The sequence below is a fragment of the Streptomyces sp. NPDC093111 genome (genome assembly GCF_040683955.1).
Classification (GTDB): domain Bacteria; phylum Actinomycetota; class Actinomycetes; order Streptomycetales; family Streptomycetaceae; genus Streptomyces.
In genome coordinates this window covers 114,124-171,794 of the sequence record NZ_JBFBNW010000011.1, presented here as the reverse complement: position 1 = coordinate 171,794, position 57,671 = coordinate 114,124, and the positions used below count along the sequence as shown (strand labels likewise).

At 73.2% G+C, this 57,671-nt stretch carries 43 protein-coding genes and 2 riboswitches (2 of these 45 only partly in view); of the genes, 13 read left to right on the top strand and 30 right to left on the bottom strand.

Features of this window, described 5'->3' with window-relative positions; translation table 11 throughout:
- The 3 genes from AB0Q96_RS20815 to AB0Q96_RS20805 form a co-directional block, all read right to left on the bottom strand.
- On the bottom strand, positions 1–4,777 hold the 5' portion of the coding sequence (locus AB0Q96_RS20815; RefSeq protein WP_365327461.1) for an amino acid adenylation domain-containing protein. The gene continues 3,116 nt to the left of window position 1, outside the view; 4,777 of the gene's 7,893 nt are visible here — the first part of the coding sequence; the start codon lies at positions 4,775–4,777; its stop codon lies beyond the left edge, outside the window.
- A 95-nt stretch (positions 4,778–4,872) separates the two neighbouring features.
- Entirely contained in the window at positions 4,873–5,922 is a 1,050-nt protein-coding gene (locus AB0Q96_RS20810) for a MupA/Atu3671 family FMN-dependent luciferase-like monooxygenase (protein ID WP_365327459.1), read from the bottom strand.
- A 59-nt stretch (positions 5,923–5,981) separates the two neighbouring features.
- Positions 5,982–9,209, bottom strand: coding sequence for an amino acid adenylation domain-containing protein (locus tag AB0Q96_RS20805; protein ID WP_365327457.1), 3,228 nt, complete (start codon positions 9,207–9,209; stop codon positions 5,982–5,984).
- Between the two features lie 248 nt (positions 9,210–9,457).
- Between AB0Q96_RS20805 and AB0Q96_RS20800 the strand changes: the two genes are divergently transcribed.
- A complete protein-coding gene (locus tag AB0Q96_RS20800) occupies positions 9,458–10,732 on the top strand; it encodes an MFS transporter (protein ID WP_365327455.1) in 1,275 nt (424 codons plus the stop codon).
- 55 nt (positions 10,733–10,787) lie between these two features.
- Here the strand turns inward: AB0Q96_RS20800 and AB0Q96_RS20795 are convergent, their stop codons facing one another.
- The 9 genes from AB0Q96_RS20795 to AB0Q96_RS20755 form a co-directional block, all read right to left on the bottom strand.
- Entirely contained in the window at positions 10,788–13,112 is a 2,325-nt protein-coding gene (locus AB0Q96_RS20795; protein ID WP_365327453.1) for a collagenase, read from the bottom strand.
- Positions 13,113–13,303: 191 nt separating this feature from the next.
- Positions 13,304–14,170, bottom strand: coding sequence for a hypothetical protein (locus AB0Q96_RS20790; protein ID WP_365327451.1), 867 nt, complete (start codon positions 14,168–14,170; stop codon positions 13,304–13,306).
- The gene (locus AB0Q96_RS20785) at positions 14,167–16,032 is read right to left on the bottom strand and encodes a GMC family oxidoreductase (protein ID WP_365327449.1); all 1,866 of its coding nucleotides are present in this window, start codon (positions 16,030–16,032) and stop codon (positions 14,167–14,169) included. The genes AB0Q96_RS20790 and AB0Q96_RS20785 overlap by 4 nt, the downstream gene beginning before the upstream one ends.
- Positions 16,029–16,505 (bottom strand): hypothetical protein, encoded by a 477-nt coding sequence (locus tag AB0Q96_RS20780; protein ID WP_365327447.1) that lies wholly within the window; start codon positions 16,503–16,505, stop codon positions 16,029–16,031. The genes AB0Q96_RS20785 and AB0Q96_RS20780 overlap by 4 nt, the downstream gene beginning before the upstream one ends.
- A gap of 210 nt (positions 16,506–16,715) precedes the next feature.
- The gene (locus AB0Q96_RS20775) at positions 16,716–18,902 is read right to left on the bottom strand and encodes a discoidin domain-containing protein (RefSeq protein ID WP_365327445.1); all 2,187 of its coding nucleotides are present in this window, start codon (positions 18,900–18,902) and stop codon (positions 16,716–16,718) included.
- 159 nt (positions 18,903–19,061) lie between these two features.
- Positions 19,062–20,432 (bottom strand): GH1 family beta-glucosidase, encoded by a 1,371-nt coding sequence (locus tag AB0Q96_RS20770; protein WP_365327443.1) that lies wholly within the window; start codon positions 20,430–20,432, stop codon positions 19,062–19,064.
- 83 nt (positions 20,433–20,515) lie between these two features.
- A complete protein-coding gene (locus AB0Q96_RS20765; RefSeq protein ID WP_365327699.1) occupies positions 20,516–21,355 on the bottom strand; it encodes a carbohydrate ABC transporter permease in 840 nt (279 codons plus the stop codon).
- Positions 21,356–21,428: 73 nt separating this feature from the next.
- A complete protein-coding gene (locus tag AB0Q96_RS20760) occupies positions 21,429–22,421 on the bottom strand; it encodes a sugar ABC transporter permease (protein ID WP_365327441.1) in 993 nt (330 codons plus the stop codon).
- Positions 22,422–22,432: 11 nt separating this feature from the next.
- Entirely contained in the window at positions 22,433–23,752 is a 1,320-nt protein-coding gene (locus AB0Q96_RS20755; protein ID WP_365327439.1) for a sugar ABC transporter substrate-binding protein, read from the bottom strand.
- 168 nt (positions 23,753–23,920) lie between these two features.
- Between AB0Q96_RS20755 and AB0Q96_RS20750 the strand changes: the two genes are divergently transcribed.
- The 4 genes from AB0Q96_RS20750 (at position 23,921) to AB0Q96_RS20735 (ending at position 28,945) form a co-directional block, all read left to right on the top strand.
- Positions 23,921–25,231: an ROK family transcriptional regulator gene (locus AB0Q96_RS20750; protein WP_365327437.1), complete on the top strand. Its 1,311-nt coding sequence runs from the start codon at positions 23,921–23,923 to the stop codon at positions 25,229–25,231.
- Between the two features lie 281 nt (positions 25,232–25,512).
- Entirely contained in the window at positions 25,513–27,498 is a 1,986-nt protein-coding gene (locus AB0Q96_RS20745; protein WP_365327435.1) for an FG-GAP-like repeat-containing protein, read from the top strand.
- Positions 27,499–27,746: 248 nt separating this feature from the next.
- Positions 27,747–28,001 carry a hypothetical protein gene (locus AB0Q96_RS20740; protein WP_365327433.1) on the top strand — a complete coding sequence of 85 codons (255 nt, stop codon included), beginning with the start codon at positions 27,747–27,749 and terminating at the stop codon, positions 27,999–28,001.
- Positions 27,998–28,945, top strand: a complete 948-nt coding sequence (locus tag AB0Q96_RS20735) for a hypothetical protein (RefSeq protein WP_365327431.1) — start codon at positions 27,998–28,000, stop codon at positions 28,943–28,945. The genes AB0Q96_RS20740 and AB0Q96_RS20735 overlap by 4 nt, the downstream gene beginning before the upstream one ends.
- Positions 28,946–29,006: 61 nt before the next feature.
- On the opposite strand, the gene AB0Q96_RS20730 is transcribed toward AB0Q96_RS20735, so the two are convergent.
- The gene (locus AB0Q96_RS20730) at positions 29,007–30,488 is read right to left on the bottom strand and encodes a glycoside hydrolase (RefSeq protein WP_365327429.1); all 1,482 of its coding nucleotides are present in this window, start codon (positions 30,486–30,488) and stop codon (positions 29,007–29,009) included.
- A 125-nt stretch (positions 30,489–30,613) separates the two neighbouring features.
- Positions 30,614–30,988: an FKBP-type peptidyl-prolyl cis-trans isomerase gene (locus AB0Q96_RS20725; protein WP_365327427.1), complete on the bottom strand. Its 375-nt coding sequence runs from the start codon at positions 30,986–30,988 to the stop codon at positions 30,614–30,616.
- 281 nt (positions 30,989–31,269) lie between these two features.
- Here AB0Q96_RS20725 and AB0Q96_RS20720 point away from each other — a divergent pair, with 281 nt between their 5' ends.
- Entirely contained in the window at positions 31,270–32,013 is a 744-nt protein-coding gene (locus tag AB0Q96_RS20720) for an alpha/beta hydrolase (protein ID WP_365327425.1), read from the top strand.
- A gap of 50 nt (positions 32,014–32,063) precedes the next feature.
- On the opposite strand, the gene AB0Q96_RS20715 is transcribed toward AB0Q96_RS20720, so the two are convergent.
- The 4 genes from AB0Q96_RS20715 to metE all read right to left on the bottom strand — a co-directional run bounded on the left by AB0Q96_RS20715 (position 32,064) and on the right by metE (position 37,674).
- A complete protein-coding gene (locus AB0Q96_RS20715) occupies positions 32,064–32,876 on the bottom strand; it encodes an ABC transporter ATP-binding protein (RefSeq protein WP_365327423.1) in 813 nt (270 codons plus the stop codon).
- Positions 32,873–33,907, bottom strand: a complete 1,035-nt coding sequence (locus AB0Q96_RS20710; protein ID WP_365327697.1) for an iron chelate uptake ABC transporter family permease subunit — start codon at positions 33,905–33,907, stop codon at positions 32,873–32,875. Before AB0Q96_RS20710 ends, AB0Q96_RS20715 begins: the two co-directional genes overlap by 4 nt.
- 74 nt (positions 33,908–33,981) lie before the next feature.
- Entirely contained in the window at positions 33,982–35,040 is a 1,059-nt protein-coding gene (locus AB0Q96_RS20705; RefSeq protein WP_365327421.1) for an ABC transporter substrate-binding protein, read from the bottom strand.
- 88 nt (positions 35,041–35,128) lie between these two features.
- A riboswitch (cobalamin riboswitch) is annotated at positions 35,129–35,252 on the bottom strand.
- Between the two features lie 91 nt (positions 35,253–35,343).
- Entirely contained in the window at positions 35,344–37,674 is a 2,331-nt protein-coding gene (gene metE, locus AB0Q96_RS20700; protein ID WP_365327419.1) for a 5-methyltetrahydropteroyltriglutamate--homocysteine S-methyltransferase, read from the bottom strand.
- 163 nt (positions 37,675–37,837) lie between these two features.
- A riboswitch (cobalamin riboswitch) is annotated at positions 37,838–38,062 on the bottom strand.
- 138 nt (positions 38,063–38,200) lie between these two features.
- Between metE and AB0Q96_RS20695 the strand changes: the two genes are divergently transcribed.
- Complete coding sequence (locus tag AB0Q96_RS20695) at positions 38,201–39,850, top strand: alpha/beta hydrolase (RefSeq protein WP_365327417.1); 1,650 nt, start codon at positions 38,201–38,203, stop codon at positions 39,848–39,850.
- Positions 39,851–39,947: 97 nt separating this feature from the next.
- On the opposite strand, the gene AB0Q96_RS20690 is transcribed toward AB0Q96_RS20695, so the two are convergent.
- Entirely contained in the window at positions 39,948–42,077 is a 2,130-nt protein-coding gene (locus AB0Q96_RS20690) for a LamG-like jellyroll fold domain-containing protein (RefSeq protein WP_365327415.1), read from the bottom strand.
- A gap of 120 nt (positions 42,078–42,197) precedes the next feature.
- Positions 42,198–42,644: a DUF1772 domain-containing protein gene (locus AB0Q96_RS20685; protein ID WP_365327413.1), complete on the bottom strand. Its 447-nt coding sequence runs from the start codon at positions 42,642–42,644 to the stop codon at positions 42,198–42,200.
- Between the two features lie 91 nt (positions 42,645–42,735).
- On the opposite strand from AB0Q96_RS20685, the gene AB0Q96_RS20680 reads away from it, so the two are divergent.
- Entirely contained in the window at positions 42,736–43,314 is a 579-nt protein-coding gene (locus AB0Q96_RS20680) for a TetR/AcrR family transcriptional regulator (protein ID WP_365327411.1), read from the top strand.
- A gap of 47 nt (positions 43,315–43,361) precedes the next feature.
- On the opposite strand, the gene AB0Q96_RS20675 is transcribed toward AB0Q96_RS20680, so the two are convergent.
- Both AB0Q96_RS20675 and AB0Q96_RS20670 read right to left on the bottom strand, forming a co-directional pair.
- Positions 43,362–44,045, bottom strand: a complete 684-nt coding sequence (locus tag AB0Q96_RS20675; protein ID WP_365327409.1) for a class F sortase — start codon at positions 44,043–44,045, stop codon at positions 43,362–43,364.
- An 84-nt stretch (positions 44,046–44,129) separates the two neighbouring features.
- The gene (locus AB0Q96_RS20670) at positions 44,130–44,693 is read right to left on the bottom strand and encodes a sortase (protein WP_365327407.1); all 564 of its coding nucleotides are present in this window, start codon (positions 44,691–44,693) and stop codon (positions 44,130–44,132) included.
- A 335-nt stretch (positions 44,694–45,028) separates the two neighbouring features.
- Here AB0Q96_RS20670 and AB0Q96_RS20665 point away from each other — a divergent pair, with 335 nt between their 5' ends.
- Both AB0Q96_RS20665 and AB0Q96_RS20660 read left to right on the top strand, forming a co-directional pair.
- Positions 45,029–46,096: a right-handed parallel beta-helix repeat-containing protein gene (locus tag AB0Q96_RS20665; RefSeq protein WP_365327405.1), complete on the top strand. Its 1,068-nt coding sequence runs from the start codon at positions 45,029–45,031 to the stop codon at positions 46,094–46,096.
- Positions 46,097–46,164: 68 nt separating this feature from the next.
- Entirely contained in the window at positions 46,165–47,208 is a 1,044-nt protein-coding gene (locus AB0Q96_RS20660) for a methyltransferase (protein ID WP_365327403.1), read from the top strand.
- Positions 47,209–47,301: 93 nt separating this feature from the next.
- On the opposite strand, the gene AB0Q96_RS20655 is transcribed toward AB0Q96_RS20660, so the two are convergent.
- The 7 genes from AB0Q96_RS20655 to AB0Q96_RS20625 all read right to left on the bottom strand — a co-directional run bounded on the left by AB0Q96_RS20655 (position 47,302) and on the right by AB0Q96_RS20625 (position 52,672).
- Positions 47,302–47,634, bottom strand: coding sequence for a TcmI family type II polyketide cyclase (locus tag AB0Q96_RS20655; RefSeq protein ID WP_365327401.1), 333 nt, complete (start codon positions 47,632–47,634; stop codon positions 47,302–47,304).
- Between the two features lie 96 nt (positions 47,635–47,730).
- Complete coding sequence (locus AB0Q96_RS20650; RefSeq protein ID WP_365327399.1) at positions 47,731–48,210, bottom strand: SRPBCC family protein; 480 nt, start codon at positions 48,208–48,210, stop codon at positions 47,731–47,733.
- Position 48,211: 1 nt separating this feature from the next.
- A complete protein-coding gene (locus AB0Q96_RS20645) occupies positions 48,212–48,472 on the bottom strand; it encodes an acyl carrier protein (RefSeq protein ID WP_365327397.1) in 261 nt (86 codons plus the stop codon).
- A gap of 27 nt (positions 48,473–48,499) precedes the next feature.
- Complete coding sequence (locus tag AB0Q96_RS20640) at positions 48,500–49,744, bottom strand: ketosynthase chain-length factor (RefSeq protein ID WP_365327396.1); 1,245 nt, start codon at positions 49,742–49,744, stop codon at positions 48,500–48,502.
- On the bottom strand, positions 49,741–51,009 hold the full coding sequence (locus AB0Q96_RS20635; RefSeq protein ID WP_365327394.1) for a beta-ketoacyl-[acyl-carrier-protein] synthase family protein: 1,269 nt from the start codon (positions 51,007–51,009) through the stop codon (positions 49,741–49,743). Before AB0Q96_RS20635 ends, AB0Q96_RS20640 begins: the two co-directional genes overlap by 4 nt.
- Positions 51,006–51,473, bottom strand: coding sequence for a cupin domain-containing protein (locus AB0Q96_RS20630; protein WP_365327392.1), 468 nt, complete (start codon positions 51,471–51,473; stop codon positions 51,006–51,008). The genes AB0Q96_RS20635 and AB0Q96_RS20630 overlap by 4 nt, the downstream gene beginning before the upstream one ends.
- A gap of 74 nt (positions 51,474–51,547) precedes the next feature.
- The gene (locus AB0Q96_RS20625) at positions 51,548–52,672 is read right to left on the bottom strand and encodes a SchA/CurD-like domain-containing protein (protein ID WP_365327390.1); all 1,125 of its coding nucleotides are present in this window, start codon (positions 52,670–52,672) and stop codon (positions 51,548–51,550) included.
- Positions 52,673–52,908: 236 nt separating this feature from the next.
- Between AB0Q96_RS20625 and AB0Q96_RS20620 the strand changes: the two genes are divergently transcribed.
- The 3 genes from AB0Q96_RS20620 to AB0Q96_RS20610 all read left to right on the top strand — a co-directional run bounded on the left by AB0Q96_RS20620 (position 52,909) and on the right by AB0Q96_RS20610 (position 57,426).
- On the top strand, positions 52,909–54,588 hold the full coding sequence (locus tag AB0Q96_RS20620; protein ID WP_365327388.1) for an FAD-dependent monooxygenase: 1,680 nt from the start codon (positions 52,909–52,911) through the stop codon (positions 54,586–54,588).
- Between the two features lie 145 nt (positions 54,589–54,733).
- A complete protein-coding gene (locus AB0Q96_RS20615; RefSeq protein ID WP_365327386.1) occupies positions 54,734–55,222 on the top strand; it encodes a MarR family winged helix-turn-helix transcriptional regulator in 489 nt (162 codons plus the stop codon).
- Between the two features lie 122 nt (positions 55,223–55,344).
- Positions 55,345–57,426 (top strand): MMPL family transporter, encoded by a 2,082-nt coding sequence (locus AB0Q96_RS20610; RefSeq protein WP_365327384.1) that lies wholly within the window; start codon positions 55,345–55,347, stop codon positions 57,424–57,426.
- A 54-nt stretch (positions 57,427–57,480) separates the two neighbouring features.
- On the opposite strand, the gene AB0Q96_RS20605 is transcribed toward AB0Q96_RS20610, so the two are convergent.
- Positions 57,481–57,671 carry the 3' end of an extracellular solute-binding protein gene (locus tag AB0Q96_RS20605; RefSeq protein ID WP_365327382.1) on the bottom strand. Its footprint extends 1,066 nt past the window's final position, so the window shows 191 of its 1,257 coding nt (coding positions 1,067–1,257); the start codon falls outside the window, past its right edge — the gene reads right to left on this strand; the stop codon is at positions 57,481–57,483.

Below are 57,671 nucleotides of genomic sequence, written 5' to 3'. Positions count from 1 at the left end.
GCGCGACGAGAAGGTCGGGCGTGCGGTCCATCGCGACGGCGACCAGCCGCTCCGGACCGGCGCCGCGTCCGCGCAAGCGGCCGGCCAGCAGCTCCACCCGCGCGTCGAGCTCCCCGTACGTGATCCTCCGTGCCCCGTGGAGCACCGCCGGCGCGCCGGGCGTCCGGGCGGCCTGTTCCCGGAACCGGTCCGGGACCGGACCGGCCGGCAGGTCTGCCGCCCCGGCGTCCGGTCCGGCCCACTCGGTGAGGAGGGTGTGTCGTTCGGCGGGGGACAGGAGGTCCAGTCGCCGCACCGGCAGGGCGGGGCGGGAGACGGCGTCCGCGAGGAAGGTGGTGAAGTGGCGGGCGATCCGCTCGGCGGTGGCGGGGCCGAAGAGGTCGAGGGCGTGGACGAGGGTGCCGTCGAGGCCGCCGCGGGACTCGGTGAGGTCGAAGAGGAGGTCGAAGGGGATCGTGCGGTGCCGGTCGTGGTCGGCCGCCTCGACACGGAGACCGGGCAGGTCCAGGGTGCCCGTCGTGTTGTTCTGGAGGCTCAGCATGACCTGGAAGAGCGGATGCCGGGCCGCCGACCGGGCGGGGGCGACGGCGTCCACGACCCGGTCGAAGGGCACGTCCTGGTGCTCCAGGGCGGCGAGGACGTGGGGGCGGACCCGGTCGACGAGCTCGCCGAGGCCGGGGTCGCCGGAGACGTCGGTCCGCACCACCACCGTGTTCACGAAGCAGCCGACCAGCTCGTCGAGGCCGCTGTCGGCCCGCCCGGCGACCGGACTGCCGACCAGGACGTCCGTCCCCGCGCCGAGCCGCCGCAGCAGACCCGCGAGGACGGCGTGCAGCACCATGAACACGCTCGCGCCGTGCTCCCGCGCCAGGGCGGTGAGGCGGGCGAAGTCCTCGGGACCGACCCGGAAGGGCACCTCGCCGGCGCGCTGGGTGGCGGCGGCGGGGCGCGGCCGGTCGGCGGGCAGCGGGATCTCGTCGGGCGCGTCGGCCAGGGCGCCGGTCCAGTGGGCGAGTTGCCGGGCGAACAGGCTCGCGGGGTCGTCGGGATCCCCGAGCGCCGCCCGCTGCCACAGGGTGAAGTCCGCGTACTGCACCGGAAGTTCGGGGAGTGCGGGGGTCCGTCCGCGCAGCCGGGCGGTGTAGGACGCGGAGAGGTCGCGGAGGAAGGGCGCGGCGGACCAGCCGTCGAAGGCGATGTGGTGGACCGTGACCGCGAGGACGTGCTCCTCGGGGCCGCAGGCGAACAGCGCGGCCCGTACGGGGATCTCGCGCGCCAGGTCGAAGCCGCGCTCCGGGAGGGCGGCCACCGCCGCCTCGACCTCCGCCGGGGACGCCTCCCGCACCGGCAGATCGAACTCCACGTCGTCCAGGACGTGTTGGCGCGGCACCCCGTCGGTCACCGGGAACACGGTGCGCAGGCTCTCGTGCCGGGCCACCACGTCCCGCAGGGCGGCCGTCAGCGCCCCGGCGTCCAGCGGGCCGGTGAGCCGGAGGACGGTCGTGACGCTCAGCGCGGCGGCGCCCTCCGTCAGCTCGCCCTGGAGCCAGAACCGCAACTGCGAGAAGGACGGGGGCAGCACCTCGCCGCGCGACCGGGGCCGCAGCGGACCCCGCCCGGCCCCCGCGGCCCCGAAGCGTTCGGCGAGCCCGGCGGGCGTCGGCGACTCGAAGACCGCCGCCACCCCGATCCCGGCGTCCAGCACCTCACGCAGCCGGTTCACCAGCCGGATCGCCAGCAGCGAATGCCCGCCCAGTGCGAAGAAGTCGGCGTCCGCGCCGACCTCCGGCACCCCCAGCACCTCCGCGAACAGCCCGCACAGCAGCCGCTCGGCCGGCGTGGCGGCCGGCCGGGATCCGGAGCTCCGCGCGGGCACGGGCAGCGCCGCCCGGTCCAGCTTGCCGTTGGGCGTCAGCGGCAGCCCGTCGGGGAGCACCACGACGACGGGCACCATGTAGTCGGGCAGGGCCCGGCGCGCGTACGCGTCGAGTTCCGGCGCGGGATCGGCGCCGAGGTGCGGCGCGGGCACGACGTACGCGAGCAGGTCGCGCTCGCCGGGCCGGTCCTCCCGTACGAGGACGGCGGCGCGGGCGACGGCCGGGTGGCGCTCCAGGACGGCCTCGATCTCGCCGGGTTCGATGCGGAAGCCGCGTATCTTCACCTGGTCGTCGGCGCGGGCCAGGAAGTCGAGCTCGCCGTCGGCGGTCCAGCGCACCACGTCCCCGGTGCGGTACATGCGGGTCCCCGGCGGGCCGTACGGATCGGCGACGAAGAGCCCCGCCGTCAGCCCGGGACGGCCGAGGTAACCGCGGGCCAGCCCGGCACCCGCGAGGTACAGCTCGCCCGGCACCCCGACGGGCACCGGCCGCAGCCACGGGTCCAGCACGTACACCCGGGTGTTCGCCATCGGCCGGCCGATCGGCGGCTTCCCGCCCCCCGCGTCCCGCGCCGGGCCCACCCGCCCGAACGTGGTGAACGTCGTGTTCTCGGTCGGCCCGTACACGTGGGTCAGCGCGGTGCCCGGGAACTCCGCCCGCATCCGACGCACGGCCCCCTCGGAGGGCTGCTCGCCTCCCGTCCAGACCTGTCCGACCCGGCCGAGCAGCGCACTGCGCTCCGCGACCAGCAGGTTGAAGAGCGAGGTGGTGAGGAACACGCTCGTCGCGTCCCCTTCGGCCACAGCCCGCTCCAGTGCCCGCGGCGAGGAGTCGCCGGGCGGCACCACGACGACCGTGCCGCCGCCGAGCAGCGGCACCCACAGCTCGTACGTCGAGGCGTCGAAGGAGTGCGGGGAATGGGCGAGCACCCGCGCGTGACCGCCGTCCGCCGCCCAGCAGGGGTCGGTGGCGAGGGCGACGATGTTCCGGTGCGTCACCAGGACGCCCTTCGGACGCCCGGTGGAGCCCGAGGTGTACATCACGTACGCGGCCCGCCCGGCGTCGATCACGGGCCGGGCCGCCGCCTCCACGCCCGGGCCGCCCGGACCGGCGCCCCCACCCGCCCCGGCCGGGTCGGGCGCCCCGACCAGCACCACGGGCGCGTCCGGCGCCGCGCCCGCGAGCTCCTCGGCCCGCTCCCGCAGCGACGCGTCGGCCAGGATCAGGCAGGGCCGGGCCTCCTCCAGGACCGTGCGCTGCCGTTCGGCCGGGTTGCGCGGGTCCAGGGGCAGGTAGGCGGCCCCCGTCTTCAGTACGGCGAGCAGCGCGACGACCAGCTCGGCCGAGCGGTCCATGGCCACGGCGACCAGCCGCTCCGGGCCCGCCCCGAGCCGGCGCAGGCGGCCCGCGAGGCGGTCGGAGCGGGCGTCGAGCTCCGCGTAGCCGAGCCGGGAGGCGCCGCACACCACGGCGGGGGCGTCCGGGGCGGCGGCGGCACGCTGCCGGAACAGCTCCGGCACGGACACGTCCGGGAGCGGGGACTCCTGGCCGTTCCACGTCTCCAGCAGCGTGCGGCGCTCGGCGGGGGCGAGGAGTTCCAGGGCGCTCGTGGGCCGTTCCGGTGCGGCGACCGCCTCGGTGAGGAAGACGGTGAGGCAGCGGACCAGCCGCTCGGCGGTGGCGTGGTCGAAGAGGTCCCGGGCGTAGACCAGGCTGCCGTCGAGCGCCCCGTCGGTCTCGGTGAGGTCGAAGAGCAGGTCGAAGGCGGTCGTCCGGTGCGGGGCCGGGGCGAGCAGCCGGGTGTCGAGGCCGGGGAGGCGCACGGCGGCGTCCGCGTTGTTCTGGAGGCTCAGCATGACCTGGAAGAGGGGGTGCCGGGCCGCCGACCGGGCCGGGTTCACGGCCTCGACGACCTGCTCGAACGGCACGTCCTGATGGTCGAGCGCGGTCAGCACGGCGGTCCGGGCCCGGCGGACCAGGTCGTCGAAGTCGGGGTCGCCGGAGACGTCGGTCCGGACGACGACGGTGTTGACGAAGCAGCCCACGAGGTCGTCGAGGCCGACGTCGGTGCGGCCCGCGACCGGGCTGCCGACCAGGATGTCCGGGCCGGCCCCGAGCCGCCGAAGGAGCCCCGCGAGGGCCGCGTGGAGCACCATGAAGGTGCTGGCTCCGTGCCGCAGGGCCAGCCGGGACAGGGCGCCGAAGGCGTCGGGCGGCAGGTGGAAGGGAACGGCTCCGGCCCGGTGCCCGGCGGTGGCGGGGCGCGGCCGGTCGACGGGCAGCGGGAGTTCGGCCGGAGCGCCGGCCAGGGCGGCGGTCCAGTGGGCCAGCTGCTCGGCGAAGAGACTGCCGGGGTCGTCGGGCGCGCCGAGCTCCTTGCCCTGCCACAGGGTGAAGTCCGCGTACTGGAAGGGCAGTTCCTCCCAGGCCGGCGGCCCGCCTTCGAGGCGCGCGGTGTAGGCGTCCGCGAGGTCGCGCAGGAAGGGGCCGACGGACCAGCCGTCGAAGGCGATGTGGTGCACGGTGATCGCCAGCACGTACCGGCCGGGCTCGCCGAGGGTGAGCAGGACGGCCCGCAGCGGGAGTTCGCGCCCCAGGTCGAAGACGTGGCCGGCCGCTTCGGCCACGGCGGCCTCGACGTCCCGCTCCGCGACCCGCCGCACGGGCAGCTCGACGTCCACCGCCTCCAGGATCCGCTGCCCCGGTACGCCGTCGGTGACCGGGAAGACGGTGCGCAGGCTCTCGTGCCGCGCGACCACGTCCCGCAGCGCCTCGCGCAGCGCCCCCTCGTCCAGGTGGCCGGTCAGCCGGAGCGCCATCGAGGCGTGGGGCCAGGCGCCGTCGCGGTCCAGCTCTCCCTGGAACCAGAACCGCAACTGCGAAAACGACAGAGGGATCACGGTGGTCTCGGCCTTTCGGGTCTCTCGGGTCTCTCGGCCTGCTTGGGTCGCTCGGGTCGTTCGGGTCTCTCGGGTCGTGCCGGTCGTCACCCGGGTCAGGGCGTGTCGAAGGCCGCGCGCAGGGCGTTCAGATGGCGCAGCCCGTCCAGCACGGTCTTGGTCTCGATGCCGAAGTCGATCAGGCAGGCGATCTCGTCCACGCCGATGCCGCGCAGCCGCTCGACCGTCGCCGACCCGTCCGCCACCGTCCCGAACAGCCCCCGCTGTTCGATGTACGTGTCGAGGGACCGGTCGACGAGGAAGTCGAGGTCCTCGTCCTCCAGCGCGTCGATGTCGAAGTCCGGGTCGAGGGCGCCGAACGAGCGGGCGAGCAGGTGCACCGAGCTCCTGAGGTAGGCGCGCAGCGGCGCCTCGACGGTGGCGCGCACCTCGTCCCGGTCGGTGCCGAGGAAGGAGTGCAGCATCAGGACGACGTGCCCGTCCCAGCCGTCCTGCGCCGCGCGCGCCGCCCGCCGGTACGCGGCGATCTTCCCGGCGAGTTCGTCGACGTCCTGGTGCAGCAGATGCGTGAGCACCCCGGCCCGTGCCCGCGCGGCCGTACGGAAGGTCTCCGCGTCGCCCGCGCTGGTCACCCACAGCGGCAGCTCCCGCTGCACCGGCGGCGGGAAGGCCCGTACGGTCGCCGGGGCGCCGTTGCCGTCCACGACCTCGACGCCCTCCCCGCGCCACAGCGCGCGCAACTGCTCGATGCCGTCGGCCAGGACGCGCTTGCGGTCCTCGTACGGTGCCCGGCTCAGCGCGAAGTCCACCGGGTGCCAACCGGAGGCCAGGGACACTCCGGCCCGCCCGCCGGAGAGGTTGTCGACGACCGCCCACTCCTCGGCGATCCGCAGCGGATGGTGGAGCGGCGCGACGACGCTCCCGGCGCGGAGGGCGACCCTGCTCGTGATCATCGCCAGGGCGGCGCCGACCACGGACGGGTTCGGGTAGAGCCCCCCGAAGGGGTGGAAGTGGCGTTCGGGCGTCCACACCGCGCGAAAGCCGTTCCGGTCGGCGAAACGCGCGCCTTCGAGCAGCAGCTCGTACCGTCCGGCGTCCCCGTCGGACGTGCTGTCGTCGGCGAAGTAGAAGAGGCTGAAGTCCATCGGGGATCCCTCGATAACACTGGTCGCGATCAGGTCGTGTGCCCGGGCCCGTGCCGCCGTCAGTCGGGGCGGGGCATCCTCCGCAGCGCCGGTCTCGCCCTGCGGGCCCCCGCCAGCCGGGCCGCGAGTCCGGCCACCGTGGGCGCCTCGAAGACCGTGGCCACCTGGACCTCCACCCCCAGCTCGGCGCGGACCCGGCCCACCAGCCGGGTCACGAGCAGCGAGTGCCCGCCGAGGGCGAAGAAGTCGTCGTCCACGCCCACCACGTGCCCGTCCCGCGCGGCGGACCCGCCGGGCGGCTCCGGGGTGTCGAGCCCGAGGAGCTCCGCGAACATCCGGCACAGCGCCGTCTCCTGCGGCGTCCGCGGCGGACGGCCGACGGCCCGCCGGGCGGTGCGCGGGGCGGGCAGGGCGGCCCGGTCCAGCTTGCCGTGCGGAGTGAGCGGGAACGCGTCGAGGACGACGACCGCGGACGGCACCATGTACCCGGGGAGGTACCCGGCCGCCCACGCGGTGACGTCCCGGACCAGCTCCACGTCACCGGAAGCCGCGAACGGCACACTGACGTGCCGCTCGGTATCCGCGGCCGACCCGGTCCCGTCGGACCCGGTCCCGTCGGACCTGGTCCCGTCGGACCCGGTTCCGTCGGTTCGTGCCGCGCCGGACCCCGTCCTCCCGGCCCCCGTCCCGCCGTTCCCGATCTCGGCGGCCCCCGTCCCCGCCGGGAAGTCCGCGTCCCCCGTGCCGAATTCGACGTCCACGTGGTCGGGTCCCGCCGTCGCGGACCACCGCACCACCACGCGGTAGCCCAGCCGTTCGCCGAGCCGCGCCAGCTTCTCCGGGTCGGCGCCTGCGCCGGGGGTCGCGCCCGAGGCGCGCAGGTCCTCGGCGAGGCGGGCGTTCGGGACACCGGTGACGCGGACGGGGGTGGCGTCCCGGGCGGGGGCGCGCAGTGCGTCGGCGAGGGCGTCGAGCGTGTGGAGGTCCGTACCCCACCGCAGCTCCGTCACCGCCCCGCGCCGGGCGGGTGTACCGCCGCCGGGCCGCGGGCCGTCGGCGCGGCGCAGGACGACGTCGTAGCGGTAGCGGGTCAGCTCGTTGTGGTGGGTGCCCCGCTTCAGGCGCACGTCGCAGCTCGCGAACAGCGGACCGGCCCCCTCGGCGGCGGAGGCGGCGCCCGTCAGGGAGCGGAAGAACTCCGGGTCCACCAGCAGCTCCGGCTCCCTGGCCAGGCCGCGCGCCGTCTCCCGGCGGTGCTCCGGGCCGCCCGGCGCGTCCCGCGCGGTCCGGGCCGCGACGGCGCCGTGGAAGGTCTCGGCGAGGCCCAGGTGCCGGACGTCGCCGACGAACACCGCGCCGCCGGGCCGCAGCGCGTCCGCCGCGAGCCCGAGGACCCGCGCCAGGTGCCGTCCGCTGGGGAAGTACTGGGCGACGGAGTTGAGGACGACCACGTCGAAGTACCCGCGCGGCACGCCCTCGTGGTCGTCGGCCGGCCGGCTGTCCAGCACGACCCGCCCGGCCAGGTCCGGCCGCCCGTCCACCTGCCGCCGCAGCCGTTCGATCACCCGGGGCGAGAGGTCGAGCCCCCAGTACGACCCCGGCTCGGAGAGCTCCGGGGCGAGCCGCGCCAGCAACAGGCCGCTGCCCACGCCGAGTTCGAGGATCCTGCGGGGCCGCAGGGCGCGGATGCTGCGTACCGTCGCCTCGCGCCACTCCCGCAGCTGCTCCAGGGGCAGCGCGCCGCCGTCGTACGCGCTGTTCCAGCCGGTGAAGTCCTCGCCGAAGGGCGTGGACGGGTCGGCCGGTACGGCGTCGTGGACCCGCCGCCACGCGGCCACCCGGTCCGCGTCGTCCCGGAGCCCGGCGCCCGCCGGCGCGGCCGGTTCGCGGCGTACGTAGGCGACGAGCCGCGGGTCGCCGTCCCGGTCCTCGCGCACGGTCACCGCGGCGGCGGACACCCGGGGGTGGGCGGCGAGGCGTGCCTCGATCTCGCCCGGCTCGATCCGGTGGCCGCGCACCTTGACCTGGTCGTCCGCGCGACCGGCGAACTCCAGTTCGCCCGGGGCCGTCCAGCGGGCCAGGTCGCCCGTGCGGTACATCCGGGTCCCGGACGGCCCGTACGGGTCGGCGACGAAACGTCCGGCCGTCAGACCGGGCCGGCCGAGGTAGCCGTGGGCCAGCCCGGCCCCGGCGACGTACAGTTCGCCCACCGCCCCGACGGGCACCGGCCGCAGCGCGGCGTCGAGGAGGCGCAGCCGGGTGCCCCGGACCGCTCCGCCGATCGGAGGGGTCGTGGCGCTGTCGGTGAGGGGCCGGCTCATGGTGGCGCAGACCGTGGTCTCCGTCGGCCCGTACGCGTTGACGAGGGTCCGGCCGGGGGCCCAGCGCCGCCGCTGCCCCGCGTCCAGGGCCTCACCCGCGGCGACCAGGACGCGGACGCCCGGGAGGGCGTCGGACGGCAGGGCGCGCAGCACCGACGGCGGCAGCGTCGCGTGGGTGATCCGACGCTCCTCGGCGAGCCGGATCAGGCCGGGCCCGGGCAGCAGGGCGCGGGCGGGCGCCAGGACCAGCGCCGCCCCGGCGGAGAGCGCCATCGCCAGCTCCCAGAAGAACGCGTCGAAGCCGGGCGAGGCGAACTGCAGGACCCGGCTTGCGGCGTCCACGGCGAGGGTGCCGCGCTGGTGGGCGGTCAGGTTGGCGAGCCCGGCGCGGGTCACCACCACGCCCTTGGGCCGGCCCGTGGACCCCGAGGTGTAGACGACGTAGGCGGGCAGACGCTCCTCGGAGCGCCGGGCGCCGGCCGGCGGGCCGGACGCCGGGGCCCGCAGCAGCGCCGCCCGGGTCTCGGGGGCGTCCAGGTCGCAACGGGGCACCGCGCCGACGGCCGGGAGGACCGTGCCGGACCGTGCGAGGAGCAGCGCGGGGGCCGCGTCGCCCAGGACGTGGGCGATGCGTTCCGCCGGGTAGCCGGGGTCCACCGGAAGGTGGGCGGCGCCGGTCTTCAGGACCGCGAGGACGCCGACGACCAGGTCCACGGAGCGGTCGAGCGCCGAGGCGACCACCGTCCCCGGCCCTGCCCCCCGCGCGGCGAGCAGGTGGGCCAGCCGGTCGGCCCGCGCGTCGAGTTCCGCGTACGAGAGCGCCTCCTCCTCGAAGAGCACGGCGGGGGCGTCCGGGGCGGTCGCGGCCCGCTCCTCGAAGAGGTCGAGCAGGGGGCGCGCGGGGGCGTTCGCGTCCTGGGGCGCGCCCTCGGGGGGTAACGGGTGTGCGGGCGCGCTGGTGACCACGGACAGCTCCTTGCACGGGAAGGGGGATGGTGCCGGTGCGGGTGGCGCCGGGATGACCGGGCGCGGGCCTGAGCTGGACGTCGTCGAGCCTAAGCGGCACCAGCGGGAAATGGCCACTCTGGTTTCCACGCCTGGGAACTTGTACGATCCAGCACCAACTCGCGGTCCCCGCACGTACGCTGAGGCGCGTTCGAACATCCGTCGCGTCGGATCCCTCGGCGTGTTACCGAAGTCCGGAGGCCGTGCCGGTGTCCGCCACGCCCACTGCCGCGCGGTCCGCGCGAGGCCACGGTCACCGCCCGCACCGGAACTTCCGGCTGCTGCTCGTCGGCGAGACCACCAGCAAGCTGGGCACCAGCGTGACGTCCGTCCTGCTGCCGCTCGTGGCCGTCACCACCCTGCACGCCTCGCCGTTCATGATGGGCGTCCTCACCGCCGCGCCGTGGCTGCCGTGGCTGCTGATCGGCCTGCCCGCCGGCGCCTGGGTCGACCGGCTCGCCCCGCGCCGGGTGATGCTCGTGTGCAACGGAGTCTCCGCGGCGGTGTTCGTGAGCGTGCCGCTCACCTGGTGGCTGGGCGCGCTGACCCTGGGGCACGTCCTGGCGGCGGCCCTGGTCTCCGGCGCCGCCTCCGTCTTCTTCTCCACCGCCTACTCGGCGTATCTGCCCCGGCTGGTCCCCACCGACGCCCTGATGGGACGCAACGCGCAACTCCAGGCGGGGGACCAGGCCGCCAGGGTGGCGGGCCCCGGGCTCGGCGGGCTGATCGCCCAGACCGTCGGCAGCGTGCCGGGCCTGCTGCTCGACGCGGCGTCCTTCCTGGTCTCGACGCTCTGCCTCACGGCCATCCGCGCCGAAGGACCGGGCCCCGCCCCGGCGCCCCGGCGGCGACTGGGCCGGGAGATCGCGGACGGCCTGCGGTTCGTCGTCGGCGATCCGTGGGTGCGGGCCGTCACCGCGTTCGGCGCGGCGGTCAACCTGGCGATGGCGGGCTTCCAGGCCGTCCAGATCGTGTTCCTCGTACGGACCGTCGGCGTCGGCACCGACACCCTCGGCTGGCTCGTGTCCTGCGGTGGTCTCGGCGGGGTGCTCGGCGGTCTCGTGGCCGGGCGGCTCGCCCGGCGCCTGGGCACGGCCCGCGCCCTGCTGGCCGTCCAGTTCGCCGCCGCGCCCTTCGGGCTGCTCGCCGCGCTCGCCGGACCCGGGCCGCGGCTGGTGTTCTTCGCGGTCGGCACGGGCGTGATGCTCGCCGGGGTGGTGGCCTGCAACGTGATCATCGTCAGCTTCCGGCAGGCGTACTGCCCGCCCGGGCTGCTGGGCCGCGTCACCGCGACGACCCTCTTCCTCAACTACAGCACCATCCCGCTCGGCGCCCTCCTGGGCGGCTCCCTCGCCTCCCTGGTCGGCGCCCGCGCCACGCTGTGGGTCGTGACGGCCGCACTGCTCGCGGCCGGCGGGTTCCTGCTGGTGGGGCCGCTGCGCGGCCTCCGGGACCTGCCCGGGGCACCGGCCGCCGACGGCTGACCGGTGCCCCGGGCAGGGACGCTCGCCGGTGCCCGTCGGGCACCGGCGAACGGGTTCACTTGGACTGCGTGGAGAGCGTCACCCCGCTGAAGTCCTGCGCGGCGGCGAGGCTGAAGTAGACCCAGCCGGCGGGCGGGTTGTCGATCGTCAGCGTCTCGCCGTTGCCGGCGTTGGTGGACTTCGCCTGGTAGGCGGTGGTGGTGGCCCAGCTGCCGCCGCCGTAGTAGAGGTCGGCGTTGCCGGTGCCACCGCTGCTGGTGATGGTCAGCTGCTTCACGCCGGCCGGCAGGTACACGAAGTGGTAGCTGTAGTTCCCGGCGGCGGCGGCGAGGCCGTCCCGGCGGCAGTTCTGGTCGAACTGACGGGTGTCGGCGATGGTGCAGGCCGGGACGGTGGCGACCGTCGAGGCATCCGGCAGCGTTCCGCAGCTGTTGGTCGCGCAGTCCGTCGACAGCCAGGTCGCGAAGTCGGCGTCGTAGCGGGTGCCGATGGTCTGCTTCAGGACGGTACGGGCGCCCGTCCAGTCACCGGCGCGGTACTTGCCGAGCACGGTCTGGATGTCCGCGGGGTGCTTCTGCATCATGTAGCGGACCGCGAGCCAGCCCCAGCGGTAGACCCGGTTCGAGTTGACCTCGGGGTCCTCCTCCTGGCCGTAGACGGTGTCGAAGAGGTCGCTGAGCTTGTACGTGTTCTTGGCGGCCTCGGCGATCGCGTCGGAGTTGCGCTCGTTGCGGTAGCCGTACGAGATGTTCTCGGCGATGCCCTCGACCCACCAGATCGTCGGCGTCACCATGCCGGCCTCGAAGTCGCCGTACATGTTGTACCGGCCGTCGAGGTAGTGGGTGTACTCGTGGTTCAGGTTCCAGATCTGGAAGCTCGGACGCAGCCAGCTGGCCTCGTGGGCGATGAAGCGGGCCTGGTTGCCGGGGACGGCCGGGTTGCCCTCCTCGTACATGCCGCCGTTGTCGACGTCGATGTTGTAGATCGCCCACGCGTACAGCGCGTACTGGGTGTAGTCGTCGAAGGCGACGACCTCCAGGTTGGTGTTCACGTCACCGGGGATCGCGCCCTTGTCACCGATGATCCGGTGGAAGTAGGCGTCCTGGTTGATCAGGCTCGTGCAGGTGCTCGCCAGCTGGTCCGGCGACATGTCCTGGGCACGGATCTTGAGCTCGGGGCCGCAGGAGTGCTGGATCGGCAGGACCTGCGGGAGCACCCGCTCGCCCAGGTCGCAGATGGCGTAGGCGGCGCAGTTGCCCTTGTCGTACTGGCGGGTGTACCAGCCCAGGTTCATGGTGATCGGCGCGGTCGGGCCGACGTTCGGGTACCGGTTGATCAGGTCCTTCAGGAGCGGCCGGACCTTGTCCTTGAGCTCGGGGACGTCGAGGGCGTAGCCGAGGTAGCGGCCGACGTTGCTGACGACGTCGAGACGGTTCAGGTCCGCCCCGTTGCGCGTGATGAAGCCGGCCCAGGTGTCGAGGATGGCGGGGTCGGCCTTGAGGGCGGCCCGCCAGCCGCGGGCGTCGTTCTTGGCCTTGAAGCCGTTCTCGACGACCCACTCGACGTGCTGCATCGTGAGGTTCATCTGGCTCGGCCACGTGCCGTTGTACCCGCCGAGCAGCCACTTCACGACACCGGCGTAGCGGCCGGCCTCCTGGGTGCTGTCGATCAGGGTGACGACCTCGTTGAGGATCGCGCCGTTGGCGTCGGTGACGTCCTTGCTGCGCGGGGCGGCGAAGAACGCGTCGAGCGCGCCGCGCGCCGCGCCCTGCAGCGCGGTGCCGTAGTCGCCGACCGTGGCCGCGTTGTTGTCCTGCACGTAGTAGCCGGCGCGCAGGAACAGGACCAGCTGCCCGACGGAGGCGCTGTTGTCGCCGGTGTACGAGGCGGAGGCGTCGCGCAGGGCGTTGGCGACGGTCACCATCTGGGGCTCGCGGAAGGTCTTCCGCGCGTCCTCGCCGGTGAGGTTGAACAGGGGGTACGTACAGGAGATCTGCGGGAGCGCCTTGAGCTGCTGGACCAGCGCGGCGCCCGTGGAGTTCAGCACGCCGGAGAGGTCACCGCACGCGTCCGCGGCGGCGACCGACGCCGACTTGCCCGTCTTGAGGGCGGGCGCCGCGACCGGGCCGGACTCCTCGGAGCCGTCCTGCGAGGAGAGCCGGAAGCGCGGGTTCTTGCTGATCGCGTTCGGCGACTTGGGGACCGGGATCGCCCGCGGCGCCGACGCCGCGGCGTCGTGCGCCCGCGCACCGGCCGGAGCGTTGTCGCCGAGGGCGGCGGCCTGGCCCTGCGGTGCGAACAGACCGAGCGTGATGAAGACGGCTGCGCCGAGGACCGGAAGTCTTCGCGCGCGGGTCTTCGCTATCCGGAAGGGATGCATCTGTGGGGGCCTCCGGGGCCGTTGAGGCCACGTGCTGGGAAACACGGGCAGTCGACATGTGACGTGTAAAATTTCACATGTCGCATTGTTCTGGAAGCCCTCTGGCCGGATTCCTTTTCCGGAACCGTGGAGAGCCCCGCCTCAATGCCCCGGTATCGCCCCGTAGATGACGTTTCGCCGAAGGTGTCGGCTCAGTCGGCCGCCCGCGCCAGGTAGTAGGGGCGGTGGTGCGCGGCCACCGGAGGCGACTGGAACGTCCAGACACCCGCGGCCGGCGCCTCGGCGTCGACGAGGCCGCGGACGTCACGGCCGAGGTCGCCGGCCGGGGCGTGCACCGTGAGCCGGGTCCGGCCCGCGTGCTCCGGGGCCGACAGGTCGTACCAGCGGTAGGGCTGGTAGACGTTCATGGGGCCCGCGAGCAGCCGCCCCTCGCGGTCGGTGCCGTAGCCGGTGACGGGCGCGGAGCCGGCGGCGACGGGGGTGAGGCCGTCCAGTCGGGCGGCGAGGTCGAGCAGCGGGCCCGAGCCCCTCTCCAGGGTGTCGTCCGGGCCGATCGCGGCGTCCTTGCACCGCACCGTCCAGGTGTCGCCGGCCGGACCGTTCAGCGACGGCAGGCCGACCTCGAACCAGCCGGGGAACTTGGGCTCGGCGTACAGCTCCCGCCCCGCCCTGATCGCGAAGGGGTTGTCGCACACGACGTGGAGGCGGGCGATGCCCAGCAGCTTCGTCTGGTCCCAGCCCTGGGCGTACTGGGCGTAGGTCAGCCGGGGCAGCCGGCCGGCCTCGGCCGTCGGGAAGGCGACGACGTTGAACTCGATCTCCTGCGTGACGCCGCCGCCGAAGTCGTACTGCGCGAAGTACAGCTGGTAGTTGAGCGAGACCAGCGCCCGCCCCTCGTCGAACACGGCGGCCGTCAGGCCGGGGTGCTGCTTGCCGAGCAGCTCGCGGACCGGCCCGGCGTCGACCAGCCAGTCGACGCCGACCTGGTGCAGGGCCCCGTAGTGGAACGGGAGCCGGAAGGGCTCGGGCACCGGCGGCAGGGGCAGGGCGGCGGTCATGGGCGGGCTCCTCGGGTCGGTGGCGTCAGGTCGGGTGCGGGGGATGTCCGGTGCGGAGCGAGGGAGGCGGGGCGGTCGCGGTCCGCCAGACCGGCCTCGATCCGGCCGGCGGTGCGCAGGGCGAGCGCGGCCATCGTCAGCGTCGGGTTCGAGGTGGCGACCGAGGGCATGCTGCCGCAGCCGACCGCGTACAGACCGGGGTGGTCCCAGCACTGCTGCCAGGAGTCCACCACCGAGGTGTCGGGCGAGTCGCCCATGATGTGGGTACCCGCCGCGTGGCCGGCCCCCCGGTAGCCGTACGTGCGGCCCCGGTGCTCGAAGCGCCCCGGCCAGGCCGCCGCCGGCGCGAACTCCGTGTGGTCCTCGGCGCCGAGCAGCGTGAAGATCTGCTCCGAGACGGCCCGGGCCGCCGCGAAGCCCTCCCGCACGTGCGCGTCGAGGTCGTACGTGACCAGGGGGAGCGGCAGCCCCAGCGCGTCGCGCTCGCGCGGGTGGAGCGTGACCCGGTTCGCCGGGTCCGCGCCCTGCTCCAGCTCGAACTGCAAGGTGAACTGCCGACGGATCCGGTCCCCGACCGTCCGCCTCAACTCCGCCCCGAACAAGCCCCGTTCATTCAGGAAGTGCGCCACGTCCGTGTCGACCGGACCCTGCGACCACACCCACCCCCAGGTCCCGAACTCGATCCGGAACGGCGCCCGCAGCTGCCGCGCCGGCCCCGCGCGAAAACCCTCGAAACCGGACACCGAGCCCGGACCCCGGTACGGCCCGGTGTCCTCGGGCAGCAGCCCCCAGGTCAGCAGCACCGGATGGTCCATCAGGTTGCGCCCGACCTGCCCGCTGCGCCCGGCGAGCCCGGACAGGAGCAGCAGCCGGGCGTTCTCCACCGCGTGCGCGGCGAGCACCACGACATCGGCGCGCGCGACCGACACCTCCCCGTCGTACGAGCGGTACTCCACGCCCGTGGCACGCCCCCGCCCGTCGACGAGGACGCGGCTCACCACCGCCCGGTCCCGGAGCGTGACCGTCCCGCTCCAGCGCCCCTGGGTCTTGAGCGGCGTGTACTTCGCGTGCGACGGGCAGTGCGGGATGCAGGTGGCGTTGCCCACGCACCGGCTGTCCGGATCCGGCCGCCCGCCCCGCCCGCGCGGCACGTACCCGCGCCCGCCGTCGTACCGCGGGTCCGGCACGCCGTTGCGGGCGTGCGGGGTGCCCACCACCTTCAGCTCGACCTCGTCCAGGGCCACCGGGTCCTTGACCCGCCGCCCGTCGAGCCCCGCCGCCATCAGCGCGTCCAGCCGCGCGGGCGGCAGGGGCCGCATGGGGAAGACATAGCCGTCGGGGAAGGGCAGCCCGAGCCGCTCGCGCTGCTCCTCGACGTCGGCGGCCACCCCCAGCTCCTCCTCGGCCGCCCGGTAGTCGGGTTCGAGGTCGGCGTAGGTGAGCGGCCAGCGCCGCCCGTAGCCGAACGCCTCGGTGTCGAAGTCCTCCGGCAGCATCCGCGGCGTCAGGCCCGTCCAGAGGGTGCCGGTACCGCCGTTGACCCGCGCGTACCCGCTGGCGTACGGGAGCGGGCCGTCCTGCCGCAGATGGCCGACGGCCCGGAACCCGGGGCTCCCCTCCGTCTCGGTGAGGTCCGTGACCTGGGGGGATGCCGCCGCCGGATGGGGCGCGTGCGGCGCGCCGGGCATCCTGCCGGCCGCCGTCAGATAGGCGGTGAGCGGATCGGCGTCCGCCTCGGGCCCGCCGGCGCCCGCCGGTCCGGCCTCCAGGACCAGGACCCGCCGGCCGTGTCGGCCGAGCCGGTGCGCGACGAGGGAGCCCGCGACCCCGCCGCCCACCACGATCACGTCGTAGCGCGTCACCGGACGCTCCCCTCGGGGGCACCGGTGCCGGCATCGGAAGCTGCTCCGGAACGGGAGCCGGAACCGGAAACGGAACCGGTGCTGGCACCGGTACCAGTACCAGTACCAGTGCCAGCCCCCGCGTCCGCCCAGCTCCCGTACCCGCCCGGTGCCGCGGCGGGGGCCCGTAGGCCGGCCGCCTTCCACACCAGGGCCTCGGCGTAGCCGCGCGGAGACACCACGGTCGGCGCCGAACCGGGCCAACTCCCCGTGTACCAGAGGTACGTGACCGCCCGCGCGGCCTCCAGCCGCTCGCCCTCCCAGCGGTCGTCGGGCCCGCGCAGCAGCCGCGCGTACAGCTCCGTGCCGAGGCGTTCCGCCGCCACCGTCCGGTACGCGCCGGTCAGCCCGGTGGCCTCCAGGTCCGCTTCGTCGAAGCCGGTCAGCAGCGCCGAGAGGGCGCCGAAGCGACGTGTCTCATCTGTAGTGGGCACGGGGCCATCGCTGCCCGGCCGTTCCTGGCCCCATGCGGGGCACCGCCGGAACGGCGTGATCACGACCGGAGCTCTCCCTCGCACGGCTGACGATCTTCGCACTGACGTGCGGTCGACGCGTGTGTGACGCCCGCCCCGGCGCGCCCGCGGCGCCGTGTCGCGCGGCCGGAGCCGCGCCGCCGTCACGGGGGCGCGGCTCCGGCGGGGCCGTCAGGGGAAGCTGACGACGGTCGAGGGGACGGTCGCGGTGCCCTCGGTGGGGGCGCCGGTCTCGTTGATGACGTGGTTGAACTGTCCGTTGCCGCCGAGCGAGACGGTCAGCAGGCCGTGGAACCTCACGCCGGGCTTCACCGGGGCCTTGAAGCCGTGGTCCTGACGGATCGTCGGGTCGACGTTGTAGTAGCAGTAGCTGCCGAGGCCCCAGCCCTCGTGGGTGGTCACGGAGTCGTCGACGCGGTAGGCGGCGTACCCCTTGGTGGCGCCGTTCTGGACGGCGGCCTGGTTCGGGGCGTCGTACGCCTTCTCGTTCTGGAAGAAGACGGTGCGCCCGCGGTCGCCGTACCACTCGACGTCGTACTTGTTGAAGTGCTCCACGAACAGGCCGGTGGCGAGCACGTCGTCGCCGTTGACGCGGACGCCGTAGTCGGCCCGGTTGGTCTCCCAGCCGACGCCCTCGCCGTGGTCGGCGCGCCAGACCCAGGTGTGGTCCACGATCGTGTCGTCGTTGTTGACGACGATGCCGACGGTGGCCTTGCCGGGGCCCGCGCCGCCGACCCGGACGTAGACGTCCTGGACGGTGGTGGGGTCGGCGGCGTGGTCGGCGCCGGCGTTCGGCGGGCCGACCTCCAGGAGGGACGGCGAGTTGACCGGGCCCGCGTCGAGCAGGAAGCCCGCGAGCCGGACGCCGTCGACGTCGGCGACGCGCATCGCGGTGACCCCGTTGTCCGGGACGAGCGTGGCCAGGCCGAGGCCGAGGACGATCGTGCCGGCCCGGTTCACCTCGACGGTCCGGTCGAGGTGGTAGACGCCGGGCGTGAAGAGCAGGTGCAGGCCCTGGGCGAGCGCCTGGTTGAGGGTGGCGGCGGTGGCGCCGGGCCTGACCACGTAGAACTGGCTCAGCGGGATCCTCGTGCCCTGCGGGGCGCCGTTCGCCCAGGTGGTGCCGCGGGCGTTGGTCCGCTTCGCCGGGGAGAACACCTTGTACTGGTTGTCCTCCCAGATCAGGTACGGCTTCTCGCGGGAGACCGGGGTGGTGTCGAGGGTGGTGTACCGCGGCTCGGGGAAGGACTGGGCGGGGGCGCCCTCGGTGCCGGAGAACACCTGGTTCCAGACGGAGTTGGACCAGCCGCCGATGGAGCTGTCGCGGGTGTACCACTGTTGCTGGGAGTAGTTCCCGACCTGGCCGTCGATCTTCGAGTCGGCGATGTAGCCGCCGCTGGCCCAGCCGTAGCCGTTGGGCGCCAGGTTGAGCCCGCCCTTGACGTGCATGCGGCGGAACGAGGAGGCCTGGGCGACGGCCCAGCGGTCCGTGCCGTTCACCGGGTTCAGGGCGAGGCCCTCGGCGCCGCGCCAGAAGTTCTGGGTGGCGTTGCCGTTGAACCAGCCCGCGTCGACGGTGACGTCGCCGTTGATGGTGGTGTCGTCGGAGCGGACGCCGAGTCCGGCGATCTGCGTGTAGAAGCCGAGTTGGGCGTTGAGGCCGTTGTACGTGCCCGGCTTGAAGAGGAACGCGTGCCGGCCGCTGCCGAACTGGGCCGACTCCTGCTGCCGGAAGACGTCGTCGAGCTGTCCCTGGATGTTCGGCGTGGACGGGTCGACGACGTGCACGTTGGGGCCGAGGTCGCCGCCGCCCGGCAGGGGCGTGCCGCCGCCGGCCGGGGTGCCGTACACCTGGAACTCCCACAGGGAGTAGCCCCAGGCGGTGCCCCGGGCGAGGCCGTTCATCCGGACGTAGCGGCCGGTGCCGGAGAGGGCGACGTCGTCGGTGCCGCCGTCGCCGCCGGTCACCGTGGTGACGGTGCGCCAGTCGGTGCCGTTGTCCGAGGTCTGGATCTGGTAGCTCCTGCCGTAGGCGGCCTCCCAGGTCAGGACGGCGCCGCTGAGGGTGGCGCTCCGGCCGAGGTCGACCTGGAACCACTGGGCGTCGGTCCAGTCGCTCGCCCACCGGGTCCCGGTGAGGTCGCCGTCGACGGCGCCGCCCGCCGTGAACGGGCCTTCGACGGAGGAGGCGGTGGCCGGCTTCCCCTGGGAGAGCAGGGCCGGGGCGGCGGAGGCCGTCGCGGCGGGGACGACCGCGAGGAGGGCGCCGGTGAGCGCGGCGACGAGGGCGCCGACGGTGGCCCGCCGGACGGTGGAGGCGGGGCGCCGGAAGACCGGCGGGGACCCGACGGAAGACATGGGGGCTCCTGGGGGAGTGGGGGATGGGGGGAGCGTTCTCAGAAACCTTGCCCGGCCCGGGAGTTGGGGGTCAAGGCGCGCGACAAGGCTTTTCTTTTGTCTTTCATTAAGTGGCGATTCCGGCTCTTCGGGGGGAAGGGCGGGGGAGAGGGGCAGAGGTCAGCCGTGGTTCGCGCGGTGGGCGCGGATGAGCTCCGCGTACCGCCGGCCGCTCGTCTTGACCGTCCGGCGCTGGGTCGCGTAGTCCACGTGCACCAGCCCGAAGCGCTTGTCGTAGCCGTAGGCCCACTCGAAGTTGTCGAGCAGGGACCAGGCGTAGTAGCCGGCCAGCGGGGCGCCCTTGCGCACGGCGCGCGCGCAGGCCGCGAGGTGCTGCTCCAGGTAGCGGGTGCGGTCCGGGTCGTGCACCTGCCCGTCGGGGCCGGCGGTGTCGGGGAAGGCGCAGCCGTTCTCCGTGACGTACAGCTCGCGCACGCCGTACTCCTCGGTGAGGCGGAGCAGGAGGGCCTCCAGGCCCCCGGCGTCGATCTGCCAGTCCATGCCGGTCCGCGGCACGTCCGGGAGCCGTACCGCGCGGGCGTACGGGACGGGGCCCGCCGGGTCGTCGGCGACGGTCTCCGGGAAGTAGTAGTTGAGGCCGTGCCAGTCGAGCGGGGCCGCGATCAGCTCCAGGTCGCCGGGGCGTTCGGGGAGTTCGACGCCGTACAGCTCGCGCATGTCGGCGGGGAAGCCGCGGCCGTGGACGGGGTCGAGCCACCAGCGGTTGGTGTGCCCGTCGGCGCGGCGGGCCGCCGCGACGTCCTCGGGGCGGGTGGAGGCGGGGGTGATGGTGGAGTGGTTGGTGACGAGACCGATCCGGGCGCCGGGCGCGGCGGCGCGGACGGCGGCGGTGGCGAGGCCGTGGCCGAGGAGCAGGTGGTAGGAGGCGCGGACGGCGGCGGTGAGGTCGGTCAGGCCCGGGGCCATCCGCCCCTCCAGGTGCCCGATCCAGGCCGAGCAGAGCGGCTCGTTGAGGGTGGCCCACCGGGTGACCCGGTCGCCGAGCCGCCCGGCCACGACGGAGGCGTAGGCGGCGAAGTGCTCGGCCGTGGCGCGCTCGGTCCAGCCGCCGCGGTCCTGGAGGGCCTGCGGCAGGTCCCAGTGGTAGAGGGTGACGTTCGGAGTGATGCCGGCGGCGAGGAGGGCGTCGACGAGCCGGTCGTAGAAGTCGAGCCCGGCCGCGTTGACGGGACCGTCGCCGCCGGGCACGACGCGCGGCCAGGCGATGGACATCCGGTACGCGTCGGTGCCGAGCTCCTTCATGAGCGCGATGTCCTCGGGCCAGCGGTGGTAGTGGTCGCAGGCCGTGTCGCCGTGGTCGGCGTTGTCGATCGCGCCGGGGGTGTGGCTGAAGGTGTCCCAGATCGAGGGGGCCCGCCCGTCCTCGGCGACGGCGCCCTCGATCTGGTAGGCGGAGGTGGCGGTGCCCCAGGCGAACTCCGCGGGGAAGGCCCCCAGGTCGAGCGTGCGGTGGTGGGTGGGTTCGGACACGGGGCACCTTTTCGTGACGGGCCGGAGGGCGGCGGGGAGGGTGGCGGGGAGGGCGGCTCGGACGGCGGGTGCGGCGGGGCGGGTCACTTGACCGCGCCCGCCGTGAGGCCGGTGACGAGGTAGCGCTGCAGGAGGAGGAACCCGGCGACGACGGGCACACTCACCACGAGGGAGGCGGCCATGACCTGGTTCCAGTAGACGTCGTTCTGGGTGGCGTAGCCCTGGAGGCCGACGGCCAGGGTCCTGGTGGTGTCGTCGGTCATGACGGAGGCGAAGAGGACCTCGCCCCAGGCCGTCATGAAGGCGTAGACGGCGACCGCGACGATCCCCGGGGTGGCGGCGGGCACGATCACCCGGAACAGGGCGCCGACCGGGCCGCAGCCGTCGACCTTCGCCGCCTCGTCGAGCTCCCGGGGGATCGAGTCGAAGTACCCGGTGAGCATCCAGACGGAGAAGGGCAGCGAGAAGGTCAGATAGGTGAGGATCAGGCCCTCGCGCGAGCCGAACAGCGCGATGCCGGTGGCGTTGCCGATGTTGACGTAGAGGAGGAAGAGCGGCAGCAGGAAGAGGATGCCGGGGAACATCTGCGTCGACAGGACGGTGACGGCGAAGACCCGCTTGCCGCGGAAGTCGTAGCGGCTGAGGGCGTACGCGGCGAAGATCGCGACGGTCACGGAGAGCACGGTCGCCGCCCCCGCCACGGTCAGCGAGTTCACGAAGTAGTCGGCGAGCGGGACGGTGTCCCAGATGTCGAGGTACGGGCGGACCGTGAGCCCCGAGGGGATCCACCGGAACTTCCCGGACACGTCCGACAGCGGCTTCAGGGAGCTGGACAGCATCACGTACACCGGCAGCAGCACGAAGCCGGTGAGCAGGGTGAGGACGATCCGGCGGGTCCACAGGAAGGAGCGCGGGGCGGCCATCGGGGAGCGGGGGGCGCGCCTGCGGGGGCCGGCCGCCGGGCGCGCGGCGAGCGCCGTGCCGCCGTGGTCGGGCTCAGGCATCGGAGGACTTCCTTCCCCTGGTGGTGAGCAGGAGGTAGACGCCCGTGACGAGGAGCAGGAAGAGCAGGAGCAGCACGGACATCGCCGATCCGGTGCCGAAGTTCCACGTCTGGAAGGACGCCTGGTAGATGTGCAGGGAGACGAGGTCGGCCGCTTCCGGTGCCGCCTTGCCGAAGAGCACGAACGGCGTGTTGAAGTCGTTGAAGGTCCACAGGAACAGCACCAGGACGAGCACCTGGTTGACCTGCCGCAGCGACGGCAGGGTGATGTGGCGGACCTGCCGCCACACACCGGCGCCGTCGAGGGCGGCGGCCTCGTACATGTCCCGGGGGATGTTCTGCAGGCCGGCCATGACGGTGAGGAAGGCGAACGGCCAGCCCTTCCAGACGGAGACGACGAGCAGGGCCCAGAAGCTGTTGTCGCCGATGAGCCAGAACGGCGGGCTGCCGCCGATGCCGAGCTGGTCGTGCAGCACGTGGTTGATCAGGCCGTTGTCCCGCTGGAACATGAACGCCCAGGTGATGACCGCGGCGTAGACCGGCAGGGCGTACGGGACGAGGAAGAGGGTCCGCAGGACGCCCCGGCCGCGGAAGTTCTCCTGGAGGAGGACGGCGGCGGCCGTGCCGAGGAGCCAGCACAGGGCGACCGACGCCAGGGTGAACAGGCAGGTGGTGAGGAAGGACTTCAGGAGCGCCTGGCCGACGGGCGCGTCGAAGTCGACCGAGACGCGGTAGTTGTCGAGGCCGGCCCAGGGCGCGGCGGACCAGTCCCGGAGGAAGAACTGGGTGAGCTCCTTGAAGCTCATGCCGATGCCCATGAGCATCGGGATGAGGTGTACGAGGAGTTCGAGGACGAGCGCGGGGATCAGCAGCAGGTACGGGAGGGCGATGCGGCGGCGCCCGGGGCGGCGCGGCGCGGGCGCCTCACCGGGTGCGGCCTCGGGCACCGCGCGCTCACTCCGCCGAGTGACGGCGGTCTGGGTCATGGCGGCGCCGCCTACTTCTTCGGCATCTGCTGCTGGGCCTTGTCCAGTTCGGCCCGGACGGACTCCGTGGTGACGGGTCGGCCGGCGGCGGCGTCGGCGAAGAGCTTCTTCACCGCGGTGCCGACGACCGTCTCGAACTGGGACTCCTCCGGGACCTGCGGCAGGGCGGCGGCGCTGGTGGCGAGGGTGTCGCGGATGACCGCGAGGGAGGCCGTGCCGAAGGCTGCGTCGGCCTGCGCGGTCTTGACCGGCGGGACGGAGCCGTACGTCTTGTTGAGGAGGATCTGCTCCTCGTCACCGGTCATGAACTTCACGAACCGGAGGGCGCCGTCCAGGTTCCTGGTGTTCTTGAAGACGGAGATGTTGATGCCGGCGACCATCGAGTTGGTCCGCGTGCCCGAGCCGGGCGTCCCGGACGGGACGGGGGCCGGGACGACGCCCCACTCCTCGGGCTTCATGCCCTGGGCGGCGAAGGTCTGCGAGGGCGTCTGCCACAGGACCATGCCGGTGCGGTTCTTGGCGAAGTCGGAGAGCGACTGGTTCTGCGCGTACTCGGCGTCGCCGGGCGCGACGATCTTCGAGGCGCCCATCAGGTCGACGTACTGCTTGACCGCGGCGACGGCACCGTCGGAGGTGAAGTCGGGCTTGCCGTCCGGGGTGAAGAAGTCGGCGCCGTGCTGCTTGCCGAGGACGAACACCTGGTGGATGTTGTTGGCGAGGTTGGAGCCCTCGACCCCGATGCCCCACTTCCCGTCCTCGCGCAGCCTCCTGCCCGCGGCGTCGACCTCGTCCCAGGTGGTCGGGGGCTTCGCTATGCCGGCGTCGGCGAACATCTTCTTGTTGTAGTAGAGCGCGTAGGCCATGGAGTAGAGCGGTACGGCGGCCGGGTCCTGGCCGGGGGCGCCGGTGGAGCCGAGGGCGGACTCGACGAAGCGGTCCTTGCCGCCGATCGCGCCGAAGTTCTTCGCGTCCCAGGGCAGCAGGGCGCCGGTCGACTGGAGCGAGGCGCTCCAGGTGTTGCCGATGTTGAGGACGTCGGGGCCCTGGCCGGAGGTGGTGGCGGTGAGGATGCGGTTGAGCAGGTCGGACCAGGGGATGACCTCCAGCTCGACCTTGATCCCGGTGCTCTTCTCGAACTTCGCGAGCTCGGGCAGGAGGGTCCTCTTGTCGGCCTCCAGGCTGGGGCCCTGGTTCGTGGCCCAGTAAGTGAGCGTCCGTGGACGGGAGTCGGAGCCACCCGAGCCGTCGGCGGTGCCGCCGCCGCAGGCGGTGACGGCGAAGGCGAGGGAGAGGGTGACGGCACCGGTGACGGCGGCTCTGAATGTGCGCATGCTCCAGGACCCTTCAGGGACGACGGGAGGACCGAAACGGTGGGCGGGCCCGGCCGCCTCCGTGGCATCGGCTTAATTTAGGATGTGAGTTAAACCTCACGAGAAGGTCGCGTCAAGGGTTGGAATCCGGGTATGTTGCACCCAAGGACTTCAGAGACGGGAACCCACGTGCACGCGACACATGGCCGTACGGTGCGTGACCTGCGGCGCGAGAACCGCACCGCGGTACTGCGCACGCTGTACTTCGACGGACCGATGAGCCGTCTGATGCTCGGGCCCGCCGTCGGGTTGAGCTCCGGATCGGTCAGCAACGTCGTCGCCGAGCTCGTCGCGGAGGGCCTGGTCGAGGAGGCCGGCAGCGTCGACTCGGCCGGCGGACGCCCCCAGACCCTGCTGCGGATCAGCCCCGGCAGCGGCTGCATGATCGGCGTCGACGTCGGCGAAACCCGCGTCAGGGTCGAGCTGTTCGACCTCACCCTCAACGAACTCGCCCGCACCGAGCGGGCCTTGGCCAGCTCCGGTCCCCGAACCGCCCGCTACGACGTGGATCTGGTGGTCCGTCACGTCCGCGACGGCATCGCGGAGGTCCTGCGCGCGGCGCGGGTCACGCCCGAACAGCTCCTCGGCGTCGGCGTCGGCGTCCCCGGCATCATCGCCTACACCCCCGAAGAGGGCGCCGTCGTCCACGGCCAGACCGTCGGCTGGGACGCCGTCCCCTTCGAGCGCCTGCTGCGCCGGGCCGTCGACCTCCCCGACAGCGTCCCCTACTGGATCGACAACGGCGCCAAGACCCTCGGCCAGGCCGAGATGTGGTTCGGCGCCGGACGCGGCGCCCGCAGCGCCGTCACCGTCCTCTTCGGCTCCGGCGTCGGCGCCTGCGTCGTCACCGACCCGCTCGGATCCGGCCGCGCCCTCGAATGGGGCCACCTCACCGTCAGCGTCCGGGGACGCCGCTGCCGTTGCGGCTCCCAGGGCTGCCTCGAAGCGTACGCGGGCGCCGAATCCCTCCTGGAGCGCTGGGCCGAGGCCGGTGGCCGGCCGCCCGCCGGCGCCGACGAGGAGACCGCCCTCACCGCGATGCTCGCCGCCGCCTACCCGGCCGAGGGCTCGGGAGCCGCCCCCGACGCCACGGCCCTGGCCGTCCTGGAGGAGACCGCCGAGTACCTCGGCGCCGGCTTCTCCGACCTCATCAACCTCTTCCAGCCCGAACGCATCCTCGTCGGCGGCTGGGCCGGCCTCCAGCTCGGCACCCGCTTCCTCGACACCGTCACCCGGCACGCCACCCGGTACGCGCTGCGCTATCCGGCGAGCCGCACCAGCGTGTCCCTCGGCACCCTGGGCCCCGAAGCGGTCACCGTCGGCGCCGCCCTCCTGCCCCTCGCCGACTTCTTCGCCCGCGGCGGCCGCCGCCCCGAAACCACCCCGAGCGCCCCGACCCCGGCATGGCGGACGGCCCTGGCGGACCGGGTCACGCCCTAGGTCGTGTCCGGAAAGTCCCGCCTGGCTCTACTTTCCGGACACGACCTAGCCGGGCCATGGTGCGTTCCTGGCACGCTCCACAGCTACCGAGCGAATTGAGATAGCTTTTTTCAGAAGGATCTTGAATGATCCAAGGATCGACGGGCCCGCCGGCGCCGGTCGTCGTCCTTGTCACGGCTGTGGCGAGACGAACGATCCGGCCGGGCGAGGCTCGCTCCCCATGCACCCCCGACGAGGGGGTGCATTTTTCTCGTTCGACGGCAAGGGATGTGAAGAGCTGGATGAGGAGACCTTCCATAGCGGTGGGCTCGGCCGCGCTGTGCTTCGCTCTGCTCGGCCTGTCCATGGGCGCCGGCAGCGCGACCGCCGCGCCCGGGCAACCGGCAGGGACGGCCACGGCATTCGACGGCGCGGCGGATGCCTCGACCGTTGAGACGGCCCGACCGGGCACCGGTGCCCGGTCGGCCGGCACCGGTGCCCGTCACGACTACAACGGTGACGGCCGCAGCGATCTGGCCGCCTGGTACGACTACGCGGACGGGCACGACGCCGTACGCACCTTCCTCGCGGGCTCGAACGGCGCGTTCGCCGCGCCCGGGGTGGGCTGGGAGGCCCCCGCGGGCAACTACTGGGTCGAGAACATGAAGCGCCTCACCGGCGACTTCAACGGGGACGGCGTGGGCGACCTCGCCGCCTTCTACGGATACGAGGACGGCCGGGTCACCCTGCTGACCTGGGTCGGCCGTGGTGACGGCACCTTCGGGACTCCTCTCCATTCCTGGACCGCCGCGCCGGGCAACTGGAACTTCGACGCCATGACCGCCCAGGCCGGCGACTTCAACGGGGACGGCCGTGACGACGTCGCCGTCTGGTACGCCTACGGGGACGGCAGCGACAAGCTCTTCACGATGCTCGCCCGCCCGGACGGCGGTTTCGGCGCGCACAAGGCATCCTTCCAGCGGGCCCCTGGAGACGGCTGGTACGTCAACCGCATGAAGTTCGCCACCGGTGACTTCAACGGAGACGGTCGTGACGACCTCGCGGCGCTGTACGGGTACCGGGACGGCAGCGTGAAGCTGATGTACTGGGCCGGGCTGACCGACGGCGGGTTCGCCGAGCCCGTGCACGGCTGGGAGTCCACGGGCTGGACGTTCCGGCAGGCGAGTGTGCACGCGGGTGACTTCGACGGTGACGGCCGTGACGAACTGGCTGCCTGGTACGACTACGCGGACGGACACGACGCGGTGATCGGCTTCCGTCTCGGCACGGACGGGAAGTTCGGCGCCCGGCGGGACATGCTGGCCCTCCCGGCGGGCTCGTACGATCGTTCGCGTATGAAGATCGTCACCGGTGACTTCAACGGGGACGGCCGCGACGACCTGGCCACGCTCTACGGCTACGCCGACGGACGGGTGAAGACGATCACCTTCACCGCCAAGGCCGACGGTGACCTCAACAGTCCTCTGCACAGCTGGGAGTCCGAGCCCGGCAACTGGACCTTCAGCCAGGTCCACATGATGGAGGGGTACACCAGCCCCACCCTGCTGCCCTACTGTCCCGCGGTGTTCGGGCACGGCGGGTGGCCCAAGGAAGTGGGTGGCTGGCAGGAGGACCAGATCCGTGGAGCGAACCACCCCAGGGGCCTCGCCCAGGAGAAGAGCTGGGGCGCGGCCGGGGTGGAGGCCGATCTGCGGCTGACCAAGAACGGCACCAAGGCCGTGATGTGGCACAACAAAACCACCTACGGGCTGACCGGATCGTCCGATTCCATCTCGGAGCTGTCGTGGGCGAGCGGGACGAACCCGCTCAGTGGACGCACCATCGACCGCGGCCCTTACAAGGGTGAGACCGTGTACACGTTCCGCGAGTGGCTCGACAGCGCCAAGGCCCTCGGCATGGTCGTGCTGGTGGAACTGAAGGGGGAGACGAAGGAGGCCCTCACCAGCGGCGACGCGTCGATCCGGGAGACGGCCTGGAACGAGGTGCTCGCACCGATCGCGGAGCGCATCGGGTCCCAGGAGATCATGATCTACACGCATGACACGGACCTGGATCCGGTGCTCCAGAGCCGGGTCAGGGCCGCGGGCCTCTCCGCGGCCCTCACCGGTCTCCCCGACTGGTACGACGTCGTCGACTGGCAGGAGCCGCCCCCGCCGGCCTCCGGCAACTACGCCTCCTGGCAGCGGGCGCTGGACGCCGACGCGACCCGTCTGGCCACCTCGTGGACGCCGGGCCTCACCGACTGGATGCGCGGACGCTGCGTCTGACGTGCGCACCGGGCCGCGGGGGAGACGATGACGTTCGCTTCCCCCGCGGCCCGATGTTTTCCGCATGCCCCTCCACAGCCGGAGAACAGGGGAAAAGTAGCTCTGGGTGACGTTCGTGACGTTCCGCCACCGAAGTGGTTCCCTCGTCACCTCGTCATCGCCGCGGCCCGGCTGCACCCACGACGTATCGGTGGTTGAGTGGAATCAGGGGAACTGTATCCACCACCACGAGCCGAGGAGGTCGGGCCATGTCTGAGTTCAGGCTGGGCGATCGAATCGATGAGAGCGCGGAGTTCGTCAACGTTCCACCCCCTGTGGTCTTCAAGACCCAGCCGACCGGTTACGTTCGGCTGAAGAGCCCCGAGGAACTCCGGGCGTGGGAAGAGGCGGTGCGCCTGACCACGGGCCTGGAGATCGTCGCCGACAGCATGGCGGGCCACGTCTGCGAATCCGGCTGCGAAGTCAACCTCACCTCCCGCAGCGACATGTGTGACCTGGCATGATTCTGGCCGTCTCCTACCGTGAGGACCTGCACGCGGTCGCGGTACAGCACGCGGTGCGCGGTCGGGGTCATGACTTCCACATCGTGGAGTGCGACACCATCGGTGGTCGAGCGGCCCTGTCCTGGCAGTCCCACGGAGCCGGAGAGGGACACGCCCCCGGGAGGGCGACCCTGGTGACGTCCGAGGGCGCGACCGTGGACCCGGAGGAGGCGAGCCGTCTGTGGTGGCGGCGAGCCAGGGCCGATCAGGAGATCAGCGAGCGGGTGAGCAGTGACCACCAGCGCAGTCTGATCAACAACGACTGCCGCGGCGCGCTCGCGGGCGTCCTCGCCGCCTCCTTCCACGGGGACTGGATCTCGTCCCCCGAAGCGACCGACCGGTCCTCGGACAAGGTGTATCAACTGGCGGTGGCGAGGGAGGCGGGGTTCCGGGTGCCGCGGACCCTGATCTCGCAGTCACGTGAGGAGGTCGTCGCCTTCACCGAGGAAGTCGGGCGAGCCATCGTCAAACCCGTGGTCGGCGCCCCGGGACCTTCGCTCTACACGAGCTGGATCGAGGGAGCGGAGTCGATCCCCGAAGGCTCGTTCGAGGTCTGCCCCGCCACCTACCAGGAGTACATCGAGGGCGATCGGCACGTCAGGCTCAACTGCTTCGGTGACCGCATGTACGGGGCGCTCATCGCCACGGAGGCGCTCGACTGGCGCCCCGACCTCAATGTGCCCATCACGCCCTGGCCCGTTCCCGCAGCCGTGGGCAGGCAGGTCGAGGAAGTGCTGCGGCGGCTGGGACTCCGCATGGGCGTGGTGGATCTGAAACTCACACCGGAGGACGAGCCGGTGTGGCTCGAAGTGAATCCACAGGGCCAGTTCCTGTTCCTCGAACCACTCACCGGCCAGCCGCTGACCGAGCTCTTCGCCGACTTCCTGCTGTCCCCGGCGGCCTAGCGGGCCACCCGGCCGGCCGCTCACGCGGCGTACACCGGCCGGGTGTTCGTCGTTCCGCGGCTCAGATGTCGACGCCGCCGATCTCGAAGGTCTGCACGCTCTGCGCGTCGAACCAGGACCAGAAGCGCTTGCCGTGCAGGTACGTGTCGTCGTTGCGGTAGGCGTACCGCTGGGTGCCGCCGGTGGAGGTGCACCAGCGCTCCACGAGGGCCCCGTCGGTCGACACGGTGGTGAAGCGCGAGAGGTCGAAGTCGAGGTACTGCCCCGCGCCGTGGTTGGCGGCCACCAGGACCAGCTTGCGCGCGGACCGGTCGTAGGCGGCGACGACGTCGGGGTGACCGGACTCGATGATCCGCATGCCGGGCCGGATGTGGCGCATGTACTGGGCCAGGACGTAGTACTTCGTGTTGACGAGGCCCAGTTTGCCGTCGACGAGTTCGATGGGGCCCCAGCCGCCGCCGTTGCTGTTGTCGACGATCTGCCAGTGGATCCACGCGGTGGGGTGGAGCCAGCGCATGTCGTAGCCGATGTTCCGGGCGATGGTCATCCCGCTGGCGTCGCCGTCGGTGTACTCGGACATCCAGATCGGCTTCCCCGCCGCCGACGCCGCGGCGTGGAGCAGGTCGCGGCGGGTGTCGGCGCGGTAGCCGTGGACGTTGATCCGTCCGACGGCCTGCCGGGTGGCGGAGTCGAACTCGTTCCAGGCGGTCAGCGCGTAGTCGTAGCCGTTCTCGTCCATGGCCGGGATCTCCATCCAGGACAGGCCGCGGGCGTCGAGCTGCGTACGGGTCTCCCTGACGAGCCGCGCCTGCTGGGCGGGGTCGAAGAAGCAGCCCTCCTGGCCGCGGCCCATCTCCGGCGTCCACGGCAGGCACGGCTCGTTGACCGGCTGCACCGAGCGGAAGTCGATGCCCCAGTGGTCGTGGGCGTACCGGGCGACGGTGGCGAGATAGGCGGCGTGGCGCCCGTAGTTGCCGTCCTGGAGGTTGCTGGTCCAGCCCGCGTCGTAGCCGCGGGGGTCGTCGTTCCGCAGCATCCACCACATGGGCGAGTTGGAGAACAGCTCGAAGGTGTCCGCGCCGCGGTCCCTGGCCAGCCACATCATGTCGCGCTGGTTGGCGTCCGCGTACCAGTTCCAGCTGGCCGAGGAGGGATCAGCGTCGAACCAGTCGAGCTGGTAGCCCTCGATCTGCTTGTACCCGTCGATGCTCGGCGCGGGCTTCATCGTGCGCCCGTTGATGCTGTTCGTCCCCGACGCCCCGGCGTTGTAGCGGACGATGTTCAAGCCGAGCCCGGGCAGGCTCTGGCCCAGGAGCTGTACCGTGCCCCGCCCGAACAGGGCGTCCGCCAGCCGCGGATCCGGCCCCACCGCCTTGGCCCACCAGCTCAGCGAGGTGCCCCAGCCCTCCCACCGGCCCCGGTCGGTGGTGGGGTCGACGACCGTGGCGAAGTCCGCCCTCGCCGTTCCCGCGCCCAGGCCCGCCAGGGCGGCGGCGCCCGGTACGGCCGCCAGTCCACGCAGCACGTTCCGCCGGTTCAACATCACAAACCCCCACTGTCCCGTGAGCCCCCTTGGGCCCCGACGATTGTCAGGGACTCATCCAAGATCGACAACACCGGGCCGTGGCGGCGCCCGCCCGCCGCGCGCCGGGGCGCACCGGCGCCGCCTCAGACCGACAGCAGGTCCACCACGAAGACCAGGGTCGAACCCGCCGGGATCAAGGGCGAGGGCGACTGCTTGCCGTAGCCCAGACGCGGGGGAACGATGATCTCGCGCCGCCCGCCGACCCTCATCCCCCGCACCCCGCGGTCCCAGCCCTTGATGACCCGGCCGCCGCCCACGGCGAACTTGAACGGCTGGCCCCGGTCCCAGGAGGCGTCGAACTCCTTCCCGGACGCGAAGGTGACCCCGACGTAGTGGACCCGGACCACCATGCCCGGCTTCGCCTCGGCCCCCTCCCCGACGACCAGGTCCCGGACGGTCAGCTCGGTGGGAGCCTCGCCCTCCGGCACACGGACCTCGGGCTTCGTCAGTTCACTCATGTCAGCCTCATCACTCTTCGCCGGAATCCGTCGTACGCACCGGCCCGCCGCGCGGACGCTCCACGCGGCGGACGATCACACGTGGTCACGTTACCGAGAGTGCCGAACTCCGGGGCGCCTCGCAGGTTCTGCTAGCCTTCCGGAGGCCGTGCGACAGACAGAGGAGGTGGTACCCGTGAACGCAGCAGTTTCGACATGGGTGCTCCCCTCCGGGGTCACGGTCGGACGATAGGCAAGGTCGTCCGGGAGCGCCGTTCCGAGCCCTCCCGAAAGGCACGACCGTGCACTTCACCTCTCAGACCCTCCTCGACGACGGCGTCCTCGAACGCGCCTTCACCCTCGGCGGGATCCCCGGCATCCTCTGGACGCCCGCACCCGCGCCCGCTTCAGGGCCGACCCCGCTGATCCTGATCGGCCACCCCCCGCTCGGACTGCGCCGGATGTACCCGCGCCTGGCCGGACGCGCCCGGTACTACGCGGCGGAGTACGGCTTCGCCGCGGCCACCATCGAGCTCCCCGGGAGCGGCGACCGGCCCCGCCGGCCCGCCACCGAGCAGGCCCGCGCGGACCTGCGGCGGGCGACGGAGGCCGGCGGACCGGTCCCCGGCGAGATCGTCGACGCGCTCGTCCTCCCGCTGGTCGAGGAGGCCGTCCCGGAATGGCGGACCGCCCTCGACGCCCTCCTCGCACTGCCCGGGATCGACGGCCCGGTCGGGTACGAGGGAGGCGTGATCTCGATCGGCATCCGGCTGGCGGTGACCGAGCCGCGCATCGTGGCCGCCGGCCTCTTCGCCGGCAGTCTCGTCCCCGCCGCCATGTTCGAGGAGGCCCGCCGGGTCACCATCCCGCTGCACGTCCTGCTCCAGTGGGACGACGAGGGCAACGACCGACAGGCGGCCCTGGACCTGTTCGACGCCTTCGCCACCAAGGAGAAGACCCTGCACGCCAACATGGGCGGACACACCGGCGTACCGCAGTTCGAACTCGACCCCGGGGCGCGGTTCTTCGCCCGGCACCTGCGCTAGCCGGCAGGGAGGAGGCGGCACGGACCGGCCGGCGCCCCCCGCCGGTCCGTTCACCCGCCCGTGAGCGCCGTGCCGAGGAAGCGGATGTGCGGGCGGCCGTCCGGGCCGGGGCGGGTCACGGAGGCGCGGACGCCGTAGACGTCCGCGACGAGCCGCTCCGTGAGGACCTCCTGGACCGGCCCGGCGGCCACCACCCGGCCCCCGCGCAGGACCACCACGTGATCGCAGTACATCGCCGCGAGGTTGAGGTCGTGCAGGGCCGTGACGCAGGTGAGGCGCAGGCCCGAGATCAGGGTCAGCAGATCCAGCTGGTGCTGGATGTCGAGGTGGTTCGTCGGCTCGTCGAGGAGGAGCTCGCGGGGCTCCTGCGCGAGGGCGCGGGCGAGGTGCACGCGCTGCCGCTCGCCGCCGGACAGGGTGCGCCACGTGCGGTGCGCGAGGCCGGTCAGCCCGGTACGGGCGAGCGCGGACCGCACGGCCTCCTCGTCGGCGGCCGTCGTCGGCGACCAGGCCCGGCGGTGCGGGATCCGGCCGAGCCGTACGGCGTCGGCCACCGTGAGGTCGACCTGGGTGTCGGCGTTCTGCTCGACGACGGCGACGCGCCGCGCGAGAGCACGGCGCGGGACCTCGGCCAGCGGGTCGCCGTCCAGGGTCACGACCCCGGCGTCCGGCGCGAGGACACCGGCCAGCAGCCGCAGCAGGGTCGACTTCCCCGAACCGTTCGGGCCCAGCAGGCCGGTGAGCGTGCCGGGGCGCGGCGCCAGGGTCACGCCGTCCAGGACGAGGGCGCCGCCGGCCGTGCGGGAGACCCCTTCGGCCCGCAGCCCCGTACCCCCGCCGGGGCGGATCGGCGCGTCGGTCATCGCGTGCTCCTCGTGCGGTACAGGACGAGGACGAACGCGGGGACGCCGACGATCGAGGTGACCACACCGACCGGGACCTCCTGAGGGTCGAGCACCGTACGCGCGAGGGTGTCGGCCCACACCAGGAACACCGCCCCGGCCAGCGCGGACAGCGGCAGCAGCCGGGCGTGACCGGGTCCGGCGAGGGCCCGGATCGCGTGCGGCAGGACCAGGCCGACGAAGCCGATCGCGCCCGCGGAGGAGACCAGGACCGCGGTCAGCAGGGCCGTCACCGACAGGAGGAGCAGACGGGTCCGGCCCACGGAGACACCGAGCGCCGCCGCAGCGTCCTCGCCGAACGCGAACGCGTCCAGGGTCCTGGCGTGCCCGAGGCACACCGCGAGGCCGACGGCGAGGACGGCGGCGCACACCCCGACGTCGGTCCAGCCCGCTCCGCCGAGCGAGCCGAGCAGCCAGAAGAGGATCCCCCGGGTGGTCTCGGCGTCGGCGGCGGTCATCACCACGAACGAGGTGAGGGCCGAGAACAGCTGCATCGCCGCCACCCCCGCCAGCACGACCCGGTCGGTCGACCCGCCCAGCAGGTGACTGAGGACCAGGACCAGGGCGAAGGAGCACAGCGCGCCGAGGAACGCGCCCCCGGTGACGGACAGCAGGCCCCCGCCCGCCCCGAGGACGACGACCGCGACCGCCCCGGTCGACGCGCCGGACGAGACGCCGAGGACGAACGGGTCGGCCAGCGGATTGCGCAGCAGGGACTGCATCACCGCCCCGCACACCGCGAGGCCCGCTCCGCACACGGCCGCGAGCAGCGTGCGGGGCAGCCGCAGGTCCCAGACGATGCCCTCCCGGATCGCGCTCAGACCCGACGGCCCGCCCCCGAGGCGGGAGACGACCACCGCCCAGGAGTCCGCGACGCGGAGGTCGGCCGGACCGATCGTCACGGCCAGCGCGACCGAGACGCACAGGAGGACGATCCCGCCCACCACGGCGACCGGCGCGAGCGCCCGGGAGGAGCGGACGGCGTCCCGCACGGACGCGGGCACCGCCGCCGGGCGGGCCGCGGCGTCCCGGCTCGGCGCGGCCACGGTCTCCGGTCCCGGCCGGGTCACTTCGCGAGACCGTACGTCTTCAGCGCGGCGGCGACCTTCTCGATGCCCTCGACGGTGCGGAGGGTCGGGTTCATGGCCTGCCCGCTGAGGACCACGTACCGCTTCTTCCGCACGGCCGTCATGTTCCGGGTGACGGGGTGGCTCTCCAGGAACGCGATCTTCTTCGCGGCGCTCTCGGCCGACTGCGCCTTGCGGGTCAGATCGGCGATCACCAGCACGTCCGGATCGCGGTCGGCGACGGTCTCCCAGTTGATCTGCGGCCACTCCTCCTTCGTGTCGTCGAAGACGTTCCTCACCCCGAGCGCCCCGCTGACGATCCCCGGCGCGCCGCAGCACCCGGCCATGTACGGGCCCTGGGAGTCGGAGAACCAGTACAGGACGGAGGCGTCGCCGAAGTCGGCCCCGGCCGTGGCCTTCGCGACCCGGGCGCGGAGCTCCCCGACCAGCCGCTCGCCGCGTTCCGGCACGCCGAACACCCGGGCGAGGTCGCGGATCTCCCCGTACACGGTGTCCATGGTCAGCGGCTTCGTCCGCACGCCGTCGCCGTCGCCGGTGTTGTCCTTGCCGACGCAGTCGGTGGGGGAGAGGTAGGTGGGGACGCCCAGCTCCGCGAACCGCTCGCGCGGGGCGACACCGCCCTTGCCCAGGGTGTAGAGGAAGGAGGCGCTGACGAAGTCGGGCTCGGTGTCGAGGACCTTCTCGAACGACGGGTAGCGGTCGGCGAGCCGGGGCACGGAGGCGTTCGCCTTCTCCAGTCCCTTGAGGACCGGGTCGGTCCAGGTGGCGGTGCCCACCATCCGGTCGGCGAGGCCGAGGGAGAGCAGGATCTCGGCCGATCCCTGGTCGAGGGCGACGGCACGGCGCGGCGCGCGGTCGACCTCGACCCCCTGCCCGCAGTTGTCGAGCCGGACCGGATAGCCGGCGCCCGCCCCCGCCGCCCCGGGCGCGGCCGCCGCGCCGCCGGCACCGGCCCCGGGACCGGTGCCGCAGCCGGCGACGAGGACGGCACCGGCCACGAACAGCACGGCGGAACGGACGGAGTGTGCGAAGGGCACGGAAGGAGTCCTCTGCGTCACGGCTCATGCGCGGAGCCTGTCGTACGGTGCTCCCCGGGCGACGGCGCGCGACGCCAGGGCCGCCAGCAGGTCTTCGGACTCGGGGTCGTCCGGACGGAGCGCCTTCCCAGACCCCTCGGGGCCCAGTGGCCGATGCTCCGCCCGTCACCCTCACCGCTGCGCGTCAGCTCCGGATTCCCACCGGATTCCCTGACCCGTGCACATACCGTGTCGATACGTACAGAGGTGCGACTGGCCCGGGCAAGTTACCACAGGCCCTCCGCCGCCCTGACGGACCGTCCGTCAGGAGGGGGCCCCGGTGGCGGACACCTCGCCGCGCACGGTACGGGCCGCCGCGACCAGGTGCTCCAGGGAGGCGCGGGTCTCGGCCCAGCCCCGGGTCTTCAGACCGCAGTCGGGGTTGACCCAGAGCCGCTCGGCGGGGATCGCCCGGAGTCCCGTGCGGAGCAGGGCGGCGGCCTCCTCCGTGGACGGGACGCGCGGGGAGTGGATGTCCCAGACGCCGGGTCCGGCCTCGCGCGGGTAGCCGTGGGCGGCGAGCTCCCGGGCGACCTGCATGTGGGAACGGGCCGCCTCCAGGCTGATGACGTCGGCGTCGAGGTCGTCGATGGCCCGCACGATGTCGCCGAACTCGGCGTAGCACATGTGGGTGTGGATCTGGGTGTCCGGCCGCACCCCCGCGGTGGTCAGCCGGAACGCCTCGGTCGCCCAGGCGAGGTACGCCGGACGGTCGGCGGCCCGCAGCGGCAGGGTCTCGCGCAGCGCGGGCTCGTCGACCTGGATGACGGAGGTGCCGGCGGCCTCCAGGTCGCGCACCTCGTCGCGCAGCGCGAGGGCCACCTGCCGGGCGGTGTCGGCGAGCGGCTGGTCGTCGCGGACGAAGGACCAGGCCAGCATGGTGACCGGGCCGGTGAGCATGCCCTTGACCGGCTTGTCGGTGAGCGACTGCGCGTACGCGGTCCAGCGCACGGTCATCGGCGCGGGGCGGGAGATGTCGCCGGCGAGGATCGGCGGACGGACGTAGCGGGTGCCGTACGACTGCACCCAGCCGTGCTGGGTGGCCAGGTAGCCGGCGAGCTGCTCGGCGAAGTACTGGACCATGTCGTTGCGTTCGGGCTCGCCGTGCACCAGGACGTCGAGTCCGGTCTTCTCCTGGAAGGAGACGACCTCCTGGATCTCCGTCTTGATGCGCTCCTCGTAGGCGACGGTGTCGATCCGCCGGGCGCGCAGGTCCGCGCGGGCGGCGCGCAGTTCGGCGGTCTGCGGGAAGGACCCGATGGTGGTCGTCGGCAGCAGCGGCAGGCCGAGGTGGGCCCGCTGGGCGGCGGCCCGCTCGGGGTAGGGCCGGGAGCGGCGGCCGTCCGCGTCGGTGACGGCCCGGACCCGGGCGCGTACGGCGGGATCGCGGGTGAGGGGAGAGGCGGCGCGGGCGGAGCGCGCGCTCCGGTTGGCGGCCAGTTCGTCGCCGATGGCGTCGGTGCCCAGGGAGAGGCCCTTGGCCAGGGCGACGACCTCGTCCGTCTTCTGCCGGGCGAAGGCGAGCCAGCTCAGGACCCGCGGGTCGACGTCCCGCTCGGCCGCGGCGTCGAGCGGCACATGGAGCAGCGAGCAGGAGGCGGACACGTCCACGTGGCCGGCGAGCCCGAGGAGGGTGCCGAGGGTGGTGAGGGAGCCCTTCAGGTCGTTGACCCAGACGTTGCGGCCGTCGACCACGCCGGCGACGAGCCGCTTGCCGGGCAGTCCGCCGACGGCCGCGAGTCCTTCGAGGTTCGCGGCGGCCGGCCCGGTGAAGTCGAGCGCGAGTCCTTCGACCGGCGCCTTGGCCAGCACCGGGAGGGCGTCGCCCAGCCGGTCGAAGTAGGAGGCGACGAGCAGCTTCGGCCGGTCCCCGGCGGCGCCGAGCTCACGGTAGGCCCGGGCGGCGGCGCCGAGTTCGGCGGGCGCGCGGTCCTGCGCCAGCGCCGGTTCGTCGATCTGCACCCACTCCGCGCCCGCGGCCCGGAGGTCGGCGAGGACCTCGGCGTAGACGGGCAGCAGGCGGTCCAGCAGTGTCAGCGGCCGGAAGTCCGCCGGCACGCCGGGGGCGGGCTTGGCCAGCAGGAGGTACGTGACCGGCCCGACCAGCACGGGGCGCGCGGTCAGCCCCAGCGCGAGGGCCTCGCGGAGCTCGGCGACCTGCTTGGCGGAGTTCGCCGAGAAGACCGTGTCAGGACCCAGTTCGGGGACGAGGTAGTGGTAGTTGGTGTCGAACCACTTGGTCATCTCCAGCGGGGCCACGTCCTGGGTGCCGCGGGCCATGGCGAAGTAGCCGTCCGTCGCGTCGGCCGCCACGGCCTCCTGGTGACGGCCCGGGATCGCGCCCACCATCACCGTGGTGTCGAGGACGTGGTCGTAGTACGAGAAGTCACCGGTCGGCACTTCGGCGACGCCGGCGTCGGCGAGTTGCAGCCAGTTGGTCCGGCGCAGTCCGGCGGCGGTGTCCCGGAGGGCGTCGGCGGTGACGCGGCCCTTCCAGTACCCCTCGATCGCCTTCTTGAGTTCGCGGTTCCGCCCCTGACGGGGGTAGCCGTACACGGTGGCCCGTGCTGCCGCGGCTGTGGACTTCGTGGTCACGGAGATCTCCTTCGCGAGATGGATCCCTGAGGTCCGGAGACCGGACGAGGGGCGAAGAGAGACCGGGGACAGGCGGATCCGGCCGCGCGCGGCACAGCGCGCTCGTCCGCCTGTATGGTCGCCGACCCGCCCTCGAGGTCACCGGATGGCCGCGCGCGGAATCGTCCGCGTGCGGGCAACGGGCAGGTCTTCGGACTCGCGGGCACGTCCCGTCGAAACGAGACACCTACTGGCCGTCGCTTCCCAGGTCCGGTACGTCGGACCCAGTGCTGTGTGACGGCGGTCGTTCCCACTCACCGCTGCGGGGCAGTCCCGGATTCCCACCGGGTTCCCTCTTACGACGCATCCCGCCTGGCGGACGGGGCGAACCAGCTGCGTGCTCACTGTAGACCACGGACCCGCGCGTCGGGGTCGGATCCTCCTCTGGGGGGACCCGAAGCCGTACTTCGGGGGGATTCGGGCAAGTCGCCTATGAGCAAGGGTTCTTGGGACCGAACACCCACCTCCCGCGAGGATCCCCATCATCGTGCGAAGCACCCGAACGACGTCCGTCGTGGCCCTCGGCGCCATCGCGACGCTCCTCCCCGTCCTCACTCCCGCGGTGGCCTCGGCGGCCGGACCGGCCTCCCGGACCGCCGCCACCACGCCCGCCGCCTCCCCCTTATCCGACCCGCTCGCGCGCTACGGACACCAGAAGCCGCGCTGGAGCCGCTGTGACGCCGAAGGACCGGCGGAGTACCAGTGCGCGACGATCAAGGTGCCGCTGGACTACGCCCGTCCGAACGGGCGCACGCTCGACCTGGCGATCTCCCGGACGAAGGCCACGAGCGCGCGCGACCGGCGCGGGGTGCTGCTGCTGAATCCCGGCGGGCCCGGCGGATCGGGCCTCGACATGCCGGTCTGGATGGCATCGATGCTGTCGGACGACGTGAAGAAGCGGTACGACCTGATCGGCTTCGATCCCCGGGGCGTCGGCCGGAGCAGCCCGGTGAGCTGTGGCCTGAACGACGCCGAGGCGGCCTGGCAACGCCCGTACAAGGCTGCGACGTTCACGAAGGACGTCCAGTGGGCGCGGACCGTCGCGGAGAAGTGCCGGGCGCGGAACGGCGCCGCCCTCGCGCACCTCACCACCCGCGACACGGCCCGGGACATGGACGTCATCCGCGCCGTGCTCGGCGAGAGGAAGATCTCGTACCTCGGCTACTCCTACGGCACCTATCTGGGCGCCGTCTACACGCAGTTGTTCCCGAAGCGCGCCGACCGGTTCGTCCTCGACAGCGCGGTCGACCCGCAGCGGATCTGGCGCGGCATGATCCAGATATGGGCCGAGGGCGCGGAACCGGCGTTCACCCGCTGGACCGGCTGGGCCGCCGAGCGGAACGCGACGTACGGGCTCGGCGCCACCCCGGCCGAGGTCGGCGCGACCTTCTGGGCGCTGGTCGCCCGGGCGGACCGTGAGCCGATCGTGCTCGACGGCGTCAGCCTGACGGGCGACGACATCCGGCTCGGGGCGCGGGCCGTCTTCTTCGACGTGGCCTATGCCGCCGAGGCGGTCGTACGGCTCAAGGACGCCGCCGAGGGCCGGACTCCGGCACCGGCGAGGTACGGCACGCCGTTCGCCCCCGCGCCCTCGGCCGGCGCCCGCCCCGCCGGCGCTCCGGCCGGTGCCCCCGCCGTCCCGGCGGACAACATGGACGCGGCCTTCTGGTCCGTGGTGTGCGCCGACACCCGTGCCTGGCCGCGCGACCCGGAGCAGTACCGGCGCGACGCGATCCGCGACAAGCGCAGGTACCCGCTGTACGGGGACTTCGCGTCGAACATCAAGCCGTGCGCGTTCTGGCGGGGCGGGGCCGAGCCCGCCACCGAGGTGAACAACGCCGTCGGCGCCCTCGTCCTGCAGAACGAGTGGGACTCGCAGACGCCCCTGGCCAGTGGGCAGGGGCTGCGCCGGGCGATGAAGGGGGCCCGGATGGTCACCGTCCTCGGCGGCCAGGGCCACGGCGTCTACGGGCTGGGATCCTGCGCCGACGCGACCGCCACGGCCTACCTGGTGACGGGCCGTCTGCCCGCCGCCGACCTCAGCTGCCGGACCCCGGCCGGCCAGGCCCACCGCTCCACCGGGCTCCCGCTGCCGACCCTCCCGCAGCGCCTCCCGATCGGGCAGAGCCGCTTCTGACCCCGCTCCGCACGGCTGTGCGGGTGGGGCCCCGCGCGGTGGGGCCCCACCCTCACCGGCACGTCAGGACGAGGACGTCACGATCCGCCGGCCGGGCTCAGGCCGCGGGGGCCCTGAAGTGGCAGTTCGTGGAGATGGGCGAGGTGGTCGTGCCGTCGGTGGTGCGGACGCGCCAGCCGTACGTGTGACCCGGGAGCAGCCGGGGGACCGGGACGGAGACGGTGCCCTGGCCGCGGACCTTGGTGCTCGCCGAGCCGGCCGCGCCCATGGTGATCGGCTGCGGCTGCGTCGGGTCGGTGTTGTCCCAGATCGAGAACTCGGCCCACACCTCCTTCGACGGGTCGGGGTGGGTGACCGTCGCCGTCAGCGTCGGCGTGAGGGTGCTCGACGTGCCGTAGTCGGCGCCGAAGGGGTCGACGTTCTGGTGGCAGCCCTGGGACAGCGGCTCGCCCGGGACCTCGCGCAGCTGCGTGCTCCGGCCGGTCGGCGCCGTCAGCCGGCCGGCGTACGAGGCGATCTGGTCGTCGCGCAGCGGGTAGCCGAAGGCCGCCACGCGCTGCACGGAGCCGTTGAACCAGGCGTTGTGGGCGCCCTTCACCTTGTCGCGGCCGACGACGAACGGGCCCGTGGCTGCCCACCGGTCGGCGTCGGCGTGGACGGCCGTGGCCTTCTTCACGCCGTCGACGTAGAGCGAGACCGCGCCGCTGGTGGCGTCGTACACGCCCGTGAGATGGGTCCACCTGCCGGCCGTGGCACCGGGGGCGATGGCCTGGTCGACGTTCCAGGTGGCGCTGTCGGCCTTCGGCAGGGCGAAGCGCCAACTGCTGTCGCCCTGGTTGTAGAAGAGCATCATGCCGCTGATCGTCGTCCCGTCCTGGGACAGCACGACCGACGTGCCCGCGCCCGGGTTGGCCTTCGCCCAGGCGGAGACGGTGAAGCTGCGGGTGGTGTCCACGGCGGGCCCGGCCGCGGTGGCCGCACCGGTGGAACCGTCCAGGGCCAGCGCCCCGCCGTGCTCGCCGGGTGCCCAGGTGGCGCCGCCCGTCAGCGTGCCGTCGAAGCCGTCGGGGCTGCCGTCGAGCCGCCAGGCCGGCTTCCCGCCGCCCTGCGTGTGGCCGTACAGCGGGGTGTGGTCGGAGTAGCCGGTCGGGTCCGGCCGGCACGGGTCGGGGACGCTCACCGGAGTCGTCTTCGTGCAGGTCGGCTGGACGGAGACCCGGTAGTCCGCCTGGTCCGCGAAGTCGGTCCGGGAGTCGCAGCCGGTGAAGCCGCCGGTGGCGAAGAGGTAGTCGATCTTCACGGTCGTGTACCCGGAGTACGACAGGATCCCGCCGTTCGCGTCCTGCGTCACGCCGCCGAGCGTCAGCTTGGTCGGCTCGTCGGAGGTGTCGCCGGTGCCGTACGCCCGCTGGTCGCACTCCGGCATCAGGCTGTAGAGCGGCTGGAGCCGGTCCTGGAGCCGGGTGTTGAAGTCACCGCCGAGGACGACGGACGGGAACGTCCCGACCACGTCCGTGACCGTCGCGATCTGGTCGGCGTAGTACTGGTCGGCCTGCGCCTGCGTCAGCCTCTCCGGGACGTCGGCCCCGAAGTTGGACACGTGCGTCGTGCACAGGTGGTTCTCCCAGCCGGCCACCTCCACGCACAGCACGCCGCCGCGACCCATCGACAGGCCGAGCGGGGTGGTGAAGTCCGTCTCGGTCTTCCAGGTGATCCGGCCCTTGACGCCGATGGCCACGCCCAGCGTGCCGGACAGCGAGCCGCGGCACTTCGAGCCCTGCGTGTCGATCAACTCGACGCCCGGCTGTTCTGGTTGGTACGTGTCGCCCGGGCGCGTCCCGCCCGCGAGCGCGAACGTCCAGTCGGAGCCCGGGTCGTCGGCCTCCAGCTTCGCCTCCAGCGGGACCAGGTGACTGGCCGAGCACACCTCCTGGAGCATGACCACGTTGAGGTCCCGCTCCTGGACCAGCCGGGCGATCCCCTCGATCTTCTTGCCGGGCACGTTGCGGTACGGGCAGTAGCCGTCGTCCGTGGCGATCCGGCCGCCGGCCTCCCCGCAGATGTTCCAGGTCATCGCCCGGACCGACTCCCGGGTGGTGGCGGTGCCGGCCGCGTCCCCCGGGACCGTCGTGACGGCGGCGGCGGGCACCGCCTGCCCTCCGAGCAGGACGACGGCCGCGAGGACCGTCGCCATGATGTGCAGCCCGCGGGCCGCGATTCTTCGCATGAGTCGTCTCTCACCGGCGGACCTGTGGGGGTCCGCTGTTCCCCCGCCCCGACCCGGGGCGGTGTCATGACTCTGCCAGCCGCATCGGCGCAGGTCCCGCCCGGGTCATCGCCCGTGGGCTCAGGTGAGGGCGGTGACCAGGCAGGTGAAGGCGGCGATGATGACGGCGACGCGGACGTAGTGGAAGCGGTCCCAGCGGTTCGACTGCTCCTGCCAGTCGGCGGGCCGGTTCTCGGGGGTCCAGGTCTTGCCCCGGTTGTTGATCGGGACGAGCAGCAGCACCGACATGATCACGCTCACGAGCAGCAGCGCGGCGCCGGTGACGACGAGACCGGTGCCGGGGCGGTGCCACCCGGCGACGGCCCGGACGCCGGCGAGGACCAGCGAGGTGATGTACCAGACCGGCATCACCGCGCCGAGCATCCGGCCCCCGTGGGCCCGGCCGAGCAGGCCGGCGTCCTCGGGGAGCGCCTTGAAGATCGGGTTCATGACGAAGGCGACGGAGAACTCCACTCCCACCATCAGGCCGACGAGCACGGTGGTGAAGACCTCGAGTGCGGTGAACATGATGACCCCTCCTGATTTCTAGCGGTGCTAGATGATGGGGCAACGCTAGACCTTCTGCCGCTCGATTGTCTAGCGATGCTAGGATCAGATCATGTCGGTACAGGAACGCAAGCAGCGCGAACGGGCGGACCGCGAACGCCTCATCGTGGCGACGGCCCGTGAACTCGCCGAGCGGCAGGGCTGGGACGCGGTCACCACCCGCCGGCTCGCCGAGCGCATCGAGTACAGCCAGCCCGTCCTCTACAGCCATTTCCGCGGCAAGCGCGAGATCATCGGCGCCGTCGCGCTCGAAGGGGCCGCCGAGTTGGCCGCGGCGCTGCGGGCCGCGACCTCCGCCGCCGACGGCCCTCGCGCCCGGGTCACCGCCCTGGCCCGCGCGTACCTCGGCTTCGCCGAGCGCAACCCGGCGGTCTACGACGCGATGTTCCAGCTCGACGGCGGCCTGGCGTTCGCCCGGGAGGACACGCCGGAGCCGCTGAAGGACGCCTTCGCCGCGCTCCTGGAGAGCCTCGGCGAGGTCGCGGGGGAGGGGGTCCACCCGGGGCTGTTCACGGAGGTGTTCTGGGCGGCCCTGCACGGGCAGGCCACCCTGACCCGGGCGCGACGCCTGCCGCCGGAGGACACCGAGCGGAGGGTGGAGCTGGTGGTGGAGCGGCTCGCCGTGCTGTGAGCCGCTGAGGAGGGGGCGGCGACGGCGGACCGGCCTTCCCCCGGGGGCTACTTCACCGCGCTCATCGTCGCGTACACGACGGTGTTGGCCCGGTAGCCGGTCTTCTTGGACCAGTCGCCCCCGCAGGTGATCAGGCGCAGTTCGGGGCGGGTGGAGCCGGCGTAGACCCGGGCGTCGGGGAAGGCGTCCTTCGCGTGGACCTCCACCGCGTCGACCGTGAAGAGGGCCGTCCGGCCGTCCTGGCGGTCGACCGCGATCTCGGCCCCCTTCTCCAGGGCTCCGAGCTCGTGGAAGACGGCCGGTCCGTACGGGGTGTCCACGTGCCCCGCCACCACGGCCGTCCCCCGCGCGCCCGGCGCGGTCCCGTCGGCGTACCAGCCGGCCAGCGCGGGGGCCGTCATGGGCGGCGGGAGCAGCCTGCCCTGGGGGTCCAGCTCCAGACGGGTCAGGAAGGCGTCCACCTTGATGGCCGGGATCCGGATCCGCACCGGGGCCGCGTCGGGCAGCGGCGCGGGACCGGGCGCCGCGGCACCAGGCGTCGCGGCACCGGGGACTGCCCGCGCCGCGGCCGGCGCGCCGGCCTGCGCCGCGGTGGGCCGCGGAGGGCTGCCGTCCCGCAGCGCGCCGGACACCAGCAGGGCCCCGAGGAACGCGGTCCAGAGCAGCGTCCGGACCGTCGGCGGGCGCCGCGCCGGCCCGTCGGCGGCCTTCGGCCCGGAGCCTGTGCTCATGAGGGTGCCGCCTTCACTCGGTGCCGGGATCCCGGCGGCCCCCGGACTCCTCGCGGAGTGCCGGGGGCCGGGTCGGACGGTGCGTCAGGCCGAGGTCCCGGCCCGGGAGGAGCGCCGGCGCAGGCGGGCCACACCTCCGGCGACGGCTCCGCCGAGCAGCAGGGCGCCCAGGGCGAGCTGGGCACCGTTCCCGTCGCTCTCCTCGGCGCCGGCGGCCCAGCCGAAGCCCGCCTCGACGGCACCGTGCGGGCGGCCGGAGATGTGGTACGTGACGGTCTGCTTGATCCGGGGCGGGCACTTCAGGGTCACCGTGTCGGTGCCCGAGGCGGCGTTCTCGGGCACCCGGAACTCGCCCACCAGGACGCCCTTCCGCTCGCCCGGCAGCAGGTGGAACTGGCCGGCCAGCTCCGACTCGCCCTTGCCGTAGGTCTCCTTGCCGCAGGCGGTCGTGGAGACGGTGACGGTGGAGCCGGGGAACGCCTTCCGCGGGTTGATCCGGACCGTGCCGGCGGCATCCACGGTGGTGGCCGCGCCCGCGGCGGCGGCGTCCCAGTCGGCGCTCCCGTCGGCGGCCAGGGCGGAGGGGGCGGACAGGGCGAGGGCGCCGACGATCAGGGCGACGGGCAGACCGCTACGTGCGAGACGCATGCTTCTCTCTTTCTGCTTCCTCGGAGCCTTCTCGGCCGCGCGTGTGCGCGGCACCTGTGCTGTGCTCCGTGCACGAGGCAAACGCCCCCCTGTGACCACCGCAACGCGAGAAGCGCGACCCGGTGTCCCCCGTCAGGGTTGCGCCCGGCCCCTTCCACTCCCGTCGCCGCAGGTCACAGCGGGTCGAGCACGGAACAGGAAGGAACCCGGTCCGAGTGGCGAACGGCCTAGCGCCCGACCGGTCGGCACGGCGCCCGGCGACCTTCCGGGGGACATCCGGCCCACCCGGGGGAACAGCGGTGGCAGACCGTCACACCCCCTCATAGCTTCGGGACATGACCAAGCGACAGATCGCCTCCCTGGCCTGCGCCGTGGCTCTCGCGGGCTCCGGAGTGGGCGCCGCCGCCCCCGTGGCGGCCGACAGTCCGACGGTGCACCGGGTGAAGCCCGGCGAGTCCATCCAGAAGGCGGTGGACGCCGCCCGGCCGGGGGACACCGTCGTCCTGGCTCCCGGCACCTACCGCGAGAGCGTCCGCATCACCACCTCGAACCTGACCCTGCGGGGCTCGACCGTCTTCCCCACCGTCCTCGCGCCCGGCACGGCCGCCGCCGACGACACCTGCGCCAAGGCCGGCCACGGCCTCTGCGTGACCGGGCTGGACGGCGCTCCCGTCAAGGGCGTCACCGTGCGCTCGCTGACCCTCAGGGGCTTCGCCAAGAACGGGCTCTGGGCCTCGCGGACCGACCGCCTGAAGGTCGACCGGGTGACGGCCGAGAAGAACGGCAACTGGGGCATCGCCCTGGAGCGCTCCGTCCGCAGCGTGCTGACCCGCAACGTCGCACGGGACAACGCGGACGCCGGCCTGTTCGTCTCCAACACCGTGGACTCGGAGGCCGGGGCCGTCGACACCGACGGAACCCGGATCAGCCACAACCGCTCCTCCGGCAACCGGGTCGGCATCACGGTGCGACGCCTGCGGAACCTGACCGTCGACCACAACGAGGCGACCGGCAACTGCGCCGCGGTCTTCGTGGTGGGCGACGAGTCCACCCCGCGCGCCGGGGCGATGCGCCTGCGCCGCAACCACATCCACGCCAACAACAAGCTCTGCCCCAAGACCCCCCGACTGCCCTTCCTGCAAGGCTCGGGAATCGTCCTCACCGGCGCCGAGGAGACGACGGTGGCGGAGAACCGCATCGAGGACAACGTGGGCACCTCGCCGCTGTCCGGCGGCATCGTGCTGTTCAAGAGCTTCGTCGGCGCCCCCAACGAACGCAACGACATCCGCGACAACGTCGTCCTGCGCAACGGCTCGGCCGACCTGGCCGTCCGCGACACCGGCAAGGGCAACACCTTCCGCGGCAACACCTGCGGGGTCTCGGAACCCGCCGGCATGTGCTGACGGCCTCCCCCTGCCCGACCCACACACCCCCCCACACCCACGGCACCACCGCACAGACAAGGCGACAGATGACGACTGTTGACCCGGCCCCCACCCATCAGGCCACCCCGCCCCCCATGCGGCTGCGGGAGCTCGTCTTCGGGGCGGCCTGCGCCGCCGCCGTACGCGCGGCCGCCCGCCTCGGAGTCGCCGACGCCCTCGGGGACACCCCCATGACCGTGGAGGACCTGGCGGCGGCGGTGAAGACCCAGCCGCGGACCCTGCGGCGGCTGCTGCGCGCACTGTCCTGCCAGGGCGTGTTCACCGAGCACGCCGACGGGACCTTCGCGCACACGGAGATGTCCCGGCTGCTGCGCGAGGACGATCCGCAGAGCCTGCGCTACATCGCGCTGTGGTGCACCGAGCCGTGGACGTGGGACGTGTGGCCGAAACTGGACGAGGCCGTGCGCTCCGGCCGCAACGTCTTCGAGGACGTGTACGACAGGGAGTTCTTCGCGTACCTCAACGAGGACGCGCCGGAGTCCGCGTACGTCTTCAACCGGGCCATGACCACCTCCAGCCGGCAGTCGGCCCAGGACGTCGCCGACCTGCTCGACCTCGACGGCGTGTCCTCGGTCGTGGACATCGGCGGCGGCCAGGGGCACGTCCTGGCGAGCCTGCTGGAGAAGCACCCCGGCCTGCACGGCACCCTGCTCGACCTGCCGCGCGTGGTGGAGAACGCCGATCCGCGGCTGCGCCCGGGCGGCGCCCTGGCCCCCCGGGTGCGCGTCGTGCCCGGGGACTGCCGCGCGGACATCCCGGTCCGGGCGGACCTCTACATCATCAAGAACATCCTGGAGTGGGACGACGACAGCACCCGCAGGGCGCTGGCCAACGTCCGCGAGGCGGCGCCGCCCGGCGCCCGCGTCGTCGTGATCGAGAACCTGGTGGACGACACCCCGTCGATGAGGTTCACGACCGCCATGGACCTCCTGCTGCTCCTCAACGTCGGCGGCGCGAAGCACACCCGGCAGAGCATGGTCGACCGGCTCACCGACGCCGGTCTCGTCATCGGCGAGATCCGGCCGGTCAACGCGTACCTCCACGCCTTCGAGTGCACCGTCCCCGCCTGACGGGAAGCCCGGAAACCGAGGCCGCCCGCTCCGCGTCTGTCGCGGGGCGGGCGGCCTCGGTGTGCTCCGTCGTGCCTGCGCACGGGCGGGTGCTCAGGAACGGGTGTCCCGTTCCCAGCGGTAGAAGCAGTGCGCCATGGCGTCCTTGGGGCCGCGCCAGGTCTCCGGGTCGTACGCGCTGACGTACGCCGACAGCTTCTCGCTGGTGTCCCGGAACTCCGGGTGCCCCGTCAGCTTCGCGATGGCGGGCGCCGGGTCCCGCTCGGACTCGATCAGGTGCAGATAGACGTCCCCGAACTGGAAGAGGCTGCGCCGGGTGACGCCGACCAGGTGCGGGAGCTCGCCGCGGTCGGAGGCGGCGAACACGTCGGCGATCGCCGGCGCCGAACCTGGGGCCATGCGGGCGACGATCAGGGCGTGGTGCATCGGGCGTCCTTCCTGGGTGTGCGGTGTGCGGTGTGCGGTGTACGGGTGTGAGGGGGTACGGGTCCCCGGCCGGAGACCCGGAAGGTGCGTGCGCCGTCAGCCGGGCAGGACCGGCGCGCTCCGGCGCTCGCGGGCGACCTGCTCGACGCGGTCCCGGATGAGCGCCATCTGGGTGCGGGAGTTGTTGTTGATGTTGTCCGTCATCCAGGCGTCGTCGACCGGAGCGTCGGGCTTCATCGCGAAGTCCTGCACCCAGCGCATCCGGACGCCGGCCGGCGTCTCCTCGTACTCCCACCGGATGTCCATGTGCGCGAACGGTCCGGTCTCGACGCGGCGGGCGCGGACGGTCCGCCCCGGCCGGTCGACGGTGCGCTCCGACACCCAGCTCCAGACCTTCCCGGCCTGGTCCGGATGCATGGTCAGCCGGAAGGTGGTGGAGTCGCCCTCCCGGGAGAGCACCTCCAGGGAGGCGTACTCGCTGAACAGGCTCGGCCAGTTCTCGATGTCGTTGGTGATGTCCCAGACGAGGTCGAGCGGAGCGTCGATGGTGATCGCGTTGTCGGTGTGCCCGGCCACGTCAGACTCCCGTCTGCAGGGTCTTGTTGACGAGACCGACGAACTCGCCGGGCGTCTTGCAGCGCTCCGCGTCCGTGGGCAGCGAGACGCCGTACCGGTTCTCCAGCTCGCCGACGATGCCGAGCAGCCCGAGCGAGTCGAGACCGATGGTGCTGAACGGCGCGTCGGGCGCCTTCTCGAGCTCCCGAGGGTCGGCGGTGACGCCGGCCGCCTGCTTCATCAGCACGGAGAGTTCGTCGAAGGTCAGTGCGGTGGTGATCATGAGGGTGCTTCTCCTTCCCGCCCGGTCCTACCGGGCGGATTCGTCGCCGCGGCGCACGACCAGCGCCGCGTTGGATCCCATGAGTCCTCTGCTGAGGACGAGGGCCGTGCGCAGCTCGGCGGGGCGAGCGCGGGACATCACCAGGTCCAGGTCGTGGTCGATGTCGAACACGTTCGGGGTCGGGGGCACCACGCCCTGCTCCATCGCGAAGACGGCGGCCGCGATGTCGAGGAGGGGTGCCCCGCAGTAGGCCCGGCCGAAGCCGGTCTTCGGCGCGGTGACCGGGACGCGGGAGGCGCGCGCCCCCAGTGCGTCGGCGAGCGCCAGTGCTTCGGCGCGGTCCGCCGCCGGTACGCCCAGGGCGTCGGCGAAGACGACGTCGATCTCCTCCGGGGCGCACTCGGCCTCGGCGAGGGCTTCGCGGACGGCACGCGCGAGTCCCTCGCGGGACTCCTCCCAGCGGGAGGCGCCGGTGAACGTGGCGCCGTGGCCGGCCACGACGGCCCGGACGGCCGCTCCCCGGTCACGGGCCCGGGTCTCGTCCTCGACGACGAGCATCGCGCCGCCCTCCGCCGGGACGAAGCCGCAGGCCCCGGAGGTGAAGGGCCGGTAGGCCCGGTCCGGGTCCTCGACGGTGCTGAGCTCGGGGTATCCGAGCTGGCAGACCATCGAGTACGGGGCGAGGGGTGCCTCGGCGGCGCCGACGACCACCGCGCCCGTGCCGCGCCGTACGGCGCGGGCCGCGTGGGAGACGGAGTCCAGCCCGCCCGCCTCGTCGCTGGCGACCACCCCGCAGGGCCCCTTGAAGCCGCTGCGGATGGAGATCTGGCCGGTGCTCGCCGCGTAGAACCAGGCGATGGACTGGTAGGGGCCGACGAACTTGGAGCCCTGTCCCCACAGCTTCTGCAACTCGCGCTGGCCGAACTCGCCGCCGCCGGACCCGGCGGCGGTGACCACCCCGATGTCGAACGGCTCCTCAGGGTCGTCGCCGAGGCCCGCGTCGTCGAGGGCCATGGCGGCGGCGGCCATCGCGTAGTGGCTGAACCGGTCGGTCTGGACGACGAAGCGCTCCTCGATGAGGGAGGAGGCATCGAAGCCCCGTACCTCGCCCGCGATCTTGAGGGGCAGGTGCTCGCACCCTTCGCGGGTGATCCGGTCCAGGACGCCGAGCCCTTCGCGTACCGACTTCCAGTACGCCTCGGAGCTCAGTCCGTTGGGGGCGATCACCCCGATGCCGGTGACGACCGCGCGCCGTGGTCCGTGACTGTTCATCGTGATCTCCCTCCCGGCCCGGTCAGGAGGACCGCGGACTGGAATCCGCCGAACCCGCTGCCCACGGAGAGCACGTTCCTCAGCTTCCGCGAGCGGGCGGTGCGCGGCACGTAGTCCAGGTCGCACTCGGGGTCGGGGGTCTCGTAGTTCGCCGTCGGCGGTACGGCCTGGTGCTTCAGCGCCAGGACGCAGGCGACGACCTCGATCGCGCCGATCGCGCCGAGCGAGTGCCCCACCATCGACTTGATCGAGCTCATGGGGGTGTCGTAGGCGTGGGCGCCCAGGGAGCGCTTGACGGCGGCGGTCTCGTGCCGGTCGTTCTGCCGGGTGCCCGAGCCGTGCGCGTTGACGTAGTCCACCAGGGTGGGGTCGAGCCGGGCCTGGTCGAGCGAGGAGTCGATCGCCCGGGCCATCTCGAGTCCCTCACCGGTCAGACCGGTCATGTGGTAGGCGTTGCCGAAGGTGGCGTAGCCGCCGATCTCGCAGTAGATGTGCGCACCGCGGGCCCTGGCGTGCTCGTACTCCTCCAGGACGAGGACCGCCGCGCCCTCGCCCATGACGAAGCCGTTGCGGCGGTCGTCGAAGGGCCGGGAGGCGTGCTCGGGGTCGTCGTTGTCGGGCGACGTCGCCTTGATGGCGTCGAAGCAGGCCATGGTGATCGGGGATATCGGCGAGTCCGACGCCCCGGCGATGCAGACGTCCGCCCGGCCCTCCTGGATCGTGTGGAAGGCGTAGCCGACGGCGTCGAGGCCGGAGGTGCAGCCGGTGGAGACCGTCTGCACCGGGCCTCGGGCGCCGAACTGTTCGGCCACGACCGAGGCGAGCGTGCTCGGCGAGAACGCCATGTGCAGTTTCGCCTCGGCCGCGCGGTGGTCCACGTCCCACCGCTGCCCGCCCTCGCTGACCAGCACGTAGTCGTGTTCGAGCCGGGTGGTGCCGCCGACGGCGCTGCCCAGGGAGACGGCGACGCGCCAGGGGTCCTCGGTGTCGGTGTCGAGCCCGGAGTCCCGCACGGCCTCGTCCGCGGCGACCACGGCGAACTGGATGTACCGGTCGGCGTGTCGGCTGAGCTCGGGGTCCAGGCCGTGCGCGGTCGGGTCGAAGTCGCACTCGGCGGCTATCCGGGAGCGCAGTCCGGCCGGGTCGAACAGGGTGATGCCGCGGGTGGAGGTGCGGCCGGCGGCGAGGAGGTCCCAGAACGCCTTCGTCCCGGTGCCGCCCGGCGCGACCACACCGATGCCGGTGACGGCCACGCGCCGGTTCACTCGACGGCCCCGCTTCGCTCGGCCGGGACCGGGTCGTGCACGGTCAGGTGCGGCCCCGCCGCCGCGAGTTCGCCGTCCTCGGCGACCTCGGTGTCGACGTGGCCGAGGCTCGGCCGCGGGGCGAGCGGCCCCAGGTGGAAGACCATGCGGGCCTCCACGTCGCCGACGTTGCGGAACCGGTGCCGCATGTCGATGGGGATCAGGAGGCCCTGGTCGGGTACGAGGCCGAACGTCTCGCCGTCCAGGTCGACTTCGAGCGCGCCGGAGACGACGTACACGAACTCCTCGGAGTAGGGGTGGTAGTGCTCACCGATGCGCTCGCCGGGCGCGACGATCGCCAGGCCCATGAAGCCGCTGGTGGAGCCCACGGTGGCCGGCGTGAGCATGGCCCGCAGGTCACCCCCGCGCCTGCGGTTGGGTTCCGTCTCGCTCAGGGACACGATGCGAGGACGCTGCTTGAGCATGGTTGTTACCTCCGGTGGTGAAGTGGCGTGCGGGTGACCGGCCGCGGCCCGGGGGCCGCGGCCGTGCCCGCGCGTCAGGAGACCGCCGAGCTGCGGTCGGTGACGGGCAGCATGTCGGCGTGCGACAGGAGGCGGTTGATGTTGCGCTCCGTCTCCAGGGAGCCCTCGACGCCGATCGCGGCGCCGTCGAGGAGTCGTTCCAGCTCGGCGGCGGTCCCGGGGCCCTTGAGGCCCAGCGAGGCGACGGGGTCGGCGTCGAGCTCGCCGGTGAGGTCGACGAGGCGCACCACGATGTCGTCCCGCTGGAAGACGGTGCTGCCGTACACCGGGCTCGCCGGGTCGTCCGCGGCGGCCGCGTCCTGGTGGGCGAGCAGCCGGGCCAGTTCCATCCCGCGGCCTTCCTTGGCCGGGTAGTACAGCGCGTGCCGCCGCACGTCGTCCGGGGCCGGCCGGCCGGACACCACGTGGTGCACGGCCGGGAGCGCGGCCCGGGTGAAGAAGAGCCGTGCCGACTCGGGGTCGGTCAGGTCCCGGTCCTGCTCCAGGTACGGGTTGATGGCCTCCTCGACCGCGCGCACCTCGGGCTGGCGGGCGACGTGGCGCAGGGCCGCGAGGAGGTCGCCCTCGACCTCCACGGCCCGCACCACGCGGTTGCCGTGCATGAAGAGCGAGGTCCGGCGCAGCCGGGTGTTCTCGTCGACCTGGGCCTCGGGCGACTCGTACCCGGCGAGGAGCTCCGCGACCTTCGACTCGGAGCCCGGCTTGACGGTGAACGTGAGGGCGTGGCGGGCGGCTCCGTCGCCGACGCGGGCGGCCACCTGGTGCCGCGAGGGCGCGTGCTCGGGCGCGAGCGGCCGGCGGGGACCGGTCTCCCTGAGGATGCTGTAGCGCATCGACCGGGTGTCCCGGACGCAGCTGTGCATGGGCTTCACGGTCTCCACGTGCTCCTCGCTGTTCACCCAGGCGAGGAACGGCGGAGCGCTCTCCCACTCGCTGGTGATGAGCCACTGCGAGGGGTTCTCGATCGACTGGCAGAGCTGGTCACTGATGTGACCGGGCACGGACGCGACCTGCTTGCACATGAGCTCGTACGCGTCCAGGAACTGCTGCTGGGCACCTTCGTACAGATCGAGCAGCAGGATCACCCGCAGTCTCGATCCGTCGAACGCCGACTGCGAAATACGTCCCGAGTTGGACATCCAGCGCACCACTTTCTCTTCCGCGAGGAGGGTTCGGGAAGGACCGCCGGGCACCGTGGGCCCGCAGTCGTCATGTGCCGATCGTTGGCGGAGGAGGCGATCCGCGCGAGCCCCACGGGGCACCTGAGTGAACCGCGCGTTCATTCAGGTGCCCCGGACACGCGATCGGGCCCGTAGCGGGCATGAATCTGCAGTCCACCCCTGGCTTGCGTCGCAGGCGACGCTGGAGGCGATCAATGAACCGAATCGAAAAGGCCGGCGACGTCGGTCACCGCACGCCCGTCCTCATCGTCGGCGGCTCGCTGGTGGGCCTGGCCACCTCGCTGTTCCTGGGGCGTCTCGGCGTGCCGCACACCCTGGTCGAACGCCACCGGGGCACCTCGTTCCACCCGCGGGGACGCGGCAACAACGTGCGCACGATGGAGCTGTTCCGCAGCGCCGGTGTCGAGCGAGGGATCCGTGAGGCCGCGGCCGTCCTGGCCCGGAACAACGGCATCCTGCAGACGCCGAGCCTGGTGGGCGAGGCCGGCGAGTGGCTGTTCAGGGAGATCGACCCCGGCGGCGGGGTCGCCCGGTTCAGCCCCTCCGGCTGGTGCCTGTGCAGCCAGAACGACCTCGAACCGGTGCTCCTGGAGCGGGCGCGCGAGCTCGGCGGCGACCTGCGGTACTCCACCGAGCTGATGTCGTTCGAGCAGGACGCCGAGGGGGTGACCGCCCAGGTCAAGAGCCGTGACACGGGCGAGCACCAGACGATCCGCGCGGACTACCTCGTCGCGGCGGACGGCCCGCGCAGCCCCGTCCGCGAACGGCTCGGCATCGGGCACAACGGCCCCGGCGACCTCTTCCACAACGTGAGCGTCACCTTCGTGTCCCGGGGCCTCGCGGAGGTCGTCGGCGACCGGCACTTCGTCGTCTGCTACCTGACGGACCCGGAGGCCGACGGGGCGCTGCTGCCGGTGGACAACCAGGAGCGGTGGGTGTTCCACGCGCCCTGGCACCCCGAGAAAGGCGAGTCCGAGGAGGCGTTCACCGACGAGCGCTGCCGGGAGCACATCCGGCGGGCCGTGGGGGTGCCGGACCTCGACGTGGAGATCACCGGCAGGGCGCCCTGGCACGCGGCCGAACGGGTCGCCGAACGGTACGCGGACGGCCGGGTGTTCCTCGCCGGTGACTCGGCCCACGAGATGTCGCCCACCGGCGCGTTCGGCTCCAACACCGGCATCCAGGACGCGCACAACCTGGCCTGGAAGCTGGCCGCCGTCCTGGGCGGCTGGGCCGGCCCCGGCCTGCTGGACAGCTACGACGCGGAACGCCGGCCCGTCGCGGAGGCGACGAGCTCCCGCGCCTCTAAGCGTTCGGTCGAGCACAGCCACCCCGGCTACGCGCCCTCCGCCGAAGCCGCCGGCGCCGCCGGTGGCGGTGGTGGCGCCGGCGGCAGGAAGGGCGGGATCCTCAACGTGGCGCTGGGCTACCGCTACCCCCAGGGCGCGGTCCAGGGCGCCGACCGGGAGCTGCCGGTCGTCCCTGACGGGCTGCGGCTGACGGGCGAGCCCGGCAGCCGGGCGCCCCACCTGTGGCTGCGCCGTGCCGGTGACCGGGTCTCCTCCCTCGACCTGTACGAGCGGTCGATGGTGCTCCTGAGCGGCGCGGACGGCGCCGGGGGGTGGCACACCGCGGCGCGGCGCGTCGCCGAGCGGCTCTCCGTACCCGTCGACGCGTACCGCGTCGGCACCGGACCCGACGCGGAACTGTCCCCGGAGGGCGAGACGGACTGGGCGGAGCTCCACGGCGTGACCGGGGACGGCGCGGTCCTCGTCCGCCCCGACGGGTTCGTCGCCTGGCGGTCCGAAGCGGCGGTCGCGGATCCCGAGGAGGCGCTGCGGCAGGTCCTCACGACGGTCCTCGACCGGGACTGACCGGCTCCCTCCTCCCCACCCCGAAGCCCGGCCGGCCGGGGCGCCCAGACCCATGGGGCCGCCCCGGCCGGCCGGCGTCACGACCGGCCGGATTCACGGCCGGGCCGGTTCCGTGGTCCGACCGGTGTCCGCATAGGCTTGTCGCGTGGGTGACGCGCAGACGGAGACGATCGTGACGGACGACAGCGGCACGGCCGATCTGCAGCGGTTCGCGGTCACCCTGCGGCGGACGATCGGCGAGATGAACCGCCTGGTCCACGGGTTCGCCGTCAACGAGGGCCTGCACCCCACCGACGTCCACGCGCTGGCGTTCGTGCTCGACCACCCGGACACGGCCACCCCCGGACTCCTCAGGGAGCACCTGGGGCTCACGTCGGGCGCGGTCACCGCGTGCCTCGACCGCCTGGAGAAGGCCGGACACATCCGGCGCAGCCGGGCCGAGGAGGACCGCAGGGTGGTGCGCATCCACTACGCCCCGGGAGCCCGCGCCTCGGCGAGGGCCCACTTCCTGCCGCTGGCCCAGGCCGCGGGCCGGGCGCGCGAGCGGTTCAGCGGGGACGAACTCGCCGTCGTCCTGCGGTACCTGGACGCCCTGAACGAGGAGCTCGGCGCGTTGCGCGCCCCGCGACGCTGAGCGACGGCGGCCTCGTCTCCCCGTCGGGCGGGGTGCTGGTCCACGGATCCCCGGAGGTCCCGTGGTTCAATATCTCTCGATCATCGAGATAGTTCATCATCGAGAGATTGTGGGGCCTCTCCATGTCCACACCCGCGCGCTGGGCGAGCAGGCTGCTGCCCCTGCTGGTGCTCGTCGTCTGGCTCGCCGTCGGAGGAGGGCTCGGCCCCTACGCGGGCAAGCTCGGCGAGGTGGCCACCAACGACCAGGCGGCCTTCCTGCCCCGCAGCGCCGAGTCGACCCGAGTCCTCCGGGCCCAGGAGGCGTTCCGCCAGGAGGAGACCCTTCCCGCCCTGGTCGTCTGGACCGCCGAGGGCGGCGGCAGGGTCGACCCGTCCGCACGGGCCGCCGCCACCCGGGCACTGGCCTCCCTCACCGGCACCGAAGGCGTGGTCGGCGCCCCCTCCCCGGCCTTCCCCTCCGAGGACGGCGAGGCCCTGCGCGGCGTCGTCCAGCTCCGCCCCGACCTCGGCGACGGGCTGCCCGACGTCCTGGCGAAGGTCGACGCGGCGGCGTCCGCCGTACCGGGCACCGAAACGTGGCTGGGCGGCCCCGCCGCGACCCGGGCCGATCTCCGCGACGCGTTCGCGGGCATCGACGGCCTCCTGCTGGTCGTCGCCCTCGTCGCCGTCCTCGTGATCCTGCTCCTGGTCTACCGGAGCGTCCTGCTCCCGGTGCTGATCATCCTCGGCGCCGTGTTCGCGCTCGGCCTGGCCTGCGCCGTCGTCTACGTCCTCGCCGACCACGGCGTCGTCCGGGTCGACGGCCAGGTCCAGGGCATCCTGTCCATCCTGGTCATCGGCGCCGCCACCGACTACGCCCTGCTCCTCGCCGCCCGCTACCGCGAGGAACTGGGCGCACGCGACGGCGATCGGGTCCCCGCCATGCGCGCCGCCCTCAAGCAGTCCCTCGGCCCGATCGTGGCCAGCGCCGCCACGGTCGCGCTCGGCCTGCTGGCCCTGCTCTTCAGCGACCTCACCAACAACCGCGCCCTCGGCCCCGTCGGCGCCATCGGCATCGCGTGCGCCGTCCTGAGCGCGGTGACCTTCCTCCCCGCCGCTCTCGTCCTGCTCGGACGCGCCGCCTACTGGCCGGCCCGCCCCCGCACGACCGCCGGAGCGGACGGCGAGGCGGCGCACCCCGCCTGGCGCAAGGTCGCGGCGCTCGTCGACCGCGCCCCGCGCAAGGTCTGGGCCGCGTCCCTCGCGGCCCTCCTCGCCTGCGCCGCGTTCTCCTTCACGCTCGACTCCAAGGGCGTCCCGCTCGACGAGATCTTCGTCAACGACGCGCCCTCCGTCACCGCCCAGGAGCGCCTGGGCCGGCACTTCCCCGGCGGCGCCGGGAACCCCGCCGTCGTCATCGCCGACGCGGACGCCGCGCAGCCGGTGCGCACGGCCGCCGAAGGCGTCGACGGCGTCGCCTCGGCCACCCTCTTCGCCGTCCCCGGCACCTCCCGGCCGCTCGTCGCCGACGGGCGCGTCCGGATCGACGTGACCCTCGCGGACGCCGCCGACTCCGACGCCGCCAAGAGGACCGTCGCCGCGCTGCGCACCGCCCTGCACGCGGTTCCCGGGGCCGACGCCCTCGTCGGCGGCACGACGGCCCAGCAGTACGACACCCAGGTCACGGCCGAACGGGACCGGCGGCTCATCGTCCCCGTCGTGCTGGCGATCATCCTGGTGATCCTGGTCGGACTCCTGCGCTCGCTGCTGCTGCCCGTGCTCCTGGTGGCGACCGTCGCGCTCAACTTCCTCGCGACGCTGGGCGTCTCCGCCCTCGTCTTCGAGCACGTCCTCGGCTTCACCGGCACCGACCCGGCGGTCCCGCTGTACGGGTTCGTCTTCCTGGTGGCCCTCGGCGTCGACTACAACATCTTCCTCATGTCGAGGGTGCGCGAGGAGACCGAGCTGCACGGCACCCGCGAGGGCCTGCGCCGGGGCCTGGTCGCCACGGGCGGGGTCATCACCTCGGCCGGCGTCGTCCTCGCCGCGACCTTCGCGGCACTGGGCGTGATCCCGCTGGCCTTCCTCGTCCAGATCGCCTTCATCGTCGCCTTCGGCGTCCTGCTCGACACCCTGGTCGTCAGGTCGCTCCTGGTGCCGGCCCTCGTCCGGGACATCGGCCCCGCGGTCTGGTGGCCGGGCGCCCTGCGGCACCGGCCCTGACCCGCGGCCGGCCGGGACCCCGTCGGCGCACCCGGCCGCCGCCGGTCCCGGCCGTCACCGCTGCTGCGCCGCGTCCCGGACCTGGTCGGCGATGCCCTCCAGTACCGCCTTCGGGTCGGCGGACGGCGCGACGGCCTTGCCGATGTTCCGCTTGATGGCGTCGCTGGCCCGCAGCCAGGAGGGATCGTCGACCGGGTAGAGCCGGGCCGTGCGCAGTGCGGTCAGGAACTGCTCGGCACCGGGGT

Coding starts and splice junctions, on each gene's coding strand:
- AB0Q96_RS20810 (WP_365327459.1), bottom strand. CDS start 5,922: ATGGACTTCAGCCTCTTCTACTTCGCCGACGACAGCACGTCCGACGGG.
- AB0Q96_RS20795 (WP_365327453.1), bottom strand. CDS start 13,112: ATGCATCCCTTCCGGATAGCGAAGACCCGCGCGCGAAGACTTCCGGTC.
- AB0Q96_RS20790 (WP_365327451.1), bottom strand. CDS start 14,170: ATGACCGCCGCCCTGCCCCTGCCGCCGGTGCCCGAGCCCTTCCGGCTC.
- AB0Q96_RS20775 (WP_365327445.1), bottom strand. CDS start 18,902: ATGTCTTCCGTCGGGTCCCCGCCGGTCTTCCGGCGCCCCGCCTCCACC.
- AB0Q96_RS20765 (WP_365327699.1), bottom strand. CDS start 21,355: ATGGCCGCCCCGCGCTCCTTCCTGTGGACCCGCCGGATCGTCCTCACC.
- AB0Q96_RS20760 (WP_365327441.1), bottom strand. CDS start 22,421: ATGACCCAGACCGCCGTCACTCGGCGGAGTGAGCGCGCGGTGCCCGAG.
- AB0Q96_RS20755 (WP_365327439.1), bottom strand. CDS start 23,752: ATGCGCACATTCAGAGCCGCCGTCACCGGTGCCGTCACCCTCTCCCTC.
- AB0Q96_RS20745 (WP_365327435.1), top strand. CDS start 25,513: ATGAGGAGACCTTCCATAGCGGTGGGCTCGGCCGCGCTGTGCTTCGCT.
- AB0Q96_RS20740 (WP_365327433.1), top strand. CDS start 27,747: ATGTCTGAGTTCAGGCTGGGCGATCGAATCGATGAGAGCGCGGAGTTC.
- AB0Q96_RS20735 (WP_365327431.1), top strand. CDS start 27,998: ATGATTCTGGCCGTCTCCTACCGTGAGGACCTGCACGCGGTCGCGGTA.
- AB0Q96_RS20730 (WP_365327429.1), bottom strand. CDS start 30,488: ATGTTGAACCGGCGGAACGTGCTGCGTGGACTGGCGGCCGTACCGGGC.
- AB0Q96_RS20725 (WP_365327427.1), bottom strand. CDS start 30,988: ATGAGTGAACTGACGAAGCCCGAGGTCCGTGTGCCGGAGGGCGAGGCT.
- AB0Q96_RS20715 (WP_365327423.1), bottom strand. CDS start 32,876: ATGACCGACGCGCCGATCCGCCCCGGCGGGGGTACGGGGCTGCGGGCC.
- AB0Q96_RS20690 (WP_365327415.1), bottom strand. CDS start 42,077: ATGCGAAGAATCGCGGCCCGCGGGCTGCACATCATGGCGACGGTCCTC.
- AB0Q96_RS20685 (WP_365327413.1), bottom strand. CDS start 42,644: ATGTTCACCGCACTCGAGGTCTTCACCACCGTGCTCGTCGGCCTGATG.
- AB0Q96_RS20680 (WP_365327411.1), top strand. CDS start 42,736: ATGTCGGTACAGGAACGCAAGCAGCGCGAACGGGCGGACCGCGAACGC.
- AB0Q96_RS20675 (WP_365327409.1), bottom strand. CDS start 44,045: ATGAGCACAGGCTCCGGGCCGAAGGCCGCCGACGGGCCGGCGCGGCGC.
- AB0Q96_RS20670 (WP_365327407.1), bottom strand. CDS start 44,693: ATGCGTCTCGCACGTAGCGGTCTGCCCGTCGCCCTGATCGTCGGCGCC.
- AB0Q96_RS20665 (WP_365327405.1), top strand. CDS start 45,029: ATGACCAAGCGACAGATCGCCTCCCTGGCCTGCGCCGTGGCTCTCGCG.
- AB0Q96_RS20660 (WP_365327403.1), top strand. CDS start 46,165: ATGACGACTGTTGACCCGGCCCCCACCCATCAGGCCACCCCGCCCCCC.
- AB0Q96_RS20655 (WP_365327401.1), bottom strand. CDS start 47,634: ATGCACCACGCCCTGATCGTCGCCCGCATGGCCCCAGGTTCGGCGCCG.
- AB0Q96_RS20645 (WP_365327397.1), bottom strand. CDS start 48,472: ATGATCACCACCGCACTGACCTTCGACGAACTCTCCGTGCTGATGAAG.
- AB0Q96_RS20640 (WP_365327396.1), bottom strand. CDS start 49,744: ATGAACAGTCACGGACCACGGCGCGCGGTCGTCACCGGCATCGGGGTG.
- AB0Q96_RS20630 (WP_365327392.1), bottom strand. CDS start 51,473: ATGCTCAAGCAGCGTCCTCGCATCGTGTCCCTGAGCGAGACGGAACCC.
- AB0Q96_RS20625 (WP_365327390.1), bottom strand. CDS start 52,672: ATGTCCAACTCGGGACGTATTTCGCAGTCGGCGTTCGACGGATCGAGA.
- AB0Q96_RS20620 (WP_365327388.1), top strand. CDS start 52,909: ATGAACCGAATCGAAAAGGCCGGCGACGTCGGTCACCGCACGCCCGTC.
- AB0Q96_RS20610 (WP_365327384.1), top strand. CDS start 55,345: ATGTCCACACCCGCGCGCTGGGCGAGCAGGCTGCTGCCCCTGCTGGTG.